This window comes from Exiguobacterium sp. FD-YE-25-4 (assembly GCF_057004685.1).
On sequence record NZ_JBXSGP010000002.1, the window covers coordinates 1 to 57,671 of the forward strand.

Here is a 57,671-nt window from a genome sequence, read left to right on the forward strand (position 1 = left end):
ATGGCTAAAACAAATCAACATGAAAAGATTGCTGCAGATATCTTGACTGCGGTAGGTGGGAAGGACAATGTCAATCATGTATCGCATTGCATGACAAGACTACGTTTCAATTTGAAGGATGAAAGTGCACCAAATCCAGAAGAGATAAAAAACATACCTGGTGTGATCGGGGTCATGAACGCGGGCGGTCAATTCCAAATTATCATTGGTCAAACGGTAGACAAAGTCTATGCTAAAATCGTCCAATTCGGCGGGTTTGACCATCTCGTTAAAGACGAAAACAAACCGGAAAAACAGAAGTTAACTTTGAAACGAATTGGGGCCGGAATATTGGATGCACTGGCTGGTTCGCTCACACCGCTTATTCCTGTATTGTTAGCCGCTTCAATGTTCAAACTCCTAGTGGCATTACTTGGACCGAGCATGCTCAACGTGATGCAGGAAGGGGATGACTTGTTCACGTTACTTACTTTCGTTGGTGACGCAGCCTTTTACTTCTTCCCAATCGCCGTGGCGTATACGGCTGCCCGAAAGTTCGGTGCGACACCCGTACTGGCCATCTTCCTTGGTGGAATCTTGTTGCACCCTACATTAGTCGGGATGGCCACAGAGGGAACGAGTTTTTCTGTCTTTGGGATTCCGACAGTCGCACAAAACTATGCGTCGACAATTTTACCGAGTATTATGTCCGTCTGGGTGATGAGTTATGTCGAAAAGTTCTTCAATAAATATTTACCCAACACGTTAAAGACGATTTTTGCACCGAGTTTGACGATTATTGTGATGTTACCGATTGCTCTTTCGATACTTGGTCCAGCTGGTGCGTTTTTAGGCAACTATATTGCCAATGGGATTCTAGGACTATCGAATGTTGGAGGGTTCTTAGCGATTGCGATCATCGGTGCAATTTGGCAATTCTTGGTGATGAGCGGTATGCACGTCGTAATGATTTCCATGTTGATTCTTGTGTTCACCAATAATGGATCGGAAGCTTTAGTATCTCCAGGTGCAACGGCAGCAAGTTTTGCTGTAGCTGGTATGGCAATTGGGGCCGCTTTACGAATCCGTGATAAAGAGCAGAGAGGTCTCAGCTTCAGCTATGTCATTGCCAATCTTGTCGGGGGAGTCACTGAACCAAGCATGTATGGAGTGGGTATTCGATATAGAAGACCGTTATTGGGAATGGTTGCTGGTGGGTTTGCCGGAGGTCTTTACGCCGGACTGACAGGCGTAACGGCATATGCCATGATTCCGGTCGCGAACTTCCTGAATATCTTGAGCTACGTCGGGGGTCCGACGAGTAACTTGATCCATGCCGTCATTACCATCTTGATTTCAATAGTTGTATCTGCTGTCGTCACGTACTATTTTGGATTTGAAAAGGATAACCCAATCATCAAAAAAGAGGCGGCCAGTAAATCCGAGAAAGTGGCTTGATCACCATCTATGACAAAAGGAGAACCAGTTATGAAAAGACTTCTTATACGAGCTGATGATTTAGGATATTCTGAAGGCGTCAATTACGGAATCGCTAAAAGTGTGAGAGAAGGATTGGTTCAAAATGTGGGGATTATGACAAACATGCCTTCAATTGGTCACGGTTTAGATCTGCTCAAGGGCGTGGATGTCTGTTTCGGACAACATACAAACATATGTGTGGGTCATCCGATAACGGATCCTGAAAAGATTCCCAGTCTCGTTACAGAATCGGGTCATTTTAAACCTTCTTCAGAATTTCGCCAGGCTGCAGAAGATTTTGTAGCACTAGATGAAGTAATTTTGGAGATTGAGGCCCAGTATCAACGGTTCATCGAGCTGACCGGAAAAAAACCGAGTTATTTTGAAGGGCATGCTGTAAAAAGTGCCAATTTCTTTAAAGGACTCGAAATCGTGGCCGAGCGTCATGCGCTAAAATATTCGCCATTCTCAATGGGAGGGATTGTTCAAATCGGTGGTAAGGACGTCAGGTTGATTATGGAGTCCATGAACCCTGATTATGACCCGTTTGAATCATTAAAAGAAAATCTTGAACGAGGGCTCGAAGGGAATTACATCTTCATCACGCATCCTGGATACTTAGATGCATACATCCTCCGTCATTCTACACTCACTTTACCGCGTCCTTTGGAGGTCGAAATGCTCTGTGATCCAGAAGTGGAAAATTGGGTATCGCAATCCTCCATTCAACTTGTCACATATGATGACCTATAAGGGTCGACAAGGTCCTGATTGCTAAGGTAAAGTGTAGAAGTCTCACCTGTCTCTACTCGTAAATCAACCCCTGAATGATGGAAGCGTAATATCCTCATTCAGGGGTTTAATTGATTTTTAAACTAATATAGTAGTTCTCTTGATTCAAAGAAATATGGATTTACTTTTTTTAGGTTTTTTTGAGACTAAGTTAATTATTATTCGTCTTGGAAAAGTCGAGGAGTAACACTTGGTTTTGCGACGCAGATTTGGAACTACCTTAGAGCGTTAGTCGATTACTTCCTCGACATAGATGATGTCATCTTGTTGATTGTTCAGTGCGACAACTCGCCATCGGAAGTTCAAAACCTCTTTAATCATTTTTATTTATTTCTGAAAGACGTACCTTACCTCGGGTTATCTTTTTACTTATTAGTTATAAAGGGAAACATATGTTGATAAAAAGATGAGTTAAAAGACAGTATAGATAAACGAGAAGGGCGATATTTAGCCCTTCTCGTTTAATTTTAAATAAGCAGTTAGATAAATTCTTTAACCTTCGTATTTAAGACGATTTATTTTTATCTTTTCGATTTGAAAATTAATATCAAAAAGATAAAACACAATATTCTCCAGACTTCATCTGTTAGTGCATTTCTTCCATGTACTTCATTTTCATTTTGAGAGATTATATTATTCTTCGGAGGTAGTTTAGTCTTTGAGATTGAACTTGCCTTAAATTTTGCAGAACTACTTATTCCTTTATTACTGAAGTCGGTTTTTAGACTTTCAATACTTACGTCATGAAATTCGTATTGATATCCTTTTGTATTTCCTACAAGTTTAACCTCATGAAAATCATCTGTTAATGCCCTACTTGAAAAGCCCTCTTCTGTAAAAAAGTACCCTTGTATAATGTGCTGGGTAAAAATATGCTTTTCTATATACCTTGCTCCACTCTTAGAAACTTTAATGTTTTTTTTATTTTGAAACATATAAATTGTAGGAATAGATATTGCTTTTGTTTTGTCTATCATTAATATCCCATCTGTAAGCTTCTCAGGAAAATTAGGTTTTTTAAGGTGTTTTTTAATCATCACTTTCACTTTTTCTTTCCATTAGACTTATTAATAAGACGTGTTTCAGATCTTCAATTTGTTTCACTAAATCATTCATATCTTTGTTTATAACATGGAGCTGATTTTCTTTTTCATGAATATCAATTAAAAATTCCCTTTTTATAGGTTGATTATATTTTTTATTAATCACGTCCGAAGTTTTTGGAGCCAAATAATAAATGATTGTAGCCGTAAATGTTCTAGGATTTTCTTCATTATTAAAGTAGTTTATAGCTGTATCAAAAAAAAACTCAGTTTTTTCCCCTTTATCAAGCAGATACATGTTTTTAAACATATTTAAGTCATTAAGATTTCCAGAGCTATACGGGATTTCTTCATCAAATTCTACAGAGATATTATAAGCAGCTCCACCACCACTGTTTTTCATAACCACATAAAGCAAATTTGGGTCCTTTTCACTCGGCAAAATTTTCATACTAACTGCAGGAGTCTCAAGTAATTCTCTTTGGCGAGTAGTTTCAATGGCCATTTTTCTTGTTTCAAGAAAATAAAAAAATGTAATTACGACTAAAATGAGACTACTGATCGTTGACCCTACTTGCATTATCATCGGCCAGTTTTCATTCATATCGGTATAATCAAGTAAATAAATGATTGCAAGTATCCCTAATATTAAAATCGAAGATATTATAACTCGCTTCAAAAATATTTTATCGTTTGTCATATAATCACCCCTTGATACCAGTATAGATAAATTTCGATGTATATACCGGTTTCATAAACATCAAATTTTATAAAATTTGAAAAAAGAAACAAGTTGTATTGATGTATCATTAAGATGTCAGATAACATCAAGGACGTTAGTCCATCAATTGTTCCACGTGAATGATTGCCTCGAACGCTACATGGATAATTCCGTCCCGCTGATTGGCCAGTTCGACGGTCCGCTCCATGTAGTTTGTCCGGTGCACAAACCCCTTGAATCGTTTCAACTCCCGCTCTTCCACATATCTTACCTCGACCATGTCCCCACTGAAAATCGAGTCGTTCAGCACGTTCTCATAGACCGATAGGACCTGTTCGTCGACATCTGGCATCTCAATCTTTTGGATTTCCTTATAATACTTCGTCAATAACGCCTTGTGCTCGGGCATGAGAAATGGGATCCATTTCAGCTCACCCCGGTCGCGATACATCGTCATCAAAATCACTCCTTTTTATAAAACGAACATTTGTTCTTATTTTATACCCGATTTGTCCCGTTTGAACAGCCTTTTTCCTGTTTGATGATTCATGCGTCCTGTTTCCGTACTCTAGCTCGCTGGTCGTCGGTGCAAGGGTCGTCAAAAAAATGACGCGCCCTCCGGCCCGTCTTCCTTCGCTTTAGGCTCAAAGCGAGGCTTTTCGCTCATTGGCTACGGAAGCCTGGTTCTCCGTTTGCTCTACGCATTTTTTTGAGGCTCTCCCTGCGGTCGCCCTTGCACCGTCTCCCGACGCTCGCTTCGTTTCCGTCAACAGGACGCACAACGGTGTTCGTTCTGAGGTCAGCTTATCCGAAAGGGGACAAACCATCATGGAACTATCCGCCATCATCGAGGTCATCCGTATCAAGCAAGAGGTTCGCGAAGAAATGGTCGCCCTCGAGCACGCCATCATCCATTCTCCGGACAGTGCCCGACAAATCGGTTCATCGTTCATCGGGGACGACGACCGCGAGGTCTTCCTCGTCATCATGCTCAATACGAAGAATCGGGTCGTCGGCGTCCATCGGGCACACGTCGGGAGCGTCAACTCGAGCGTCGTCCACCCACGGGAAGTCTTCAAATGCGCCATCCTGAACAACGCCTCGTGCCTCATCGTCTGTCACCAACATCCGAGCGGGGACCCGACCCCGAGCCGGGAGGACATCCTCGTCTCTGAACGGTTACATGAAGCGGGGGACCTCATCGGCATCCCGGTGCTCGACCATCTCATCCTCGGGTCGGACGAGTCGTATGTCAGCATGAAACAGCGGGGCTACATGGGATAAAGAGAAAAGGGATGGAATGGGGCCGGGGGACCGGTCCCGGTCCGTCCGGTAAGGGCAAGGACGAAAAACATGCGTTTTTCTTTGACGAGCCGGGCGACTCGCGTTGCTCTCGCCTGGATCCATAGTGCGGGATCCGGTAAAAGGGGCGTTTTCGCATGACGAAAACGGAGTGGTTCGAGCGTGGATATAGGGTGAAGTTTTTATGCTGTCTCGTCATTTTTTTGATGAAATGGCATAAGTGAAAAGAGCGCTTGTTTATTGAAAATGACCATGTTTTCGAAACAAGCCCTAGGGCTTGTTTGAAACAACACCAGGGCTTACGTGAAATAAGCCGAGATGTTGCTTGCGTGGATGCGAGGTATCATTGGGCTATCAAATGGAGAGGATGATTCAGATGGATAATTTCCAACTAGACCAACAGACGATGGACGAGATGACGGAGGTGTTGCTTCGACGCCTTCCTGACCGACTTCAAGAAGATTTTGACGACTTAAAACTCGTGAGCATGGATCTTCTTTGTGATGTGAAGGAAGGGGAACGCTTGACCCACCTCACCGTCTTTTTCAACACGAACATGCTTCGGCGGAATCGTCGTACATAAGAATAAAAAGGACGTTTGTATACATGTAGATTTGTATACATGTATACGATTTCCGAGAGACTTTATTTCTGTTGGCCTATGAACAAGGACTGAACTGGCTCTGGACGGGGAATCATTCTATAGAGAACCGGAAGGGGTGAGGCGTGATGGACGAGGGGCTACTTGATGACTATGCGTTTGAAGGGTTGGATCCGTTCGTCCGGACGGTGTTCTCGGAACTGATGGAACATCCCGAATGGCTACGTGTCGTCGACAGGGCACATTGCGTCGAGAAGGTCGTCCGGTTCGATGATGGACGGAACTCGCCTTACTTCCGGGTGGTAATCTACTTAGATGCGGAAGAGCGTCCGATCAAGAAAGTGTATCTATATGGGACCTGGGTGGTGGCGGATGGAGACGTCAGCTTCGTCGTCTTAGAGCTATCCAAGGGTGTATTCGAATATGAGGTGATGCATGTCCATTGGCTCATCAAGTATCGATTCGAGGATTGGGGCGTGTCTGAAGACGGGGCATGGGAGACGGAATGGTGATCCGGGCTCATGCGTGAGCGTCTAACGCCAGTTGGCGAAGTCGCTCATCGCACCGCTGCCTCCCTGACGGCCCGATAACAAGAGCTGCTGGCTCAACGCCGCATCTCTATGTTCCTGGCCCTTTCTAACGGGAGGCACGGAGCGTAGGACAATGTCAAAAGCAAGAATGGGGCATATGGAAGTGTCCTTAATTTCTATACATAACTTTAGTCATTTATTGGGCAGTTCTTTGCGAAAAGAAAGAAGTTCTAATGGTTTTGATTCAGTCGCTTCGTTTGAAAACCCCATCTTTCTATAAAAACGAATTGCTTGTGAATTTGTGGGAGACACTCTGAGTTGTATTTCATTCACACTATGGCTTTGAAAGAATTGTTCAGCATATGAAAGTAAAGTAGGACCATATCCTAATCGACGAAATTCAGAGATTAAATAAACCAAATTTATAAACCCTATACGTCTATTTTCAATTACTTTGATCTGTAATTCGACTTGACCTATTTTATTTTTGTTATTTTCTAAAAAAACAAAACCATCTGGAAATTTTTTTATGCATTGATTTAGCCATTGTAAATAGGCATCGTCGTTAAATCCTTCAAATGTTCCAAAACTAGTAAAGAAAGCGTCCCTGCGAAACGCGAGTAAAGTCTCTTTATCATGAATAGGTGAAATTTTAGTGAAGTTTAGAGTCATAGTATTATTCCCCTCTAAAATGAAAGTTAATGGACAATTGAAGGTTTATCTTCTTCCTTGATAGAATATGTCTCTCTAGTTTTTATAGATATAAATAAAGGGATAAAAGAAAGTATTCCTACCAGCGCAAATGTTACTTTTGCTCCAACGAATTCAGTTATCATTCCCAAAAAAATAAACGATATAGGATATGCAAGAGTGTATAAGGTTCGCATGCTACCGCCCACACGACCTAATAAATTGTCTGGAACTATTTCTTGAATAAGTACGTTATAGGAAATAGCGATTGAGCGACTTCCGATAGCAGAGATCATTAGGGAAATTGGAATCATCCATACGACTGGAATGACTAGAAGAATGTTCCCTATGGCTGTGACAAGCAAATAAAACGGCAATTTTCTTCCTGGACTAGAGTTAAATCTTGAAGGGAATAAAGTAGCAGAAAATGAACCAACACCGCTGGCGATCAGTATCCAACTTATATATTGATCGGCTAAACTTAGATCTTCTTTTAAGTAATATATAACTACATTTATCAAGCCGCCTTCAACAAGTTTCAGAATTGAAACGATAAATAACAAGTTTAACAGCATTTTACTGTTGAAAATATAATTGAACCCAAACTTCATGTCCTTAATGACTTGCTCTTTAGACTTGAAGCCACCTAATGAATCATGAGGAATGCGTGACCAAATAGACATAAAAATAGGTACAATAAAAGTTAGAGCATTTATCAAAAATAATTCATCATAGTCTACATACAAAATCAAAACTCCAACTACCAGTGGTCCTAGTAGGTTAGTGAGAGTATATATGCTAGAAATTGAAGCACTTGCTTCTGCTTTTCTTTCAGGAAACATTTTTGGGATTATAGCAAATTGCGCGGTTCTTAAGAAAATCTGACCCACAGAAAGACAAAATCCAAGTATGTATATAATCCATAATTCGATTGAATTTGAAAACGATAAGATGTAGATACCCACGCAACATAAAGATTGAAAAATTAATGAGGCAAATATTACAGTTCTCCGACTGTATCGATCTACAACTGTTCCAATGAACATACTGAATAAAATTTGAGGTAAAACTTCAACTATAGCCATAAGACTCATATTCAAAATTGAACCGGTTAAGCTAAAAATATATAGAGGCATGACTATAAGATATATAGAATTCCCAAAATTGTTTACTATATTTCCTAATGCATAAGTAAAAAATCTAGGAACCAACCATAGACTGTTCTGCAAAATACCCCTCCTTAACTAATCATATAATTGAAAATACGCCCAAATAAAATGGGCGTATTTTCGTATGTATATGCTCCATATACACCAATTAAATATTAAGCAGGTACATATTCAAGCTCGGGATTTTTTGGGAATAGTGCTTGAGCTCTAATATGTTCTGAATACACTTCCATGTGATAGCAAATGTCAGGATATTTACCTGCAGGTGGCCACCAGTTACTATCTACAGATACAAACATTTCGTCATATACATCACGAGTGTAAGTATATAGATCTCTTACGTGATTCACCATTGGAGTATCAGAATGATCTAATGGTGTGTGATGGATATATTGATCATATACATCTTCACAGAATTGATGATAATCCTTAGTGAACAATACATGTGCATGCCAAAATGGATCTACTACAGCCGACACGGCATGACGGTTAGTAGGGTCTAACAGCGCAACAACATAATAACGTTTTAAGTTTTCAATTCCATCTAAAAGATACTGTTCAGTAATCGCACCGCCAAATTCTTCTCTAACTTTGCGCATAACATTGCTATAGTCGAAATTATCAATAATCTCGACTTTTTCTTGATGTAAAGCAGATAATGGTAATTTAATTTGGTTTATTAATGACATAAAATCATCCTCCTTTTTACTTATTATTACATCAAAGGGGATGTATGTAAAGTTAATTTTCAGAAAATTCACTTTTGATGTATTTATCTTTTGAAATTATCCACCTTTATGTGATTTTCTATTTTGAACACTTGAACTCAAATGAAAATAATTTTGTTACTTCCTGAGAGAAAATGCGCTATGTTGGACTACAAAGGGAGTGAACGATTCAAAGTCCAATACACAAAAATAAAAGTCGTAGAGGTGTATTTATTTTTACATCTTTGATTAGGTGAAGGCTGTAACATAATTAATACTACGCATGTAGGAAGCTAGTTATTTAATCGTTTTACGAAGTTAAGTGACCGGTTTATGATACTGATTTGTGTAATCTTAAGGTATTACTAAATCTTGTAAAGTATCTGAGGTGTAAAGAGGCTTATAGATAAATGAAGAAGTTGCTTTTATCGTTTTAGGGACGTCTATAGATGCATTTATTTATAAAATCATGTATGTCGGTTGACTCAACAGGTGTAAGTTCGAGCAAGGAGGGGTGCTAGATAGAATTTTAATGCTAATGTGGGTTCATTCACCGCTGCCCCCCCTGACGGCCCGATAACAAGAGCTGCTTTAAAACGCATCTCTATGTTCCTGGCCCTTTCTGACGGGAGGCACGGAGCTTAAAGGCGACGTTAAAATCAAGAGCGGAGCGTGTCTGGTGACACGCGAGGAACACCATTCGGCCGAATGGTGTTTTTATATAAAAATTAAGGTTCCGTATTCATATAGTCACTGTTTGATCCATTTCGCGCTTCGTCCCAGTCCTGATGGGGCGATGATCCCTTCATCACGTAATTCACGAAGGACACGGTTGATGGTCGCCTCACTGACGTCGGGACAGGCTTGTCGAATATCTGATTTGGTAAACGGAACAATTCTGCCTTCGACGAAGCGTCTGATTCGAATGGTCTTGTTCTGACTGCCTGACGTGACGATGCCGACACGTTCCTCGAGCTCCTTATAGGCCGCAAGGATCACGCTCAGCAGATAGTTGATCCATGGGAACGGGTCTTGGCGGTTCTCATGCCAGTGAATGGATGATAGCCGAAGGGACTCATAGTAGTCCTCTTTTCGTTCTTCGACAATCTTTTCAAGACTAATATAGCGGCCGACCTCGAAGCCATATTGATAGAGCATCAACAAGGTCACGAGACGGGCCATGCGGCCGTTCCCATCATTGAACGGATGGATGGATAAAAAGTCGAGCACGAACATGCCTGTCAGGATGAGCGGGTCGACATCCTCGTTTTGACGACGTTCTTTCAGAGTATCGCACAAGGCTTGGATAGCAGCGGGTGTCTCAAACGCTGGGACAGGTTCGAAGCGTGTACGACGTGTGCCGTCGGGGAAGGTCTCGCTAATTTCATTGTCGACATTTTTCCATCGCCCGCCCTCGACCGGCACAAACTTATAAAGCTCCTTATGAAGCTGGAGCAAGATGTTCGGGTTGAGCGGGATGTCCTGAGCCGACGCATGGATCAAGTTCAAGACATCCCGGTACCCGGCAATTTCAGCTTCCGAGCGGTCGGCCGGTTCCGACGTCTTCGACATGATGGTGTGTAGACGACTCTCGGTCACGACGATCCCCTCAATCGCATTGGAAGCCTTTGTCGATTGGATGACCGCCACGTCACGCAAGGTGTTCAGGATTTGAGGCGCCTGTTGTTTATAGAGGTCTTGTTTGCCTTTGTATTCGTTGATGCGACCGATCAATCGTACGGTCTCCATCGGTAAGGCTAGATTGGTCAGATACTGATAGTTATAACTGCGCATAGGAACCCCCTCATTAATCATTATAAAGAATTAAACATAGTCATTCCGTTCGGATATGACTATGTTTAAACCTAGTATAACCTATTTAAATTGTATTCAAATGAATTAAACATGTTCATTTCTATAACAGATGACTATGTTTAATGATTGATGACCTATATTTCAACCTTAGCTTTTGAAGGCTGATTCGCTTTAACATCCACACGAGATGTTGATAAAGAGAGTCGTTAGTCTTAATAATGAAAGACATTTCAAAGTCAGGTGCCACCACGTATAAAGATTGCAGGACGTAGCAGGACAAAAAACGCATCCCTCGATTTCACGAGGATGCGTTTGATTAATATGATTCTATTTGATTCGTCGCATGAGTATGATTACTCTCCGACCATGCCATCTCCGTCATTGTCCTGCATATAAGGGTACAGCCAATGGCTACTTCTGATCGGCATGCTGAATCCGGCATCTTTGGCTTCTTGAATCGTCACTTGTCCGTTGCCGTTCGCATCAACGCTAGAGACGTCTCCGCTCGGTTCTGCTGCCACTACGGGTTCACTTTCTGTCGCGGCAACCGTATTCTGCTCGGTCTCTACACTTGCGGCTGCAGCGGCAATTTGTTTTTTCGCTTCCGCTTGTGCGGCAGCGACTTCTTTCTCTGCCTGTTTCTCAACGTTCGCAATGGCTTTTTTAAGCTCGGCCTCGTGTTTTTTCTGCATCTTTGCTACTGCTTCTTTTACTTCTTGCGCCGTGACTTTATCGGCGTCCTCTAATTTCTTGGTTAAGGATGCGATCTCGGTCTTGTAGTCTTTGACCACCAGCTTCAAATCGTCATATTCTGTTTGAAGACTCGCAAGCTGCTGCTTCACTTCAGCGACTCCTTGCTCACACTGTTCAGCGCTGATCGCTGGTTCTTCTAGGCTGAAGGCCCATCCCCAGAACAATAGAAAGAAGACCGTTATCAGCACGCGTCTTGCTATCGTAAATTTTTGATGCCACCACATCAAGAAAAGCCCGACAGGGAATAAAAAGATTAACATTAGGACAATAAACCAAGTTGATTTATAAAATTTCATATCCATTCCTCCTCCATTAGCGAGTATATAATAATCGGATACTCTTTAAAGCATAATTTTACAAATTAAGACAATAGAAATTGGTGTTTTTTAAAATTTGTCCATTTAAAAATTTCAGGTGGAAGTTCGACATTATTCGACGGAAATAATGAGTAGAACACGTTACTAAAGATCTTATGTATAAACTGCTAAAGAAATTAAAACCACGTCTGCTTTCATTTTTTCGATGCACGCCCCCTCGATTCGTTATATACATAGTCACGTATAATTCAAGAGCTATTTAACAAATAGAGGATTATACTTACGGTATGTTGGATAATTTTTCAATTGTTAGTATCTTGAATTGTATATACACAAAAAAAGGAGAAGTGAGGATGAAAAAGTTTGATTTAAATATTGAACAAGTTCTGGAAAACTGGGAAGTGTATCATGCGCTTCGAGAAATCATCGCGAACGCTCTAGATGAACAGACAATCAGCCAGACTGAGGAGATTCAAATCAAGTTGGGTAGTGACGGGAAATGGCGAATTCGAGATTTCGGACGAGGTCTACAATACATACACTTCACACAGAATGAAAATCAGGAGAAGTTAAGCCATCCCAATCTAATCGGCCGATTCGGTGTAGGTCTCAAAGACGCCATGGCGACGTTCGATCGCCACGGTATCGGCGTCGAAATTTTATCGAAGCACGGAAGATTTACATTAGGGAAAAGCACCAAGCATGCTTTTGAAGATGTGATGACACTCCATGCTTACATCGAAGAACCGCTTGATCCTAACTTTGAAGGAACGGAGTTTATTCTGACAAACGTACCGAAAGATGAGGTGCAGAAGGCCAAACAACTGTTTCTCGTATTCAGTAATGAAGAAACACTCTCAGCCGTTCAATACGGTGAGATTTTAAAGCGAAGAGGCGAGACGTCAAATATTTACATAAATGGGGTGAAAGTAGCCGAAGAAGAGAACTTTTTGTTCTCATATAACATTACGTCGTTAACACAGAAGATGAAAAAAGAACTGAACCGGGAACGTACGAATGTCGGGAGAACTGCCTATTCGACGAGGGTGAAACAAATTCTTTTAGAGAATCAAGAACCGCATACGACCAAAATGCTTGTTGAGTCATTAAATCGATTTACTGCAGGTGAGATGCCCGTCGAATTGTCCTGGAAAGATGTAGCCATCCATTCGTGTAAGATTCTGAATGCGCGTGAAGACGTTATTTTCATGACCCCTTCGGAAGCCATGCACCATTCTTCGATTGTTGATGACGTGGGTGGATATGATTATCGCATCGTGACCATTCCTGATAATTTGAGCAGTGCTTTGGCCAATACAAAAGATATTACAGGGAATCCGATTCGAGATATACGTACCTTTGTGGAAGAGATGCGTGAGAATTTAACTTATGAAGTGATCCCATTAGAGATGCTAAGTGAAGAAGAGCGATCAATTTGGAACATGAAAGAACACATTTTAGGTCTCATCGGAAACGTGCCCCCTCATGTAACTGACATTAAATTAGTGGATAGCATTGATTTTGCATTTGATCGGAACGAGACACTTGGACTGTGGCAAAGCGATAGTGGGACGATTCTGATTGCAAGGTCTCAGTTAAGCTCGTTAGAGGCTTTTGCAGGTACACTTCTTCATGAAAGAGCCCATGCGAGCAGTGGGAGAACCGATGTAGATCGTGGGTTCGAATTTGAATTGACGGACTACATTGGAAAGCTGACGTCGATGCTACTGCAGCAACACACAGCAGAATACAATCAAGTCGAACTTAGCGTAACTAATAGAGATATCGAATACAAACCATCATCCCCAGGCTTCTTTAAACGGCTATTTGGAAGTGGAAAAGCTTAAGCAAAGCACATATTAAAGTTGCAATCAGAGCCCCTCAATGTATCTATTGAGGGGCTCTGATTTTTGAAAACTTTCAAAAGTTTAAAAGGGTTTGAACTTTAGTTTCCAGAATTCGAAGAAAAAAAAGAAATAATAAGTCAAAAACATTTCAAGGTTACAAATTAGTTATAAAAATGTGTTTAAACATGTAATTTACTATTTCCCTTTTTTTAATTTTTGTATAAAATTTACTTGTTGTGCAGAAATTGAACTTACATTAAAAGAAAAATATGGAGTTTATGTATGTATAAGTTAAGTAATAAAGTGCTTTCATGGCTTTTGGTCGTGACTTTAGTTTTGTCTTCTTTCCCGATGGGGGAAGGCGTCAAAGCTGAAGGGGATTCGAAAAAAGAGCCGGAATCAGCAACGACTTCAACAAATGAAAACGAGCAAGATAATAAAGAATTAGTTGCACCTGAGTCCGAACAAGAATATCTTCCTGTAGAAGATATTACAGGGGATCATATGATTGTATCGGAAGGAAATGAGCCGGGTACATATGAGCTCTCAGCCTATGATGACATAATCAAAATTAAAAATGCGGAAGGGGAATTAGTGCCAGTCGATTCAAATTTAGAACTGACGCAAGAAGGCTTCTCTCCAAAGGCTACGGCACTCCCGGTCAGTTTTGACCAGACTCTGCAATCAGAAACACCCTTTTTGAAAGTCGGTGATGAATCAACTACCGTTTCCTTCACTTTAAAAGGGTTAAAATATGAAGGTGGATTCTTACCTCCTAATGAGACGCAAGCTCTCGTTCGTGAAAATCAGATTTGGCATCGAAATGTTTTTCCAAATGTGGATTTACGACACGTTACATTAAACGATGAAGTAAAAGAAGATTTGATTTTTAATCAATCTTCAAAGTTACCATTAGAAATTGTTTATGAGTTCAGTACGCAACTCAAACCATCACTGAAGGACAACCAAGTCGTATTTTATGAGGGCGATGACATCGTCATGACAATGCCGGTTCCTGAAATGCAGGATAGTGCGGTCGATGAGAAATCGGGCCTCCCTTCTCGTTCCCTCGATATCAACTATGAGTTAAATGAGATCTCGGCATCTGAATATGAATTAAAAGTCGTTCCAAACCAGGAATGGTTGCAAGATCCGAGTCGCGTCTATCCAATCTATGTAGACCCGACGCTTGCTCGTAACGCTACGTTGGATACTTTTGTGTCGAGTAAAAATCCAACTACAAACATGAACAAGTTTTGGAGCTCGTCTCGTGGTGAGTATGTGCTATGGATTGGTTATTATGACACGACTACAGGGACAAACTATGGACTTATCAAGTTCCCTGCTCTTACAGATTTAAGAGGCGCCACAGTCAGTTCTGCAGAAGTGAATTCGTATGTCACTTGGAGTTATTATGGCACGCAACAAAATGGATTATGGCTGGATCGCGTTAACGCGAGCTGGTCTGAGACAGGTGTCACTTGGAACACACGCCCGTCGTCTACGAATCTCGGTTCAACGAACGTCGCACGGGATCAGTGGGCAAACTTTGACGTGACTTCTTTCGTTTCTCAGGTAGCTGCCGGAAGCCGAACAGATTATGGATTCAAATTCCATACGAACGGCAATGGTACGACACATTGGAAACAAATCACGGCCTCAGAAACTGGTACGAACCGGACTCGATTGAACGTCACGTACAGTTATCCGAAAATGGCGTCAATCTCGACAGAAGGATTTTTGACAACACCGACTTCATCAACGGGTTATGTCAACGTATCGTGGCCAGCGATGACGGGAGCTACAGGCTATCGTCTCCAAATGTTTGACGGTAAAGGGTGGCAGACGATTTATACGGGTGCCTCACGAGCCTATACAACAAAAGATAAAGGGATTTTCCCGAAGACTAGTCAGTATGGAACGAAAGAATCGTCAACGGGGGGGATCAAGTTCCGAAACGGGGATGGTCAGGATCTTTTAGTTGATCCATCAAGTTTCTTTAATACAAGTAGTGGTACTACCACTAACACGTTATCTTATCAATTCCGAGTTATCGCGGACTATAAACTCGGCAGCGGGTCGGCTTCTTCAGTAGCGAAACGTTCTCTTCAGGAATTGATCCCAGATGTACCGACAGGTCTTGCACTAACAATGGGGGATACAACTGCCGACGACAAGGCTCAATTCGTTTTGGAATGGGATGAGTCAGAACATGCAACAAGCTATGACGTTTATGCTTTTAACGGATTCGCTTATGAGTTAATTGATAACGTGAAGGAGACGAGTTGGAGTCCAAACGGTAAACGCTTGTTCCCGACATCACAACAGATCAATGCCATGCCGATCAACACGCGGACAGCTTTCAGAAAAGGTGATGGACAAGATTTCCCTGGAGATCCACGTCCGCTGTATCAAAAGAACAATCCGGATCGAACGACTTATCACAACGTATTGCATTACTATTTCCGTGTATATGCGAAATCAAGTAAAGGTCAAAGTGCAGGTTCTACGGTACGCACAATGAATGTACCAGCACCTCGTGTCACTTCAGAGGCAGTAGGGTATTCCGATAACCGACAAAACAACACGGGATTCCTATTTGCTAACTGGCAGCCTGTTCCTGGTGCTGCCGGATATAATGTGTATCTATACAATGGAAAAGAATATGATTTAGTAGAGACGTTGCCGAGCGATGCGACATCATGGCATTCTCGAAACAAAAAACTTTGGCCATTGGAAAATCAGTCGTACAAGTTAAACATTGATGGTGTAGTTGGAAATGGAGGAGAGTTACCAGTTGATCCGAGTCCAAACTATCGACTATCTGGTGGAAAGTACGGAGATAAAACAAATTATTGGATTCGTGTCACCGCACACCGACGTGCCTTAGAAGAAAATGTATTACTTGCATCTAACTTTGTTTCAGAAGGAAATTTACTTCGTACGCTTCCGACAACGCCAAACATTGTTGCGGTTGATGAACCGGATTTAGGTACAGAAGAATTTTATCCAATGCTGGATACGTCCCTTGGTGCGTTCAATGTGTTAAAGGGTAACCAGTTCCTTGAAGAAGCCGATGATGTACTACCGGGGAGAGGACCATCAGTTTCAGCGGACCGGTATTTTAATTCTCAAGCCGTGCGACTTGGTATGTTTGGGCTTGGGTGGCACAGTGGTTTAGAGCGTCGCCTTGAAATTCCTCAAGAGACTAATCCGAGAGTCGTTCGTTATGTAGATGCTGACGGTAGTGGCCATCTCTTCCTTCGTACTTTAGTTAAAGAAGGAGATCAGATGGTTGAGAAATTGTTGCCGCCTACCGGAGTAGACTATGAATTCTTGATTGATAATGTCAAAAAAGAATACGTGATTCAGTCTAGTGATGGGGAACGAGAGATTTATAACGAAGCTGGTCAACTCATCGCTATGGAATATGATGCGAAAGAGGCAGGTAAGAAAAACAAAGTACGTTTCGAATATGAAGAAGTGAATGGAACGAATCGCCTGAAAGCCGTCTATGCAGCAAGTGATGACGGTACTACATCACCCAATCGTTTAGTGTTCACATACAATGACAAAGGCTGGGTAAGCGAGATGACCGCCTCAGCTTCTTCAGATGAGAAACTAGAATCACGGACATATCGCTATTCGTATGATGCTTGGGATCGACTTGTAAAAGTAGAGAGTTTCAAAGGTGAATCCTCAATCGAAGTCTACGAGTATGAATACGCGGAAAGCGTCTCTACAGTCGAAGAAACGGGAGAAGTAGCAGTCCGACCTGACTTCCCTTCTGTCATCAATCGATTGGTATTGCCAGGCCATGCTACAGGTAGTCCAAACGAAATTCTTGGAGATTTTGATGGGCTCATCCCATCCTTTGTGACCGAGATTGACGGAACACGGACAGCCTATAAAAATATCTCGGCAGAAGGATCAGACGACAAGGTTTATCAAGTGACGACTGTAGATAACGAAGAGAATGGCGTTGAAAAATCTCTAGTCTATACATTCAGCAAATACGGTCACTTGACAAAAGAGACATCAGCTAATAAGACAACAAGTTATACATGGGAAGACCATCGAATCACCAAGGTCACAAACCCTGATGGTTCAGTCGAATCAACTGATTATGATGACCGTGAAACGGCAGATGTCGACAAGACAACAGAGCTAGATGGAAATGTTCTAGTCGAGAAAGATGCGACTTCTATCACAACGTATGAATATGCCGAAAACGGAGACGATGTCCTCCGTATTGAAGATGAATTCGGTTTGGCAGAAGAAGTGGCGTTGAATGAAGACCGTGAAGAGATAATCAATCATGAGGAGCCCGAAGAACGAATTGGATTCACCGAGTATGATTCTCGTGGGAATGTTATTCGCGAGGGTGTTGGATTAACGCCTGGTGTAAATCTATATACGAATGGTGGATTTGAGACTTCAGAAACAGTCACACCTGGTACACTTGTGACGGGTGGAAGGAATGGAAAAGCTCTGCAGCTTAATAGTGCGACCTTCTCACGTGAAGTGAACGTTGTAGCGGGCCATCCTTACAACCTGGGTATTGACATGAAAACGACAGGAACAGCTAAGGGGAGCGTCACGCTAACGCTACTAAACAGCTCGAATGTATCGGTAGGTTCATATGTGATTCGTCCGATGGGTAACCTTAACGAATGGACAAGACGCTTCGTAGAGTTCACGGCACCCGATGGAGCTGTGAAAGTCCGAGTTAATATTACTTCAGAAAGTGGATCAACTTTGTTCGATGAGGTTCAGTTGGACACGGCGAAACAAGGTCATGCCGTTTCAGCCTCTGCATTTAACCATATCGAGCAGGGTGGTTTTGATGGGACAAACAAATGGCAGTTAGTAAAAGCGACAGCAAGCCAGACAGGTTACATGGGCAATAGCGGTTTGGATTTACAAGCAGGAGGGTCAGCTAAGCAGACAATTCTTGTAAACCAGACGATTGCAAAACCGTTCTATGTCAGTGTGTTGGCACAAAAAGCATCTAAAACGGATTCACTGAATGTTGTTGGCACGTACGAGGACGGCACAACCGTCCAAAAAACGGCTTCATTTAACGCATTGAACTATACCGATGGTGAGAATGCTTCAACGTGGCAACGTCAGACAATTCAATTGACGTCAGAATCCAATAAAAAACTTGTAAAAGTGGATGTCATCTTACAAAATGGATCAACCACGAATATCATCGTGGATGCAGTACGTGCGTCTGTCGGAAGAGTCGTTTCCGAAATCACTTATGATAAGCAGGGAAACCACGTTTTAAAAGATGCTGGTCTAAGTAAGTTACCAGTTACTAATTCTGTTGATGCATTTGGTAACGTATTGACTGTCGAACAGGGAAATCGTACACGTCAGAACAAGTACGATTTGTTAGGGAGATTAATCGAGACTAAAGCGGAAAACGGAACAATTATTGCGTATGACTACAATAAAAAGGGAGAAGTCACTCAAAAGGCGTTTGGGAAAGTAGTAGAAGAAGTAGACAAGGAATTAATTGTAAAAGATCCAGGAACGATAACAAAATATGCATACTCAAATGGTCGCATTACGTCAGTGATACGTCCAAATGGCCAACAGTATCAGTATTCATATGAAGCTCACACAGGAAACTTAACTGAAACGACTCTCCCTTCTGGAAAGCGTTTGGTTAATGTATATGATGATGAAGGTAAAATTACCGAACTCAAAGAAGCAACTACAACACGTTTTAAGTACGGGTATGACACATCTTCTGGCGAAATCACTTCAATTCAGATGGGGAACGACACATCTAAACAGAAAAAATATGCATATGATGCTAGTGGTGCAGGGATTGGGCGTCTATTGAACCTGACAGATTACCATGGAGTGCTCCAAACATGGGGATACGAAGATGTGAACGGTGTCGGAACTGAACTTCCGCTCTCAATCACGTTAGCGGGTACGAAGCGCGACTTTAAATATGATGTTGCCAAACGAAACCATGGGGTAACTGTCGATAGTCAACATTGGGCTTTCCGCCATAATGAGGATGGCAAAACGACGCAGATCACTATGCCTGGACAAGGCGGGGAGTCGCTTGTCGAGTTCGATGAAACTGGTGCCGTATCAGCATGGTCCGCCTCTGCTGGTGACAAACAGATTGCATTTGAGCGTTATAGTTACGACCAATATGGAAACCTATCAGGTTTAAAGAAAGATGGACAAACTGCGAGTTATTCATATGATGCAATGGATCAATTGATCGAAGAGAAGACACTAGATGGTCAGACGATCAATTACACATACGACAAGCGCGGAAATCGCACGCACATCAACAACCAAGTTGTAGCTGAGTTCGATAACTCCAACCGAATGACCAAGTTTAAGGGGCAAGACATTACGTATGATGCAGACGGGAACCGTATCAATGACGGACGTCTGAAATATTCATGGGACGGTCTAGGGAAACTGACTTCGATTGAAGAAACCAGCGGGACAAAGAAATGGCAATTTGTTTATGACGAACAAGGGCGTCGTATCCAGAAGACAGGGCCGAGTGGCACGATTCGCTTCCATTACGACGGAGATTCGAATCGACTGATGGCCGAGACAGATACGGCCGGCAAACTAATCCGAGAGTACGTCTATAATGCAGACCATATCCTTGTCGGACTAAAAACAAATGGGACATGGTACAATTATCAACGGAACTATCGTGGGGATATTGTAGCGATCACGGACACTTCAGGTAACGTTGCTGCCGAGTACACCTATGACACATGGGGCAAACCACTCACAACGAATGTCATCGATTCGAAGCTGACAGGTCAACCGATTCGTTATGCGTCATACTATTATGACGAAGACTTGGCGCTTTACTATTTGATGGCCCGTTACTACCATCCAGAACAGGCTGTTTTCCTCTCTGTCGACCCAGAACTCGATGCGGACGAGACAGTATCGATGGCTAATGGTTACTCATATGCGGATAATAATCCGGTCTTAAAAGTCGATCCAGATGGAACATGGGCTTGGGCAGCAATTGGAGCTGGCTATGGAGCATATTCAGGTTATAAAACTGCTAAAAAACGTAATTATGGTGGATGGAAAACTGTTGGGTATGTTGCAGGGGCAGCAGCATTAGGTGCTATTGGTTGGGGGAAAAGAAAAGCAATTTACAATGGTGCGAGAACAGTTGCAAAATACGCAAGAAATACTGAGTTTCTTATCCGTGGTCGCGGTAAACTTAAAAATTATAGAGGAGAATTATTAGTTGGAGTTAGAAACCGATTAATCAATCGACATCCAATACGGATCGACTATAACTATCTTCGTTGGGGTGACGGAAAAAATAAATATACGAGCACTCGTAAAGTATTGCATTTTCATAGAGGTAAAAAAACATCAGAAAGAGATACACATTATCCTTTACACCCTTATAAATATAAACACAACAGAAAAGGAACAACAGGATGGAGTTGGAGAAAAAGATAGTTAAATTGAAATGAGTTTAAAAATTCATAAAATAAAGGTGATCAATATGCAAGAGCTTACAATTATTGAAAGAAAAAATTTGTTCAAACAAATTGAGAATAATCTGAAAAATTATTTAATCTTGGGTGAAATTAAAAAGGCTTATGAAATCACTAGTTATGATGATTTAACTATTAAAGATAATCAGGAAATTTTAATTGATTTTTTGGTTCATCAAAATGTATATCCAATAGTTATCACATTTATATTATCTAAAAATATAAGTCAAGATGATGAGATTATTCGAAAAATGGATTCAAGAAAAATTAATTATTCTATGAGTAAGTGTTTTGAGAATGAGAATCTTTTTTATTACTGTAATGCAGTAATAAAAAACGAAAAAGATTTAAGGTTTTTGATTAAAGAAACATATTGGATGCCTGCTCAAAATGAGTTTTATAACATTATCTTTCAAGATAATTTGAATTTCACTTTAAAAAAATATGGTAATTGGATTTTCTCTAGTAACAAATTTGTTCCTCTAATTGATATGAACACACCAAATTCTTTTATTACAGTATATGGAGATGGACTTGGATTTATTTTATTTTCTAATGAAAAAAAATATGAGTCTATTGAAGAACTAAAAAAGAATTTACCTCAAAAATTTGATATTGATTATTTAAACGAAAATGAATTGTAACTTTAAATGATTTTAAATTGTGTATAATCCCCCTCATTTTGAAGTCGGAATATGGGCACCCTAAATTTATGAGACAATATAAAACACCTTCGGAATAGTACATTATTAAAAGTACTGATATCGGAGGTGTTTTTGCATGGGCAAAAATGTATATTCAAGCAAATGAAAATGAGCATTACTTAAAGATAAGCTTAGTGGCGAGTTAACAAGCCATAAGGAGACGGTTCGCAACTGGGTACGAAAAGACGTGATCCAGGCAGAAACGCTTGAGTCGCGTAAAAAAGGCTATCGGATATGAAACAAAATAACCACTAAAAGACATTCTCTTAAGGACTAGAGAATGTCTTTTTATGCAATAATTATTGTTTTAAACTCAAAAGCAATTCATTCCCCGACCATTCCGTCATTGTCGTTGTCACGCATATAAGGATAAAGCCAATGGTCGCTCATGATTGGCATCGTGAAACCGGCGTCTTTCGCCTCTTGAATCGTCACCTGACCGTTACCATTCGTATCTACGCTCGAGACATCGCCAGTAGGTTCGGCAGGCTCTGTCGTGGCTGGGGGTTCTGGCTCACTTTCTGTAAGGCCGAGCGCTTCGTTCACTTCGTCCGGGTTCACATTGTCGAAGGAATCGGTGACGACATTTCCTCTGACAGTGTAGGTGTACTCATAGTGTGAAGGGATGTGTGTGCTTGTATCTGGATACGTGATGATCGCCTCGAAGTCGATCGCACCACCGGCCTTCCGGATGACGTCCTCCATATAGGCCTGGTCCCCGTAGCGGTTGAGCGTGCTGTCTTGTGGTGTGATGTTGGTAGGCGTTTGATACGCCCCCGAGTGAGTCAGCGATGACGTGACCCTCGTCGAGCTCACTGTGTTCGACACCTGGTACCTTTGCTTCATCATGATAGTAGCGGCCATCCGAGGTGACATCTTCTGTGTCATCATCTTACAGAACGATTTTTTTCAGCCACAACTCTCACAAGTTGTCCATATTCGTTCGTAAACGCCCAGTACTCCCGTTCGCCAAAACCGATATCGACGACGACATTCGCTTCACGGTAACCGGACAAGTCCCCGCCATCGACGTCGATCAATTGATAACCTGAAAACAGATCACTGTTTGAGTCGACATTTGGTACTTCTGTCTCATCAGGCTCTTCCGAAACGGGTTCAGCAACTTCCATCTCTTCCTGTGTATCAATCGTCTCAGTGACCGTTTCTTCTTGTGGAGCGGTTTCTTCCACCTTTTGATTCGGGGATGCAGTTTCTTCATTCGTACAACCAGCCATCAATAACAGGGCCAAAGGTAAGGCGAGATAGATAAATTTCATCTTTCTTATTCCTCCAAATATCATATGTAGACGCACTAACTTTTAAATACACTTCTATACGCGTACAGAGTCATTGTACCCTATGAATTCGTGTGATGCGCCAGTTCTCTATGTCATGGTTCGTCATGTATGTCGTTACACGTTCGATGATTCGACGTTGTTCTGACTTACAAAAAACAAGCGCATAATCAGACATATCCAATTCTATCTCCAACGTGACCTTCACTTTCTTTTGTCGGCGTTTGAATTTCCCCAACAGAACAGACTCCAGATCATGAACCATTTTTGACTCTGTGACCCCGTCATCAGAACGTAAAGTGGTGACAAAGAGCGGATTAATCCGAGACAGATAAGCTTCGATATCTTCTGCCTCCGCTTCAACATAATGGTCGAGATGTTCAAAACGTAAGATGTGTGTCTTCATATGGTGTTGAATCCATTCATAGAGGGACATGAGAAAACTCCTTTTTGATTTAAGTGTAGCTTTCTTGAATGTTTCTATGCGTGACAGGTTCATGTCTACTTTGAGAGAACATGTCACAGTCTTTTTTATAAGGAATCGATGTGACACATCTTCAAGGAAAGAAGCCGATTATCGCTAACACAATCATGTGTATCGAGAAAAATCAAGTAAGGCCAGTGAAGATTATGTATCAGGTCAATTTTTACTCTCATTGTATAATCAAGGTATCAACTGTTGGAGGCGAGGATATGAAGAGACGTTGGGATAGTCAGTACCGAGTGAGCGCCATTTTAGATGATACGAAGCAATATCGTTATCAGTTTTCTTGCGAGTGGGGGGACGGGGGCCGATTCGTCACATTCGTGATGTTGAACCCAAGTGTAGGTAATCAAGAACAAGTGGACCCTACATTGAAGAAATGTATCGCTTACGCGAAAAAATGGGGATATGACGGTCTCAACGTCGTCAACTTGTTCGCCTATATCTCGACGGAACCGAAGAATCTGAGACATCAAATCGACCCGATCGGACCAAACAATAATCGACATGTATTAGAAGCCATCCAGAACTCGGAGAAAGTGATTGCAGCCTGGGGCCAGTCGATTCGAACTAATTTTGTGAAGACGAGGATTCGAGAGACACTTGAACTATTAAGTTCGGTCGATGTGTATACGCTTGAGCTCACCGTTTGTGGGAACTTCCCGAAACATCCCCTGTATCTTCGCGGCGACTTGACGCCGAGACTCTTCCATCCCGCAACTACAAGAGTCATCAAAGTACCGAGACGAACCGCTCCCTTGAACGTTCATGACTCACGTGAAGGGTTGATCGGTGACTCGGATGTCGGTCTTTTCGACGACCCTGATTGGAAATTTTGATGTGACTCACATGAAATCAGGACAGGTCTTCGATTTTTGAGGACCTGTCCTGATCTATGGTTGATATCGAGTCCCGTCAGTCGGTAGAGAGGAGCAATCGTAGCTCCTGAATCGTGTAAGGTGGGGATTTTCGATGCAGCATCGCGTGACAGTTCGGACAGACCGGGACCAAATCGCGGATCGGATCGACTTCATACGCTTCTTTGATAGTATGTAGTTCTTTTAGATGATGGACATGGATGAACTTGTCGCCAAGGTCCCCATATACGTCGACAAAATTGAAACCACATACCGAACAGTCATATCCGTGTTCAGCCAGACACGCTTGTCTGGCTTTACTGTTGCGTTCATAGGCATTGACGACGATTGGTTTGATGGCTCCTTCCACATAAATCGTCTCAGAGTCCACCTCTTCTGTGATTTGAATATCGGGCCATTGTAAATCGTGGTGTTCGTCAGACACGTCCCAAGCTTCGCAAACGGTCTGGAACGTCGCCGGGTTCAACGGCATCGATGAAGCTTGGAATCCGTTCATTAGATAGGCGTCCTGCGTACGAGATTCTAGTTCCCAATTCTCCAACAGGATGGGATTCTCATAAGCTGAATGGATGTAACGGATCGGCACGTGATATTGCTTCTTATCATCCTCTTCATAGTAATAAGAGTCATGCGCGCTCCGGTATTCAGGTAACCCTGTCACTTGGACGATTGCGTATACGCCTCGTGACATCCGCTCGAGTCCATTTAGCTGTTCGCTCGAACGTGTATCGTTTCCGACCCGGATGACACCGAACTGTCCGATCTCAAACCAGTCCTTTTGCCATGAGGTGATGGAGAAACTGTCACTCGTCTTGCCTGAAAGCAGGAACTGGTCCATCGCCCATTTGTTCGGGTTACAAAAGAATGTCCAAAATCCTGTCGGTAAGACCTTCTCTTGTTTGATTCGACCTTCTTCTTTCCATACCCGTAGCTTTTCACGTCGGACCGATTCATCTGTCGTGAAATCGTAGCGATCTCCGTTCCATATCCAAGTCTCCCCCAGATACATCCCATTCTCGATGATCGTATACGGTCTAGATTTCAACTGTGCATGGTCTTTGAGCCAATGTGCGGCTGCTTGTATATGTGGCAGCTCCTTAAGCTCTAGGTCGTTCTTAAAAATCACCACCGGTTTATCGCGGCGATTGCTTGCTATCGGACGTCTCAATATCATGTATGCTCCTCCTTTGAATGATTGTGGCCACCTATTATAAAAAATGAATCACCTAAAAAAATTTAAAGATTTCTTCCATTTAACGGATTATAATAAGTTATACACTGGATAATTTTACAACAATATTTGATTGGAGAGATAGAAGATGAAGAAAATGATGAAGCTGGGGTTGGCCACTCTCTTTAGTGGGACTTTTTTATTGATGCCATACGGTGAAGTGTCTGCAGCTGCGAGCATCAAAGTCCATTATATCGATGTGGCGCAAGGAGACGCCATCTACATCAAGATGCCAAGTGGGGAAGATGTTGTCATCGACGGTGGGAACAAAGGTAAAGGGGATGCCATCGTCGCCTATCTCAAGAAACAAAAAGTGGATGACATCGAGGTATTGATTTCGACGCATCCGGATGCGGATCATATCGGTGGGTTAGACGAAATTTTAAATGCCTATCGTGTCGAGAACGTCTATGCGCCAAAAGTGAAACACACGACCCAGGCCTACAAAGACTTCCTTCAGGCCGTCAAACGGGAAGGCAAGACCATCAAAACGGCACAGGCCGGCGTGAAACTGCCGATAAAAGGTATAAGTGCGAAGTTTGTCGGTCCGGTCAAATCCTACTCCAACAGTGACTTGAACAACTGGAGCGCGGTCCTTCATGTCACGTACAAGAAGAACACGTTCTTGTTCACAGGGGACGCGGAACATGTGTCCGAGAAGGACATGATGGCGAAGAAACAGACGCTCCGGGCGGATGTCTTGAAGGTGGGCCATCATGGTGCCAAGACATCAACGAGTAACACATTCTTGAATACGGTCAAACCGAAGCATGCCATCATCAGTGTCGGGAAGAATAGCTACGGGCACCCGACTTCCGAAGTGGTGACGAACTTGAAACGCCAGAAGGTGAACACGCTTCGTACAGACAAGAACGGTACAATCATCATCACGGGGAACGGTTCGAGTTACGCCGTGAAGAAATCAAAATGAAGCGACGAAGAGGAATCATCGACCGGTTTGAAGGAGATCTGGCTGTCATCGAATTTGGGGAAGCAATGGAGGATATTCCGAAGTCACGACTCCCTGATTCGGTTCAACCTGGGGACGTGTTGTGGTTTTACGAAGATGGACGAGTTGAAGTAGACGTAAAGGAAAAGCAACAGTTATCGAAAGAAATTGATGAGTTGATGGATGAGCTTTGGGAAGACTAAATATTGTTATTAAATCAGTTTATTTTGAAAGGAGCACGGCATAGTTCACCAAATGGGATTCAACCCCAAATATCTTATCATGATTCAAATAAGATTAAGTCAATTGAAGTCAGACTGAGTGATTTCAAGAGGCGATTCTTCTAAAATTAGTCTATTCATTGAATTTTAAACGCAATTAACAAATTGAGAGTCATAGTTTTACGGTTATCATCGTATGCTCATTCTACAAAATGATTCTTTTAGGCAGATAGGGTATTTAAATTGGTCGATGGAAATTATGGTATAAGAAATATATGACATCTACTTAACAGAGCAAATTTAGCGCTCTAGTATTTTAAAATAAAATATATTTCATCCGATTGAAGACTTATTATATTACTTATCAAAATTAAATAAGAATAAGGGAACTTTATTACTGGAAATAAAAAACGTAAATATAATTTCAAGATTGAAAGGTGATATATATGAAAAATGAAAAAATATGTATAGAGTATTTGCTGATTGTCGATACTAAGAATAATTTTTGTGTCGATAAAGCAACCTTTAATAATTTACTTAAAGTCAACTCTGAAATTGATTTTAAAAATAACAAACTTAACTATAAAGGTGTTTCTTTTGATTACACTGTTCAAACTAAAGAATTAGAGAATGAAAAAATGTCATTTCACGTTTATTTTGCTAGTAAAGAATTTAATAACTTAGACCTTTTTGAAGAGTTTTTAAGGGCATTAAGAGGGATATTTGGCAAAATTAATGCTAATCTTCATACATTGAGAGATGATTTGAGTTTTTACTATTCTCAAAATTCTTATCCAATAATACATGAGCTCGAAAATTTAATGAGAAAATTAATCACAAAATTTATGATTACTAACATTGGATTAAGTTGGACAGATAACCATGTACCTAAAGAAATTCAGTCGGATAATAGGCGCCCTAAAAAAAATGAAAATGAAAACTATTTATATAATCTTGACTTTATACAACTATCTGATTTTCTGTTTAAAGAATACTCTCCAGTAGGAACAGAAGATTTAATAGCTAAAATTAAAAAAGCCAATACTATTGAGGATATTTCATTAATTGATTTAAAGGAATTTGTTCCAACTTCGAATTGGGAAAAATTTTTTTCGCAGATTGTTGAATGCGACGCTAGTTACCTAAAAAAGAGATGGGAAAAATTATACATGTTAAGAAATAAAATTGCGCACAACAATATTTTAAATAGAGCTGAGTTTGAACAGATTCAAAATTATTCTAATGATTTAAAACAATATTTAGATAAAGCGATAGCAAGTTTAGATCAGATTAATATACCGGAAGAAGAAAAAGAAATGGTATCAAACAGTATGAGATGGAGTAAAAATAATATAAAAATAAAATTTTTAACTGCATGTGACCATATGAATTGGTATTTTGATGACGTTATGGATACCGATGAGATAATAAAATTCAATTCAATATTTGAAAAAATAAGCTACTTATTAGATAGAGATTATTTACCTGAGGAACTTTTGACAGATGCTCGTGAGGTCTCAATATTCAGAAATAAACTCACCCAGTTTCCAGAAACAATAGATAGTGCAACTATAGAAGAATACATAGTTCTCGTTGAGCAGATAAACGATTACTTAGAACGACGTCACAATTTTTATTCCAATGATATAGAACTAGATTAAACATTTGTATAATAATTAAAAGGATTAGGAAATACCCAAATAGATTTATAATAAAGATGACATACGAATTAATAAGTTATAGAATCTTTAAGAATCACTTCAATTATTTAGCTCAGAATATAATTAAGTTAGTTAGGGCTAGTTTCAGCCCTACACTGGAAAAAAAACTAAATCAATCGTTCAATGTTTAGTAAAGCGGTTCTTGATAAAGATTTTTTGCTTCATCGAGTAGTACGTCATGCCAACAATCTTCAAGCGATTTTAGAAGCGACTTTTTGGTTTTTCTCAAGGTCATGCAACGGATGTACAGTTCTTTCCGAATCAAAGTGACCGCTGATTAATGGCTGATTCGGTAAGGAAACTGTGTAGGCGACAATTGCATCTTCAGCAAAATCATAATTGTTGCGACACCGAATGACTGGAACCCGAATCCTTTATCGTGAATATTTATGAGCGGCTCATAGACGCGATCCACCTTCAGGTTCGTCTCGAGGGCCGCTTTTGTGTTCAGATAAGTCTCTAATTCCTCAGGGAACACGTTTTGTACGGCATGCACCCGTTCATAAAGATTGAGGTTGGCGCCCTTCCAACCCATACGCTGATTCAGTTGCTGGATGTATTCTAGTGGAGTTTGTTCCTGGTCGTGCTCTAAGGTATGCACCATCTCGAGATGGTCGAGGAAAGCCGCGAAGGTATGATGGACTTCCTGCAACAGCTGTTCCTTGTCGATAATCGGTAGCATATTTTAGAAAAAGAAAAATCAAATAAAATCCCATAAATCAATAAAATCTCAAGTTATATCAATTAGGCTTTCCCACGTTTTTTCTTTCTTTGAAGTATGTAAGTTTAAAATTTTCATGAATCTATCTACGTCAAATAATTCAAAGCTATCAATAATGTTTAAAGTTAGCGCATCATTTTTGTGCTTAATGGCTTGTTGTGAGAAATGATCAGCTGTGCTGACAAATATAGAGTCTCTACTCTTATTTAAAAGTGTTGCACCAATCAAATCTCTAATACATGAAGCGGTCTCAGTTTTGTCCCTGGACTTTCTTCTTTTAACTTGTACAACAATACTCTTGTCTGATTCGATCAAAATTAAGTCTCTTCCACCATCAGCCGACTTACCGACATGATGAACCTCACAATCAAAATGTTCTTTAAATATTGAGCCAACTAATTCCTCCATCTTAACATGATGGATATCATATATTTTGTCCGGATTATTAAAAATATAATCACGCAGTATGTTTATGGGTACTTTTTTAGATTCAACATCGAAACTTTTTAATATAGCACTATTAATTGTTAGTTCCCAATCTTTCATATTCCACTCTACTTCAGCATCAATGTGACTTTCGTATAGTCTTTCCCACCAGCCACAAATTTCACATTCCCAGATTTGTTCAATTAAATGAATAGCTCCACCTCTCAAAGAAGTAGTGTTTACGTTACTCTTTTGATAAACGATATCAATAAATGTTTTACAAAAAGGACAGTATCCTCTTTTACTAAAAAAAAACTCAGAAAGATTTTTATTTTGACTATTTATTCCGTAACTTCCTGCATGGGTAAGAAATTCATCGTAATTTAGTATCATAATAATGTTCTCCTTCATATCCGTAGTGTGTCTATTACCTTTTAAATTTGTTCCCTTTTCTTCTCTATTGGGATTTCAAATTTATTATTTTGATTTTAACATAGTATAAAATCTACAAATAATTAGTATGGGACTTCTAAAAAGCCCCATACTTAGAAACTAAATAACTCTTTCAATATTCAACAATGCATTTTTTGAAAGAGATTTCTTTTCATCATCAAGCAACACCTTATGCCAGCTCTCTTCAAGATTTTTGAGGAGTGGCTTTTCAACTTTGCGATTCTTCTCTAAATCATGTAGAGGATGGACGGTTCTTTCAGGGTTGAAGTAACCGCTGACCAGGGGCTGATTCGGTAAGGCAATTGTATAAGCGACAAGTGCCTCTTCAGCAAAGTCATGATTGTTGGCGACACCGAATGATTGGAACCCGAATCCTTTATCGTGAATATACATGAGCGGCTCATCGACGCAATCTATCTTCAGGTTCGTCTCGAGGGCCGCTTTTGCGTTCAGATAAGGCTCCACCTCCTCGGAGAACAGACTCTGTACGGCATGCACCCGTTCATAAAGACTGAGGTCAGCGTCTTTCCATCCCATGCGCCGCTCCAGCTGTTCAAGGTAATCGAGAGGGCTCCGTTCTTTCTCATGTTGCAAGGTGTTCACCTTCTCTAAATGTGACTCGATATGGTCGAGGAAAGCCGCGGATGTCTGATGGACCTCCTGCAACAATTTTTCCTTGTCGAGGAGTTCCTTGTCTTTTGTCCAACCGGCCAAGTAAGACAGTGAGAAGTCGTCCGTCGGAAACCCGAGCTGATGCGAGACGACATAGGCGACCATCTCGGCTTGGAACTCTTTCTCGGGTGCGGTGAGCGGTTGGTCTCGCTCAAAATTCCGCTCCTGGTTGTGCAGCTCCGCGTGGGCGAGCTCGTGGATCAGGACGCTGATGTCCTCGATCGATGTGTTCCGCGGGTTCAAGGCGATCGCATGTAGCTCTGGGTAATAACAACCCTTCGCCGTCCCGATCTCGTCGAGCGGTTCCTCCAATAGCGTCACATTCCGGGCATCCGCGAGCGTCGTCAAGGCGTCACGGATGTCTTGTTCGTTCTCCAACCCGCCGTCCCGATGATACCGTTTGAAGATGTTCGAGACCTCGATCCCTTTCTCACGCGCATCGGTCTGCGTGTACTCGAACACGTGACCAATCTTGAAGTACATCATCTTACGTGAAGGGATGCGTCCTTGTTTCACGCCGTCTTTGATCGGCTTCGTTGCCTTGCTGAGCGGCACCCATTCGTCTTTATGCAGGGCGTACGTCACTGGACTTGGGACGAATACTTTGATGCCGCGCTCACCTTTTTGTACCTGTGCACCTTGCTTCTCCCAGAACGGATAAGAGCCGACCGCGACCGCGCCTGGGAACTGGGACTCGATTAAAACTGCGTTCCGCATCGAGTATTGATGGAACTTGCCAAGAAACTGGAGATGCTCCCGGATTTTCTCCGGACTCTCAAAGTAGCTGTCGATCTGTTTCCCCATCTGTTCGGTCAAAGCCTCGAGCTCGGCTTTCCGTTCTTCGTTCGTCTTCATCTTCTTGGCCATCGTGTCAGACTCCTTCCTTCAACAAGTCGGTGACAGATTCTTCAATATCCGTAAACTCGTTCAGTTCACGTTCGAGTTGTGGCGATGTTTCCGGGATGTCGAGTAACAGTCGTGTCTGCTCAAAATTGACGGGAAGTAAGACAATCTCGTCTTGTGCGACGGCAGTCAAAAGTTCGTGTTCGGAGACGGACACTGGAATGTCGTACCGTTTTCCATAAATGAGGACCGTGACGGTATCGGGTTGAAGCATCAACAGTTGTCCCATCGTGAAGGGTCGGTCAAGTGGTCGCATAAGGTTCATCCTCTCTCGAAAGTTATCGTGTCTTTCTTCTGTTTTTGATGCTCGATGCGTTCCTGGACGACACGTTCCGCCGTTGTGAGGAACGTCGGCTTGAACTGGTTTGTCGTCATGATGTCTTCGATGCCCTCGGTCTGCATCAGCGCCTGCAGGAGCTCTGTCAGAATCTGTCCGTGACGGTCGGAGCGGTTCGCGGCGAGCCGGATCCGCTCGAGTTCCGTCGATATCTGCTCGTTCATCAACTCCTCGATATGATGAGAGACCTGTGCGCTGATCGAGCGGGTAAGGAACTGCATGTCCCACTTCTCGTCTGCAAGTTTTCTATGCTCCTCTGCAATATGGTCGATGACCTGCCCGAGATGGCCGAAACGTTTGTCGTCGGCGAACTCTTCTAAATACGCGACCGTCTCCGGCTTTAATCGAAGACGGATCTGTCTCAACTCTTCCATCGTCCTCCCTCACTTTCCATATTCGATGTCCCGTTCCAGCTGTTCGAAAGCGCGTTGATTCTTCAGATGTTCGAACTCGTCGTTCATGTGCCGCTCAATCCGATAGAGTGATTCGTTGAATAGCTTTTGCTGTTTGAATGCGCGTCGGACCGGATGTTTTAGGGCTTCATTTTTCTCAAATGTCGTTTGTTCTTTTGACAAGTCGCGCATCTCGGAGAGGATGGCATTCCCCATCCTGGTGTAGAGGTCCTGTCGCTTCGACGTCCGGTACCGCTCGGCCTTCTCCGTGTCGCCGTAGCTGCGACGATGGAACGACACTTCCTGTTCGAGCCGGTCGTTGAAAGCTTGAAACTCTGATTTGAAGTGAATGTCGATATAGCGATCGGTCAGACGGTCGAGCGATTCTCGGAGCGGATGCATCCCGTTCATGTTGTAGCGCCACTGGCGTTTGTCTTCCGGCAAGCGTTCATAGATGTCCTTGAACTGGCGGACGAGCTCGGGATGCAGGATACGGTTCGGGAGCGTTGGAATCTTCCGGTTCCGTTTATGGGCGACCAACTCGTTTCTTATGAACGCGTTCAGTTTCTCCTGTTCTTTCGTCCGGTCGGCGAGCGAATGAATGACCTTCGACTTCATCAGCTCGATCGATTTCGGTTTACGTTTGCCTCGCTCGCGCATGTGACTCGTCTCGACGATGGCGACATGCACATGGATGTTGTCGGTGTTGTAATGCACGGCGCCGGTCCAGTAGGCATGGACCATCTTTTCTTTTTGGAGCATCGCCTCGACCGCATTCCGTGTCGACTGGATCAACCGCTTCTCGTCGACGAGGTCGTCGTGAAGCACGCCGGTCTCGCGTAGCCAGACGTTATCGAACGAGATGACGTCCTGCCAGAGGATGCTCCCGTTCTCTTGTGCATGCTTGAAGATGTCGCGGACAGAGCGACGCTTTTCGTCGTCCAACCGGTCATCCTCGCGTGTGAACAGACCGCTCGATTTCGCCTCGTCTTCCATGTATTCGTGATATGCCTCGAACTGTTCGCGGCTGTCTTTCGCTTCCGGACGATTGATGTAGTCGAGGTATGTCGTGTAGCGACGCGACTTCTTTTTCGTGCCCGGCACCTTGAACTTCGACTTGATGACGACGCCTGGCGTCTCACGCATCCTGCATCACCTCGTTCAACAAACGCGTCACCTCGGCGAGCTCGTCCGCGCTCCGTTTCAAGTGGAGCGTGTTCGCCTCGAGCTGTCGTTCGAGCCGTTCAACCTGTGTCGATTGGATGCCGTTCGCGCACCAGGAGGCGAGCAGTTCTTTCAAATATTGTTGCCGGGAGCGGTTGTGTTCCTTCGCCCATTCATCGATTTGCTTCACGATGACGGGATCGATGTCGCGGAGCAATAGATCCATCTGCCTGACCACCTTTCTGAAGGCTACATATTGCCAACGTTCGAACAGTTCGTTCAAGAGCATAAGGGGAAACTGCTATCACTTGTCGTGATAGCCCAGGCAGAGCCTGGGGTTTCCGTGATATCACCAAAAGTCCGAAAACGGTACGAAATGTGCCGGTAAAACCAACGATTTGGCACGAAATGTGCCACTTAAATCGACAGTTCCCGGAGACGGACCTGCAATTTGTCGTACTTTTCTTCGAGCGCTTTAACCGACTGTTCGAGCTTCTCGAGTTCGAGTATGAGCTCGTCACGCTTCCGGCTGAGGTCGAAGATCTCGTTCTCCTGTTCGACCTGTTCGTCGAGCGAGAGATAGGAGAGTTCGCCTTCGAGCTCTTCTTTGTCTCGGTCGAGTCGCTTGATGTGTTGTCGCTGTACTTCGACCGACTGCTGCGCTTTTTCTAACTGGCGTTCGGTCTCCGCGAGCTCGTCCTCGATGAATAGTCGCGCGAAAGTTGTCTCGTCAGATGAGGTGTGGCTCGCCTGTTCGATGGTCCGACGGTCGGCATAGAGTGACGTCAAAAGACCGTTTTCTCGTTCCTCGGGTGTGAGTTCCTCGATTGATTGCGACTCGTTCATCCCGTAGATTCGGACGGCGAGTTGGTCGAAGTCGTTCGGCACGTCCTTCAATTCGAGAACGTATTGGTCGTTCCGTTCATAAAGCAAATCAACTTCCTGCTCAGAATCCGGACGTGCCTTATAGACATAGCGGAAGAGATGGTCGTTCGTGTGACCTGGTGCGTCATCGAGCGAGAGTCGGATACGTATTGTTTTCATTTCGGTATCGTAACTAGACGCGTGGAGCGTCACAATCTCCCCGTTTGAGAGCCGGATTGTCTCATTGATCGGCGTCTCATTCACCGGTGCCTCTTCAGCAAAGAAAAACGACGAGGTGCCGAAGAAGAGGAAGCCGATGACAAAGAATATGCCGAGTCCGAGATAGAACCGGGAGACGTTCTGGGTGAGGCGTCGTCTAGTTTGCCGCCGCATTTAAATTCCTCCTTCCGGTGTGAGGTCTTCCATCTCGGTGACGACCAGACGTCCGTCGATGGACTCGAACGTCAGGGCCAACAGTTCTTGCGTCGTTTCTTCATAACCCGTCTCGGTGATCAGCAGGTCCTGTTCGAACCGGACGAGACAATCTTCTCCGGAGACAGAAGGGAACACCTCGATATCGCGGACGGTCGTCTCGAACGTGCCGACGTCACTGCCGTCCGCGGCGAAGAGCGTGGCCGTGAGTTCCTCTGACATGACGTCTTTCGCCTGTCGTTTCTGGGTCGTGTAACTGTCTTTCGTGATGGTGAAGGCGTACTCGATGAAGCGTGTCGCGTTTGTCGTCAGCTCTTTCATTCGTCCCGTCTCCGTCGAGGCGACGACTGGTTCGGTGTCCGCCGACGTAGCCTCGGAGGTTGCCGCTTCAGAGGGAGTGACGCTCTCATTTTGTTTCTCACTCGTGTTTGAAGTATTCGTGAAAGCTGTCACTTGTTGATAAAAAAAGATATTCGCCGCGAGTGAAATCAGGAGCAGGACCCCGAACAGATACGCGAGGTGACGTGCGGTGAAGTTCATTCTTCTTCCTCCTTTCCATATATCCATGACTCAAAATCCGAAGACCGGGGCGGGGTCGATATGACCAGACCATTCACTCGTCTTGATCTCGAAATGCAGATGATTCCCGCTAGAGCGGCCGGTCGTGCCGCAGTATCCAATCGCCTGCCCGGCGTCGATTTGTTGCCCCGTTTGGACGCCGAGACGACTCAGGTGCGCGTACGCCGTGATGTAGTTGTCGTGCCGGACCTGGACGAGATTTCCGTACGGTCCGCGGTTCCCGCTATAGATGACGGTGCCGCTTTTGACTGCATGGATTGTGTCGGACGGGGTGCAACTGAAGTCGATACCGGTGTGGTTGTCCCGTTGTCCGAAGACGACACGCCATCCGAAACGCGATGTCACGTTGAGCGGGATGGTCAGTGGGGAACGTAACCCCGACAACAGTTCTTTCGTGATGACCCCATCGGCGACGGCAACCGGCGCAAGATATTTCAACACCGCATCGACATACTCGATGTCCCCGTAACAGGCGCCGTGCTGGACCGCGCTCGGTCGATGACAGCGGTAAATGCCAGTATGTTTTACACGTTGGTACATCATCTGGGAGAACGAGATGGCGAGCTCTTTCGAATAACGTCCGCCGTTCTCCTGGACATACTCGATAAAGCCGCCGCCGAAGTTGTAACTCTGTAACGTGAGCTGCACATCACGGTTCGCGCGCTCGAAGACGGACGCGAAATGCTCGACACCGTAGACGATGCTCTCCTCGGGAGAAGCGATGCAACCGATCCGTCCACACTTCGATTCGCTCGCCTGCATCGGGTCACTCCCACGTCCACCGCTCTCCTGCATCACGAGCGCGAGCACAAGATTTGTCTGTTCGGCCAGTCCGTGCTTCGTCAGTTCCGATTCGACGAGACCACGATATTGAAGCACCTGGTCACTCACCTGCAGACCGCCGGTCGTTTCGAACGGGACGTCGGTCGGGTGTTCGTTCTGGACACCTGTGAGCGTGTCGAGGATTCCGACGACGAGGATGACAAGGAATAACACGAGTGCCGCGATGCCGATTAGGATGAGTCGCCACTTGAGCGTCGCGAGCTGCCACTTCAATGTGACGGCGAAGCGGGCCGTCCGTTTCGCGGCCGCCCACATCAGGCACCTCCACCGAACAGGGCGAGTTCCTCGGGCGCGACATCGACGTCAAAGATGAGGTTCTGCACGCCCGAGATGCTGAGGACGACGCGTCCCGTCTCAAGCGAGGGGATAATGCGCATCTCGGAATGTGAGAGTTGGCCATCAAACACCGTCTGGATGATCGGGATGCTTTCTGCGTCCTGTTCGCCGATGATCTTGTATTGCGTCAATTGGAAGAGCGACTTGACGTTCTCCGCGTTCTCGGACTTCGATCCGGCCGGCACGAAATCGGTGATCAGATGCGACACGAAGAAGATGCCGCCGAAATACTTGCGCGCCTCGCGCATACAGCGTTGCAGGTACAGGATGGCCGGCTGGGCGATGTCGCGTGTGTTGATCAAGTGGTGCGCCTCGTCGATGACGATGAGGTATTTGCACGCCTCCTCGGTCCGGAGCACACCCTGGTTATAGGCCTTCAGTTGACTCGAGCCGTTGGCGATCATCCCGTCCCACAGCATGTTCATCAAAGAGAACACCTGCGCCTGGAACACCTCGTCCCGTAAGCTCGTCAGGTTCCGGAGTGGGAACGAGACGATGAGTTCCTCGTCGAACCGGTCGATCGAGGAGTGCCCGTCGAAGATGTTGCCGTAGTTATGGACGAGGTTCGTGACGGCGAGTTCGATGTTTTCGAGTCGTCGGACACGGTTCGGACTGATGGCATCCTTGATCGACGTGCGTGTGTCGTCCGTATAAAGCTCACGACGTACGAGATGCAAGAAGTCGGAGAACGTCGGGTACCGGTTCGCTGGATGCGTCGTGATCGGCAGTTCGCCTTGTTCATCCCAGAGCCCGTGCCGGACGTACAAATCCCGAAGCAGGATCTCGAACTCGTTCGTCTCTTCCTGCGTCGCCGCTGGGTTGATGTAGTGATAGAACACGGCCATCTTCGACAGGTGCTGCATGAACGAGAGTGCCTCGTTGGCACTGCCGTCGTTATTTGTCACCGTCTTATAGACATGGAGCGGATTGATGAGCCCAGCCGACCCGTCGAGCGCGATTTCTTTTCCGCCGAGCTGCCGCACCAGGTCCGAAAACTCGCCTGTGACGTCGAGGATGCGGATCTTATTGCCCTTGATCGCCTGGTCGAGCACTGTCTTTTTCAGGAGCGTCGACTTGCCGGACCCCATCTTGCCGATCATGAGCGCGTTATAGAACTTGCGCTGTTTGTCCTTATGGAACAGGTCGAAGATGACGCTGCCGTTCGTGTCGGTCGTCCCGTAATAGGTCCCGGTCGCGTCCTGGAGCGACGTGAAGTGGAACGGGTAGCCACCGGCGATGGAGAGGGAAGGGATCTCTTTCCCACGGCGCCGGTTCGGGAGCTTCTGTTGTTGGTCATAGCTCGTGAACAGACTCTGCCACTCCCATTCCTGTTCGTTCAGGAAGATCGTCGAGCGGAAATTCCGGGCCTCGAGCTCCTCCATTACTTCTTGCACCTTCACCTCGAGCGCGTCGAGCGTCTTCGCCTTCACATAGAGGCGGAGATGCAGATACTTCATCGTCTCGCCCTGGGTGATCTGTTCGTAGAGTTCGTTCAGTTCCTTATACGTCTCCCGGGCGTCGATGCGGTCGATGTTGTCCTTTGCGTTCTCGAAGCGCGTGTTCTGTTCGGCCATCGACTTGTTGATAGTCTGGATGATCTCACGTTTGTCGGCTGTCCCGATGTCGAGCGTCGTCAAAACGCCCGGCATGTTCAGAATCGGTTCGAGCCAGTAATCGTAGACGAGCGACTGATATTTGTAGACATGGAGGCACGAGAGATAGCCGTCCCCGAGCCGGACGAAGTTGGCGTCGAACTTAATACCGCCCTGCGGCTGGATCTTGGCGATGACGTCGGGGTTATAGCCTTTCTCGATCTTGACGGTCTCCGGTTCCTGTTGTTTGGATATTAGGTCACGCAGGCGCTGCCACATGTGCGTCACTCCTTTCTTCAGGCGTCGAGTTGCGGTTTCGTGTTCGGGTTGTTCAATTGATAGAGCACATGGACTTTCTGGTCGAGCGTCAGCTCGCGCATCGGGTTCGAGCGGCGGAGCAGTTTATAGAGATGCGTCTTCCGCTCCCGGAGCGTCCGCTCGTCATCGGCATAAAAAAAGAGGAGATAATCGCGATTGGTGCGATGCTCCTCGAGGTATTCAAGCTCCTGCTTCTTCTTCAACAAGAAGGGCAGGTAGGCCGGTGTCTGATTTTGTCGAATCTGTCGTTCGATGCTGATTTTCTGCCGTTCGAGACTGAGCGGTGTGTTCAGCGGCACGACCTTAAGCGGATGCGTGTACGCCTGCAGAAGATAGGCGAGCGAGAACACATCATGGTCTTTTTCCTCTTCATTTAAAGAATAGATGTCCTTTGAGGTGAGCTGGACCATGTCGAGATAGGTCCCGTCGCGCATCTCGAACGCCTCCGTACCGGTGATGTCGACGACCGGCATCAGTTCGGCGACCGTCGGTTTGACGACGACCTTGTCTTTGACCTTCCGTTTCTCGACCACGTCCTGTTCGTCGAGCCAGGTGCCCGTGCGTCGAGGTCCCTGTAGCGTGTCTTCAATGAAAGCCATCTCAATCACGTCCTTTCTTGTGCGCGTCGAGCGCGAGATAGGTGTCTTTTCGTCTGAGGAGCGCGTAGTAGAGGGCATGGACCATCCGCTTCTGCGGGTTCGTCGCCGGACGGAGCACCATGAACAGCCCGAAGACGACGAGGAATACAGTGAACGGGATGTGTAGCACCGACGGAATGAACGGGAGCGTCACAAGGCGGAGCACGATGAGCCCGACGAGGAACAGGAAATCATGCAGATAGAGCATCTTGTTGATCTTCAGTTCGGTCGTGACCTCGTTCGGGATCCGGTATTTGCGCATGCGTCATCACTCCTTTTCCTTCGTGTTGTCAGGTCGCGGCGGCGAGGTCGGATAGATCCGTCGCGACTCATCATGGTTCTGAGTATGGCGGTGCGTCTGGTTCTCGCGCACCTGTTCGATGACCTCGGTCTCGATGTCGAGCACGGTGTCTTGATGAATGGTCCGTCGGGCGCGTCCTTGGCGTTTCTCTGTTGCTGAATCATTTGAACCCGTCGTAGATGACGAAGACGAGGATGAATCGTTTGGATGTGGTGTCTCGTGAGGTGTCGCTGACGTCGCGTCGTTTCTCGCTATCGATTCATTGTGACGATGGTCTGGTCCGGATGTGGTATCGGTGGACCCGGTGACCGCTTCGAGAGTCGACGAAGCCGGGACTGGAGAATGACCAGAGCTTGAATGATCGTGAATCGATTCCGGTCTTTGTATCCCAGATGACGTTGTTTGATGGTCGGGTCCACGGTCGGCATTGGATTCAGGGTTCGTCGCATGAATCGATTCAGGAGACGGGCGGCCTGACGCTTCGTTCACGTTTGGAGAACTGTGTACATCAAACTCAGATTCTTGGCCGTTGTTTGGTTGCGCATCGTTCTTCGGACTTGTCGGTTTCTCTTTGTCGGTCTGCGTGCGTCTGGCGGTTTGATTCGCCTGAGCGATACTGTCTGGAGCGTTTTGTCTCTCGGTGTCCATCCGTTGTGAAGCTTGGCTCGCCGCATTAAGCGGTGTATCACTTTGCGGCATGGCATTCGAATCCATCCGAGCCGTTGCGGCCTCGTGGAGCGATGGCATCTTCGGTGCGCCTTGTGCGGCACGTGCGACCTTCGAAACCGCGTGGGCACCGGTCGACGTCACGCCTTTCCCGGCGGCATAGGCACCGAGCGCGACACCCCAGCCCCGTTTGAGACCTGCATCGATCCCGAACAGCCGCTCGACCATGTTCGGCCCGTCAATCAATGCGACCGAGAAGGCAATGAGGGCGATCAGATAGGCGAACCCATTCAATGTCTCCGCGAGATAGGCAGTCCCGATCGTGTACAGCTTGATGGATACGAAAATCAGGATAATCACAAGGAACGTGTTTAGAATGCTCTGGATGACCTTCTTTGTCTTTTGACCACTGTGCAGATCGGCCGGTGCGATGAGGATCGCCAAGACATAGTTGAAGGCAAGCTCGAACGAGAGACGCGCCAGTTTATAAGCGATCGAGAACAGCGTGAAGCCCATGATTCCGAGTGTCACGAAGATGGTTAACCAGTTCGGTTGATAGCGGTAGTAATACTGGTTGTTCCATTCGACACCACTTTGGTCGAGTTTCGAGGTTCCCATCGTTTCACCATTCCAGGTTAGTTTGGACTGAGAGATTTGTTCGCCAGTACTTCCCAAGCGAAATTCATTACTATCGAATACCTCGTTGATATCGATATTTCGTAAATGACTTTGAGGCAGAGAGTTTAAAGCCTCACCTTCCAAACCGGAAAAATCGTTTCGGTCATATTCAATCAAATCATGAATGTTTTCTCGTAAAATCTGATTTGATATCGATTCACTTGAAGAGTTTTCGCCAGAGTTTTGAGTTGTAAAATCAATCGCGGTATCACTGAATTCACTTACTTGCGTCATCGTTGGAGATAATAGTCCGAGAATGAGCAACGTGATAAACAGATTGATTAAAAATCCTTCTCGATCAAATTTCTTTTGAAAAATGATGAGGTAACCCGTGAATAGGAAGCTAGCAGCTAAAAGAACGTACAAAAAAGGTTGAATCGTAGAAACGAATTCAACCACTTGAGAGTTATTAAAAAATGCTTTCGTTAGTAATATGCTGTCAGTCACTTTTTCAAGTCCATCAATCAATACTGCTAAGCCACGTGTTAAAATCCAACCCATTGAGCGGAGGGCATCCAGTACCAACGTACTGAGACTAAGGATATCAGTGAACTCTTGTAGCTTGTTTACGATTTCGTTATCACCCATAGAATCCCTCCATTCAGAGGCTATTTAATGAAATTAGTGACTTGATCCTTTAATTCATCTTCTGTAAGGGCAGATACATTTAATTCACGACTGATTTCACCGTCAGTCATCTCGTACAATCTGCCACCTTTAAGTTCAGGATGTTCTTGGGTAGAACGTTCTTCAAAATCTTCCCCATTAGGCTGAAACGGATTGAATAAGAGAACGTCTTTCTTTTTTTCCGTGGCGACTTCTCGCACAGTATCAACGTAAGCCCCTTCATTACCTTGACTATCGCTGTCTACAAGAACGTATGCACTTTCTTGCTCAGTTTTAATATCTGCAATTTCTTCAACAGAAGTCGTAGAAAGATAATTCGAACTTTCGGCACCACATGATGCTAAAAGTAACGAACTTCCGAGTAGGACACCAATCAAGATTTTCCTCATAACGTTTACCCCTCCGTCAGCCGATTTTCCCCTTTAGTAGATCCGCGATTTTCAGGTTGACGCGGAAGTCGAACTTATCTATTAGTGTAACAGTTTTTGGGGTGTCTGAGGTGTCGTCTTGATAGACGGTCAGAAAGCCATCGGTCGTCTGGATATTGAGCACGTCGCCCCGTTCGAGGCGGACGCGTTGCGTCTCGATGATCCTTGCGACGACACGCAGTTCGTTCTGGATTCGCTTCTCTCTCGCACTCTCGGCCATGGGTTCGGCCTCCTCTCTACGGTGTGCCTTGCTTCAGTTTCTCGAGTCGCTTCGCGATCATCGTACTCAAAAAGCTCTTCTGACTGTCGGTGACCTCGTAAATTCCTAAGTTCAGGTTCGTCTCGAACTCAGGGAGGGAAAGTCCTCCGATATCATGATCCTCGAACATCGAGCGGAGGATGCTGTCCTGCAGCACGTCACGTACCGTCAAGGACTTGTCTTCCTGATTCGATGGCGTGTTCGCGTCCGTCTCGTCTTCTTTCTTCGCGAAACGGACGCGGATCTGTTCGAAGTCGAGACCGGCGTGACGGCAGGGGATGTCGATGTCATGCAGGGAACGGTCCGTGTCGAAGTCGTCCGCCAGGTATTCGTAGCGGTACTTCATCGCCGTCTTGCCGCTCAGGAAGATCGGATACGACTGGATGCGTCGTTGCTTCGTGTCCTGGCGCTTGATGACGCGGATGATGAGCATCTCGCCTTCTTTTAACCCCATGACTTCGGTTGCCGTCATGAGCCGGCGGCCGTCCACGTTCTCCGTCTTCGATTTCTTGAGCGAGAACGTCTGCCCGGACCGGGATTTCGTGACGATGGTCGCCTCACCGAGCTTCTTCGAGATCAGTTCGGCGGTCGACTCGTCCGCGGTCAACAGATAGTGTGTGTTCCCACAGTTGCCGTCGATCGTCTTCCAGTCCTCCCCGTACAGGTTCTCGAGTTGGGAATAGGCCTGGATGACGAGGTTGAAGCGCATGTTCCGGCCGAGACAGACCGTGATGATGTTGGCCATGCCCTCGATTGGAGGCATGTTCCCGAACTCATCAAGAAGGAAGACGACTTGGCGCTCACATTTGCCTTGTTTCGTCTGCGAGGCGACCCGGGCGAGCGCGGTGTACACCTGTTTGATGTAGAGCGACGCGATGACGTTGAACGTCGGGTCATAGTCCGGGACGATGAGGAACACCGCCACGGGACGGAGCTGGTGCATCACCTCACGGATCTGTATCGTCCCGTCGATGGAGTAGCGGAACCGTCCACTCAACTCGTCATGAGCTTCCAGCTGGATCGTCGAAGTGCTTGAGTCGGTTGAGATCTGAACGAGGTCCCCAATTTGGAGTGGTGACGTATGGTATACGATGAAGCTGCCATCGTCGTCCGTCGTGAGAGCATGGGTCGTCCCATCGGGGAATCTGAACGTGAGCCGGGTCAGTGGCTCGGCCCGTCCGCTGATCCAACGGTTGAATCCGATGCGTCGCATGTCGAGCGAGTTCATCGACGTCAGCTTTCCGGTCCCGTTCAAGGTGAAGATCCCGAGCTTCGCATTCGTATTGGCCAAAATGCTTGCCCGTGTCTGACCACCCGAGAAGTGGAGCGTCGCGAACTGGAGCCGGGCCGGGTGGTTCTCAGGAAATCGCTGAAAGAACTCGTCGAGTGCCGAGATTTCCTGTCCCTGCCGCGTCACGACCGTCCGGGAGCCAAGGTCCGAGAGCATGAGGGCGACGTTGTACATGTTGATCTTCTCCGGCGTGTCCTTCGCCTCCTCACAGAGCCCGAGGATGAGCGCCGTGCACAGGTCGATCGACGAGTTGGCCCAGAACGGGTCTCGCGCCTTCGGGTCATGGTACAACATGAACGCGACCGAGCGTGCATACTGTTGGGCGAGCGAGTAGTTTTCTTCTAAAAATGCGTCGATTGTCAGTTGCAACAGGTTATACGACATCGATTGGAGCGGGTTCATCAGGTTCAACACCTCGACCTGATAGCCGCGCTGCTCGAGCGTCTCCTTCGAGGCGGCGAAGAGCTCACCTTTCGGGTCGTTGACGATCAGGCTCGCCTGGTCACTTGCCCGGCTGTACAGATCGATTGTCGAGAAGACGAACGTCTCGCCCTTCCCGGACCGGGTCGTCCCGATGACGAGGTTATTGACGGGCGAGTCATCGATGAACAGCTCGTTCTTGACCCGTCCGACAGGGACACCGCCCGATCCTTCATACTGTTTCTTTCGGTCTGGAACGCGGCGGTACTGTTGCTTCAGTTCATCAAATGAGGTGAAGCGAGCGCTCCCTTTTTGATTCTTTCGCAGATCCCGGAAGTTCAGCCATACCTTGCCGAATACGACCAGTCCGATGAGCAGACTGAACGCCATCAGTCCAATCAAGACGGTCGAAGAGGGAAGACTCACCTCCAAGAACAAGGAGGGGGAAAGCGTCGGAATCGTCGCGCCGGACAACAGCCCGTCTTGTACTATCGGGGTCATGATTAGTCGAATGATGTTGTAGACCCCGTTCAGCAGATAAAAAATCCCGACCGGCAGCACCATTAGGCAGAATAGGGCGGGGAAAACCAGACGTATCGGGAATCGTGGTGACAGAGACTGAGTTCTCAATTATTTCACCTACCTTAATCTGAATAAAGAATTGTCTCTAGGTTAACTTCTTCTGCAGCGATAGCGGCTTGAATCTTCTCACGGGCCGAAGTGTCCTTGCTAGAAGTCTTCTTCAGTTTCTCGTTCAGTCCGTCGATCGTGGCCGTAATGTCTTGGTATTTATCGATCTTTGCTTGTACGGCAGGGTCGTTCGTTTTGGATGCCCAATCGTTCGCGGACTCGATGTCCCCGAGAAAGATATAGGCAGTCACTTTCGCAGAAATACGGGGAGCTGTCCATTCCACATTTTTCATCTTAGCCACGGTCTCATGGTCCCGTTCCAGTTTGGCGATATCGAACGCGCCCTCGTCGGTCGGATGTGACGCTTGAAAGTCTTGGAGCCGTTCCAACTTCTCCTTTTTGGATAGATCGAGCCCGGCCAGCTTCGTCTCGATCAGGATGGGGTCATCCGTGAGCTCGAGCGCCTTCTGGTCTTCTCCTTCTGCAAGATAGAGGTCGACCAATAGGGCATCTTCTTCCTCGGACCGGTCTTTCCGTTCCAGTAAATTGATGAGCGAAGATTCCTCACCTTGGAGCGCCAGGTCGTAAGCATCCAGCCATGTCTGTTCGACACCGGTCACCTGTTCGGCGTGTGCCTCCTTGTCGATGAACCATTGCGCCGCAGTGAACAGGGAGGTAAATAGAATCCCGGCCGTGGCCACCCCGTAGATGAGGCGGCGCTGCAGTCGGGTCAGGCGTGACTGATAGGTCGACGATATGATTGAGTTCGATTTGGCGGACGAGCGTTTATAGTCGTCCGGTGTCTCAGACTCGATCTCGTCGAGGAGCCATAGTTTTTTCGCGTTATCCTCTTTCTTCGTCTTGATCCGTTGTACTCGGTCCTTCACTTGATGGTACAGGTTCGGATACGTTCCTTCTGTGCCGAACGTGAACGTCCCCCGATAGAGCAGTTCGTCTTTCTGGTCGAAGAGCCGGAAGTCACCGGAACAGCTCGTCCCTTCCTCGCTGAGTGCCTGGTTCAGGTCATGGGTCGCGATGACCGCCTCGGCGAAGGGGAGCCGCTCATAGTTCTGGATCCGAGTGTCCGGCACGTCGGTGAATCGTACAAACAGCATCTCGTTCCTCCTCTCGTTTCAAGCAACAAAAAAAGCCTTCCGATTGGAATGCTAGGCGAGTGTGCATTAGAATTTGATGTTCTGGTCGACCATCTCGGCGAGCGTGAACGCGCCCATGACGATGATCAGGCCGACGGCGCCCCCGACGAGCCAACCGACGGCCTTCGAGCGGCCCCGATCCCCGCCGAAGATAAAGTAGAAGCCCCCGATCGCGAAGGCGATGGCCGCGGCGATGACGGCGAGCCCCTGGAAGAACTGAAGCAAGCTGAGCCCTGTCTCATTGAGTCCCATCTCGTTCCCTCCTTAGTCCTGATGCGCCGGCGACTTGAAGCTGAGCTTCGCCTCGAGCGCCTCCAAAATGAGTTCCTGGTTGTCCTGGATGACCTGTTGATGCTGCTCGTCGAGCCACTCCTCGTAGTCCTTCCCACGGATGCGTAAGAGTTTCTCGGCGAAGTTACGGTTCTGTTTCTGTTCTTTTGATGCCACGGTACACACTTCCTTCCCTTGATCTCGTGATGTGCAGCAGCACATCATTAAGGACAGTCGGATTCGGTGCGGTGGGTTTCTAGCCGTTCCCCCACGAACTCTGCTCCTCGCTGTAATGAGGAACTGTACAGGGTTTTTCGATGACCCGGAACGATGTAGTGACCTTGTGGCGAGTTTTAGGCGACTCTCGCCGAACCATCTGTGCGTAGATCCCGCTCACCCGGTCACTGGTGAGGGACACGCCGATATGTGATTGGAGGAGACCATCCTTAAGGATGTGCTGCTGCGTCGATGTCGGTTACTGGCGGACTCTCTTTCGCTTCTTGACGTGGATGAGCTCGTCATCCGGGTTCTTGCGCTTGGCGAGCACGTGGGCGTCACAGACGACCGTGCGGATCCGGTAGTAGAGTTGCGTCAGCTGGACCGCCTCGCCGCTCGCCTTCTCGATGCCGATGAAACCGTGCAGTTCATAGGTCTTCCCATCGAACGTGCGGACCGAGTCGGCCTGCGGTAATTCCTTCAGGTCGAACCGACGTCGTTCGAGCTTGGTGACGGAACGCTTCGCGCCGTATCCGAAGTCGATGGCGTCCCACGGGACCGTCGCGAGCGTGTGCCCGAACGCGCGGGCCAGGTGATCGATGTCGGCGATCGACGGCACCGAACGGTTCTGTTCATATTGGCTGATGGCGGGCTGTGAGATTTCTCCGAGTGTCTTCTCTGATAGTTCGACCTGTGACCAGCCCGAGAGCCGGCGGTTCTCCTTCAACCACTCCCCGAATCGATACATAAGCCTTCCCCTTTCTGTAAACCAGAGCCAGAGCGGCGACCAAACAGATGTTTCCTTTTGTTGGTTCCAATATAGCAGGGATAGGAATAAAAATCATCAGTTTTCTGATATGTCAGAAATTTTACAGTTGACGATTCTTGTCGAATCCGCTCTATACAAGGGATAAAGAGCAACAGTAACTCAATATTTTTTGTTTTGTAGCACAACTGTAAAAAAATAACGCTTTGATTATAGAAAATAATGAAAAGTATTTTGATATCAAGAGATTGTGGTAGGGTAGAGGAATAGAAGGTCTTTTCAAGAATAACGAATAGAGAGTACTACGATCGTGGGGTGAGCAAGTGGAATTGAACGAGGCAATCATCGAACGAATGAAAGAGCTCGCAGCAGAGCGCAACATGACGATCCATCAAGTGATTCAAAAGGGTGGATTGAATCAAGCTACGATTTCAGAGCTGATGAGCGGTAGGACAAAACATCCGAAAGTGAGTACAATACAAAAGTTTTGTGATGGCTTAAATATAGGATTAAACGAGTTTTTTGATGACAAGCGATTTAATTAGTTTTTATAAATCAAAATATTTAATCATAACGACAGTAAATGAATGCCATGATGAAGTTAAAACTCTGTATAATAGAGATTTGATTTTGGTACCAGTTTACAGATATCACCCTCCATTTCCCGAAGATTACCTTCATCAAAAGTGAGGAAGAGCCACAGCGTTGATTACAAGGAATAACAAGCGCATTTAGGACAGGATGCACCAACACTTGAAAGTCGGGCATTCACCTCAATTTGATTGTACTCGTAGAGGACAGAATGCATCGATAATCGCTCATCCAGTCTCTTCAATAAACGTTCCATTGAAATCACGACCTTTTGTCCGATTATACAACGATAACGCGAGAACATCACTCTCACCCAAAGTGTGTAAGAACCGAATCAACTTGACGTCTATAACCCGGGGGCAGCCACCACACATAACATGAAAAAGCTACCGAATTTGTTGCCGAAGAAGACAGTCCACAAAGAATTTCCTCAATTTTATGTCGGACAGAGCACCTCAGGCCGTGGAACAAAAAAAGACGAACCAGATTGCGAGTATGCACTCAGGTTCGTCAACAGTATGAGTACGATGAGTAATCCATCGAACACACAAAAGTTTAAAATTTAGGACATCGTGAATACATACTATACCCTGTACGATACCTTTTCCAGCCTAAATAGGCCCCTCTAATAAAGTTATACGACTCTACAATTCCAAAGACAATAAAGAATGATCTTTTAGCCGCCTGCCACGCTATCTGTCTAGAAACTTGTTTAATTAGTTTTCTTGTTTCTGCTCTATACAACGTGTCAGGTCGACTAAGAATCGACTTATTTTTGTCTTTTAAGTGTCGATACATCTGTCTTGAAAGTTCTAAATGAGCTACAATTTTTCCAGCTATGTTACCGATATTATCTGCAATCAAACGGTAGTCTTTTAATACGTTACATACACCGCATTTAAGAGCATACATTACCTTATTCATAGGTGTTTTACCTGATGGATCGGTTTTAATAATCGGGTTATTACCTACATAGGAATAACCATTAGACATTTCAATAGTCTCGTCACTATCTGTTTCTGAATCTAAAGATAGGAAGACACCTTGTTCAGGATGATAAAATCTAGCCATGAGATAATATAGAGAAGTTTCTTCATCGTAATAATAAGATGCATATCTCAAAGGCTGATCTTTCAGTGAGTCTACGCTTACAGATTTCGTTAATGGATTACCCCAATTATCATACGTATATTTCGCTACTGTTTTACCGTTTTTATCACTAATAGAGAGAATATCACCACGTTGATTCTGATTATAACTAAATACTTCTCCACCTGTTTTCAAACCTATTAACCTTCCATCAGCATTGTAAATGTATTCTCTGATTAGCTCACCTAATTGGTTTGTTTCGCTTAATAGTTGATTAGCGCAGAGTCTGATCAAAACTCACCGGTAGTGCTGTAGCTTTTGGAGAGAAACCTTCTTGCGTCAGCTCTAAATTTGAATCGACCGGTACTACTTCACCCGTGGAGTTTATTATTTTGACGGCGTCATCATAGGCTTCGAGTTTATACACACCCGGTTCATTGCCTTCTTTTACAGTCATATGCTCCTCTGGGGCGATATCTTCTACAGGAAGATAGTCTTCGTCCGAATTAGGCGCAATTAGTTCATTACTTTCCTGTAATTTTTCTTTTTCTGTGCTTTCTCGTGACTTTTCATTTTCTGTGTTTTTTTGGTACTCATCATTTTCTGAGTTTAATATCCAATCTGGATTTTTTTTCATACTTTCTTCAGCTTTGACGCCTTCGCCCATCGGGAAAGAAGACAAAACTAATGTTACGACTAATAAACATGAAAGAACTTTACTACTTAACTTATACATACATATCCTCCAATTTTTTCTTATAATATAAGTCTAAATATTTAATAACCAAGTAAATTTTATATAAAATATCAAAAAATAGAAATAGTAAATTACATGATTACACATATTTTTATAATTAAATTGTAACCTCGAAATATTTTAGAATTAATTCTTTTTCCTTATTGCTTAAAATTTAGCAAGTCAAAGATTAAATATAGTAAAATTGACGCTGCGATGATGAAATAAGAAAAAACGTACTCTTTAAGAACATAACAAAAATATAAATCGACAGATTTAACTCGATTAAAAGTTAAAAAAATCCTAATGTAAGTTGTTGTTCTAACACTTTGTAAGAAGTAAAATTTACTCACCGTGTTTTTTTATAGCTAAAAAATCACCCATTTCTATACAAACTAAAGCTACAGGAAATGTGCATTTAAATTTTTTTAGGATTTTAGGATTTGAAAATTATGTCGTATATAATAAGCTTGTTTAGTTCCAACTTTTTTGATTAAAAGCAAGGCTTCTTTACTAGCCTAATAAAAACTATGATTTTCCATCGTTTATATTTAAGTGACAGAGAGGATACAGTTTTAAAATGAAAATAAACCTATTACTTTTTATTTTAAGTGTTTTAGCCATTATTTCTTGTTATTATTTTTTTAGTCTTAAGTTAGATATTATGCTTATTCTATTAATAATTATCACTACATCATTTGTTTATAGTTATGTTCGTTTTAATAAAGGAGCACAATGATTTTTGCCATGCTCCTCTAAAGATAGATAATGTTTTGGGAAGACCTCGATATACTCTGCAGTTAGATAAATACGACATATTGGTCAAGTCAAAATGACAATTTACCGATTGTGTCAACAGATTAGGCTGTTATCTTTAATGAAAAGCGGGTCTATCGATCAATCCGTCTCTAAAGCATCCAATTCTCGCCTTCGTTTCAAATGAAAAAAGTGATACATAGTCTCGAACCCATTGTTTGTTCCGGAACAAACAATGGGTTCGCTACAGTATCATCGAGTTCAAAAACAGCTTGGAAAAGAGTACTTTTCTTAACATTAATATCAACTTTGTGGTGATTAACACGAATACTTACCGTTTTTTTCGAGAAAAATACCGATAATTGAATAGCTAACTAACAAAAATCAATCAAGAAACTTCAGTGAAAGGATTTACAACTTGTCTCAGGTTTTCAGAATGAGTATGATTAAGCCCCATAGTCGTTTAAACGGCATAATTCTTAAAAGCCTTTAGGAATTCTAAAAGCATAGATACACTGTATGAGTGAATTTCATTTTCACAGAATGTACTTAAAACTACTGAACAGTTTTAAACTTATGAATCACAGTGCACAAGCAATACATGATTTTGTCTGTTTTGATTGTCTAATTACTTTATTGAGAACAGTTTGTTTTATATTTAATTAACTTTTCAAATTTAAACGGACATGTTTCCAAAAAACCTTAGGAATGTCTATTTTTTTGAAGCTATATACTTGTGATAATATAAGATTATCACAAGTTAATTATTTTATTTAGAATTAATTAAAAAACGTAATACTTTTTTATTCAGAAATATAAATCATGTACATACGTATTTTAAGCGTTAATACATATGTATTACTCATTTCCGTTATATATTTTAGAGAGTATGGATAAGTGATGTGAAAATTAGAGTAAAAAGAGGGAGAAGCATGGATATCGAGAAAAAAAAGCAAACATTTGAAGTAGCGTTGCGAGAATTGACCGGGGCGAACCCGAAATTGGCCGAGGCGTTGAAGAGTGACCACATCGACCTTGAGACATTGACCGACATCGAAATCATCGAATTGTTCTGGGCGACGGAACTGTTCCCGATCTATGCGGACAAGAGTCCACATACTCGCCGTGCCTACAAGCAGGACCTCGAGTTCGTCCTTAGTTTCGTCATGACGAAAACGGATGGCCTGAAGCGTCTGACTGTGCTCGACATTCATCGCTATCTGTTTGAAGTGAACGAACAGTATGCACCGCGCACCGCACAGCGGAAGAACAACATGTTGAAGCGAATCTTGACCTACCTCCATGTCAATCAGTACCATCTACATAACCTGGCTTTCCACGTGAAGAACCAGAAGCGTCCGGAGCCGCTACGTCGTGAGGTCGACTTCGACGAGATCGAACGGATGGCCGAGTCGTTCCGCCATACCGTCAAACGGTCACAAAAAAAAGAGCTCATGGAGCTCAGAAACGAGACGATTGGGTATCTATTGTTGACGACGGGTATGCGGGCGTCAGAACTTTTATCAACAAAGTTCACCGACGTGAAGCGAAATCAGCACACCTTCTATCTCGAGGTGAAGGGCAAACGCGACAAATGGCGTCGCGTCCCGCTCACCGAGAAAGCGAGTCGCCTCATCAACCGGTTGCAGACGCTCATGATGATTGAAGAAGAGAGCTCCCCTTACATCGCCTTCAGCACGAAAAAACCAGATTCCGGGATGACGTACGAGGCGCTACGCCTGATGACCCATCAGGCGGTCAAACATGCTGCTGCAGAGGATAGAACGCCGCCACACTGGTTTCGTCGTGCTTATATCACCAAACTCTTGGCCAACGGAAGCCCATTGATCGGGGTCATGCAGTTGGTCGGTCACGAATCGATAAACACGACGAACGGTTACTTGCAATCACTTGATCGACTCTCAAATCTATCGAATTCGGACTTGCCATTTAAATAAATAATTACGGGCAGGTCATACGTAAACTTCAACACAAAAAGAGAGAGCACTATATTTAACTTTTTTCTATTTAATAAATAGAGATTGGTAAATTGACAAAAAATAGAATCATGTTCTCTTCCTCACTTTATTTTTTTAGTGAGGGTGTTTTTATATCTGATGCGCGTTATATATAAAACTTCATTTTAAAAGGGGAGTTCATAAAACTGTCCTTGTACGAACAGTTTTATTGTTAACTCAGCGCATTCAATAGTGTGCCAATAATATCTTCAAGACGTGATAATCTATAATAAAATTATGTAATAAATAAAATAGTCTATTTCAGAATTGAAGAAATTGTTTTTCTCCGTATTAGATTGTTGCTAAAATTCATATATGCTTCAAAGATTTAGTTTATTTGAAGAACTGTTGTAGGGAGCCGGCTTCTTATGGCCTATAATGATTTCCAACCATTGATGAATAATACGAAATGGGAGGAAATTAGAGAAGCGGTGTGCAATTATCCTACCAATTATCAATGGTGAACAAAAGATATTGAAAGCGGTTTGATTATGCCATGGGATGGTGAATGGTATCCTCATTTCAGATTTGGTGACTACAAATTCATCGAGTAGTTTGAAATAAAGATAGAAACCGAAGAATAGGATGAATTCTTTTAAATTCAATATAGTATAAATAAATCATAAAATTAAATACTTGAATGACAGAGGTGCAGAATGGGATATCACATTAAAGAAATAGTGTTAAGTGAGAATCAATACGTTAACTACAAAATACAGGATACTCTCGAAATGAAATTAAATAATCTCTCAAAAATCAATATTTTTGTTGGAACTAATAATTCCGGAAAAAGTAGAATGCTTAGAACTCTATCTTCAGAGAAAGACCTCATGTTTTTACCAGCAAGTTTTGAACTACAAAAACTCAATGAATTAATTGAGTCATTTAAGAGAGATATAATTTCTGTTTTAGATTCACAATATCTTATTGAATATGGAAATCTAAGCAAAGAAAATGTCGAGAGCATAACAGTTTATCCATTCATCAAAGATTCCGATATTGTTTTAGATGAAATTTATATATTGATTGAAAGGATTAAAAAACTAAAAGGGACTCCATCTACAACTACAACAGGGATGAGAGGTTCTAATTTTAATCACAACGCAATTCAGTCAGAATTAGAAAGTATTGTTTCCGACTTTCAAGAAGAATCAAGATCTTATTACAGTGGAAGAAGCGTTAGTTTCAAGCGTGTTTATATTCCAACCCTAAGAGGATTAAGAGGCTTTGAAAACAATCATAATTACTATTTAACACGAACTCAGAAAGATTACTTTCCAGGTGATGCAAGTCCAGAGATTTTTACTGGATTAGAGCTATATGAAGAAGTAAAAAACTTACTGTTGGGCAATTTAAATGATCGGGAAAAAATAGTAGACTTTCAAAAGTTCATAGGAGACAGTTTTTTTGAAGGGCAGGAGGTTGCACTTATACCTAATGTAAAATCTGATGTGCTTTTTGTTAAAATCGGTACTGAGAAAGAATACCCTATTTACAATCTAGGAGATGGAATTCAATCGTTAATTATTTTAACTTTCCCTTTATTTAAATACAAAGGAGAAAACCTTTTATTCTTTATTGAAGAACCAGAGCTCTATTTACATCCAGGAATGCAAAGAAAATTTTTAGAGATAATCAAACATGAAAGTTTTAGTGGTTATCAGTATTTTTTAACTACACATTCTAATCATTTTTTAGACATGACATTAGATATGGACAAAATATCAATTTACTCATTTAACAAAGAATTAGAAGAGGCTGATTCTCGAGAAAAAAATGCAAATTTTGTAATCGAAAATGTGAGCAACGAAGATGATAATGTTCTAAAGATGCTTGGAGTTAAAAATTCGGCGGTATTTTTATCAAATTGTACAATTTGGGTAGAAGGTATTACCGATAGGTATTATATTAGACATTTCTTAAATCTTTACCAAGAATCCTTAGAAAAATCCTCTATGTATAAGGAGGATATTCATTATTCCTTCGTAGAATATAGTGGAAATAACATCACACATTGGTCTTTTTTAGATGAAGAGGGAAATGAAGATGAAGAAGTTTTCAAATCTATTAATGAAAGTAGAGTTTGTGGAACTTTATTTTTAATCACTGATAGGGATAGTAAGAAAAAAGAAACTCGTCAGTCAAAATTAGCCCGAGCTCTTGGGAAACGCTACTATTGCTTAGAGTGCAGGGAAATTGAGAACATACTTACAACCGAGATTTTGAAAAAAGTAATTGCGAGCTATGAAAAAGTTGAATTGAGTGAATTAAAGTTCAATAAAAAATTTAGTGATAAAAGTTATAAAAATGAACTTTTAGGCAAATTTATAGAGGGAGTTATTATAGATAAGAACCGCCAAGGAAGCTACTCTTCAACATCAGGAGCCGTTTCAGACAAGGTTGGGTTTTGTAAAAGAGCTATTTCAGAAATGAAAAGCTTTGAAGATTTATCTGAAGAAGCAAAAAAGTTAAGCATAGAATTATATAGGTTTATTTCAACTAATAATTAAAAGCTATAAAGCAAAAGAAAAAGAGAAGTAAACAAAAATTTATGTTTATTACAATTCTTTAAAACATCGAAAGTTCTGGACGACTTCAATGATGACTTATATTCAATTAAAATAAGCCAGTCCCTTGTTTGTTCAGGCGACTGGCTCTTCTCGTTCGGTAGCTTATAAAATCCACTTTTCTCAGAGCTGAGTGTTTGATGTAAAGAACACTAGGAAATCGCTCCCGACCATCTCGCTATTGTCATTATCGGTATAACCAAAGTCACTTGTAATCGGCATACTGAAACCGGCATCCTTTGCTTCTTGGATAATTACTTTCTCGTTGCCATTTGTGTCAATACTCGAAATATCACCAGCTGGCTCGTTGGCAGCGACGCTCTTCGGTTCGCGCTCTATCAGACCAAGCGATTCATTGACTTCGTTTGGGTTCACATTGTCGAACGAATCTTCCTTTCATCGTATAGATGTACTCATTATGCGACGAAATCTGTAAGTTCATGTCAGAGTACATGATCTCATGTTCTCGTTTTCGTCTTCCTGTAGTGTGATCTCTTCGGTAATCACTTTTCCCAACTTCCCATGTTCGTGAAGGTCCAATACTCGCGATCCCTGAACCCTTCTTCTGCAGCCGCTGTTGACTATAAAAAGAAATCCGTTAAATAATTTCAAAAAATAAGTTATATAAAAAGATTTTTGAGTATACTCAATTAAAGTATTGATATTTCCTCAAATTTGTTTTCAATTATGAACTTAGTTCATATTTAAGAACAAATTATTGACTTTTTAAGTTTGAGTAGTTATCTTATAAATAACTATTGTTCCTATAACAAAACATAACTTTATTTTTTTAGTCTTTTGTTTTCTAATATGAATAATAGTTCTATGAAGGTGAATCGACACTCTATCTTATGAAAGGAGAAATATAGTGAACCCGTCTTTATTCTATGAGCTTCGAAAACCATCCCACATCGAGCCCGGCAAGACATATCCGGCCCTCTTTGTCACTCATGGTATGGGAAGTGACGAACAGAACATGTTGCCGTTAGTCGATGGCTTAGAAGAACAGTTCTACGTATTTCGTTTACGTGGACCTCTACCCCAACCTCCTGGATTCGCATTTTTCACAATTCAAGGTTTTGGTAAACCGAATCGAGAAGCATTTGATCAGGTGATAACAAAATTATCCGATTTTATCGATTATGCGACAGACAAATATCCTATAGACACTGATAGGATATATCTACTGGGGTTTAGTCAGGGCGCAATCGTATCGATGACACTTGGCTTGGTTCTGGGAGATCGTATTAGAGGAATTGTTGCTTTAAGTGGGTATATCCCTGGATTCGTGAAAGAAGAGTATCCATTGAAAGCAGTTGAAAAACTCTCATTGTTTATCTCACATGGCAAATCGGACAATATTCTTCCTTATGAATGGGGAGAAGAGAGTTACTCATTTTTCAAGGAATTGGGTGCACAAGTTACTTTCCAAGACTATTTGACAGCTCATACAGTCTCGCTAGAAAATTTGCACGACTTCAGGAAATGGATTCAGGATGATTTATCGAAATCATAACTTGTTTGGACAAACCATATAATTGTCATTCAACACTTTTTATCATATAAGAGAAAATAATGGAGGTAAAAAAATGAAAAACAATTTTGAGTTAGGTACGTTAATTTTACGGTTAGTATTAGGGGTTAGCTTTTTCATACATGGAATGGCAAAATTCCAAGGTGGAATCGGTAACACAGCAGGATGGTTTGAAAGTATCGGGTTACCTGGAGTGTTCGCATATGTGGTCGCTCTCATCGAAGTGATTGGTGGTCTCATGTTAATCGCAGGTCTATTTACAAAAGTGGTTTCCGCGGTTATCGCCGTGCTCATGGTAGGCGCCATCTTCACCGTGAAATTAGGAGCGGGTTTTTTAGGAAATGGACAATCTGCCGGTTACGAACTCGATTTAGCTTTTTTAGCAATGGCACTAGCGCTAGCGCTCATGGGATCTAAATATCTTGCAGTCGATCAACTTATTTTCAAACCTAAAAGCATAGAAGGATAAAATATGTTTAATAAGACAAGTAGTCATTACTTGTCTTATTTTCAATTCAACGGTCATAATCACAAAGGTCAGTATCATGATGAAAACGACGCACTGGCGTCATTTGCGGTTTGAGATGTGAAGTATTCAGTGAATTGACAATTATTAGTGACTACTCGATAAAGGAGTTATAAGAATGAGAATTGGTTTTGATATTGATGATACCCTTATAAATTTAAGAGAGCATGCCTTTACCATCTATAACGATAAGCTAGGAATGAACGTGCCCCATGAAGACTTTCATAAATTAGAACGCGTAGAGATACATGAAATCTTCGGGATGACAGACGAGCAGGGAAAAGAGATGTGGAATTCTTCTTTAGAGGAGATTTACTATACGTCCTGTCCGGCATACCCGAATGCAATCGAGATGTTATCAGAGTTGAGCACAAACGGACATGATATCTTCTATATAACTGCTAGGCCTAAAGAACACGGCGAACGGACGAAAAATTGGATGAGGCTTCAGGGGTTTCCGGTCCACGACCAGCACTTTTTCTATGGCATGGCAGATCATCAAAAAGGGAAATTTATAACCGAGCTAAACCTTGACTACTACTTTGATGACAAGCCCGAGGTTATTAACGCATTGAAAGAGGTCAATGGAACAAAGTTGATTGTTCGAGACCAAACCTATAATCGCCACTTAACATTCCCAAGAATAGTAGATTGGACAGACATTCATAAGTTTCTTGAGGATGTCAAACAAAGCAAGATGTAAACAGGGCTTCACTTCTAACTCATC

Annotated in this window: 51 protein-coding genes and 2 pseudogenes; 18 read left to right on the forward strand and 35 right to left on the reverse strand. The window is 43.8% G+C overall.

The genetic code is table 11. The features are described from left to right. Together AC13H5_RS15220 and AC13H5_RS15225 are read left to right on the forward strand one after the other, a co-directional pair. Positions 1-1,437 carry a PTS transporter subunit EIIC gene (locus AC13H5_RS15220; RefSeq protein ID WP_483546612.1) on the forward strand — a complete coding sequence of 479 codons (1,437 nt, stop codon included), beginning with the start codon at positions 1-3 and terminating at the stop codon, positions 1,435-1,437. A 30-nt stretch (positions 1,438-1,467) separates the two neighbouring features. After that, positions 1,468-2,211, forward strand: a complete 744-nt coding sequence (locus AC13H5_RS15225) for a ChbG/HpnK family deacetylase (protein WP_483546613.1) — start codon at positions 1,468-1,470, stop codon at positions 2,209-2,211. Positions 2,212-2,771: 560 nt separating this feature from the next. Here the strand turns inward: AC13H5_RS15225 and AC13H5_RS15230 are convergent. The 3 genes from AC13H5_RS15230 to AC13H5_RS15240 all read right to left on the reverse strand — a co-directional run bounded on the left by AC13H5_RS15230 (position 2,772) and on the right by AC13H5_RS15240 (position 4,471). Beyond that, a complete protein-coding gene (locus AC13H5_RS15230; protein WP_483546614.1) occupies positions 2,772-3,287 on the reverse strand; it encodes a hypothetical protein in 516 nt (171 codons plus the stop codon). Then, a complete protein-coding gene (locus AC13H5_RS15235) occupies positions 3,280-3,993 on the reverse strand; it encodes a hypothetical protein (protein WP_483546615.1) in 714 nt (237 codons plus the stop codon). Before AC13H5_RS15235 ends, AC13H5_RS15230 begins: the two co-directional genes overlap by 8 nt. A gap of 136 nt (positions 3,994-4,129) precedes the next feature. Continuing rightward, positions 4,130-4,471, reverse strand: coding sequence for a YolD-like family protein (locus tag AC13H5_RS15240; protein ID WP_483546616.1), 342 nt, complete (start codon positions 4,469-4,471; stop codon positions 4,130-4,132). A 371-nt stretch (positions 4,472-4,842) separates the two neighbouring features. Between AC13H5_RS15240 and AC13H5_RS15245 the strand changes: the two genes are divergently transcribed. The 3 genes from AC13H5_RS15245 to AC13H5_RS15255 all read left to right on the forward strand — a co-directional run bounded on the left by AC13H5_RS15245 (position 4,843) and on the right by AC13H5_RS15255 (position 6,429). Then, entirely contained in the window at positions 4,843-5,298 is a 456-nt protein-coding gene (locus tag AC13H5_RS15245) for a JAB domain-containing protein (protein ID WP_483546617.1), read from the forward strand. Positions 5,299-5,692: 394 nt separating this feature from the next. After that, positions 5,693-5,899 carry a hypothetical protein gene (locus AC13H5_RS15250; RefSeq protein ID WP_031424757.1) on the forward strand — a complete coding sequence of 69 codons (207 nt, stop codon included), beginning with the start codon at positions 5,693-5,695 and terminating at the stop codon, positions 5,897-5,899. Positions 5,900-6,045: 146 nt separating this feature from the next. Beyond that, positions 6,046-6,429 carry a hypothetical protein gene (locus AC13H5_RS15255; protein ID WP_483546618.1) on the forward strand — a complete coding sequence of 128 codons (384 nt, stop codon included), beginning with the start codon at positions 6,046-6,048 and terminating at the stop codon, positions 6,427-6,429. Between the two features lie 210 nt (positions 6,430-6,639). On the opposite strand, the gene AC13H5_RS15260 is transcribed toward AC13H5_RS15255, so the two are convergent. The 5 genes and pseudogenes from AC13H5_RS15260 to AC13H5_RS15280 all read right to left on the reverse strand — a co-directional run. Further along, the gene (locus AC13H5_RS15260) at positions 6,640-7,119 is read right to left on the reverse strand and encodes a GNAT family N-acetyltransferase (protein WP_483546619.1); all 480 of its coding nucleotides are present in this window, start codon (positions 7,117-7,119) and stop codon (positions 6,640-6,642) included. A 26-nt stretch (positions 7,120-7,145) separates the two neighbouring features. Beyond that, positions 7,146-8,366, reverse strand: coding sequence for an MFS transporter (locus AC13H5_RS15265; protein ID WP_483546620.1), 1,221 nt, complete (start codon positions 8,364-8,366; stop codon positions 7,146-7,148). Positions 8,367-8,461: 95 nt separating this feature from the next. Next, complete coding sequence (locus tag AC13H5_RS15270) at positions 8,462-8,995, reverse strand: glycine-rich domain-containing protein (protein ID WP_483546621.1); 534 nt, start codon at positions 8,993-8,995, stop codon at positions 8,462-8,464. A 768-nt stretch (positions 8,996-9,763) separates the two neighbouring features. Then, the gene (locus AC13H5_RS15275) at positions 9,764-10,807 is read right to left on the reverse strand and encodes a Fic family protein (protein ID WP_483546622.1); all 1,044 of its coding nucleotides are present in this window, start codon (positions 10,805-10,807) and stop codon (positions 9,764-9,766) included. 374 nt (positions 10,808-11,181) lie between these two features. Continuing rightward, positions 11,182-11,334, reverse strand: a pseudogene (locus AC13H5_RS15280) (DNA/RNA non-specific endonuclease); the annotation flags it as partial. 917 nt (positions 11,335-12,251) lie between these two features. Between AC13H5_RS15280 and AC13H5_RS15285 the strand changes: the two are divergent. The 3 genes from AC13H5_RS15285 (at position 12,252) to AC13H5_RS15295 (ending at position 21,912) form a co-directional block, all read left to right on the forward strand. Then, positions 12,252-13,745, forward strand: a complete 1,494-nt coding sequence (locus AC13H5_RS15285) for an ATP-binding protein (RefSeq protein WP_483546623.1) — start codon at positions 12,252-12,254, stop codon at positions 13,743-13,745. A 282-nt stretch (positions 13,746-14,027) separates the two neighbouring features. Beyond that, positions 14,028-21,230 (forward strand): DNRLRE domain-containing protein, encoded by a 7,203-nt coding sequence (locus AC13H5_RS15290; protein ID WP_483546624.1) that lies wholly within the window; start codon positions 14,028-14,030, stop codon positions 21,228-21,230. 46 nt (positions 21,231-21,276) lie between these two features. Continuing rightward, complete coding sequence (locus AC13H5_RS15295; protein WP_483546625.1) at positions 21,277-21,912, forward strand: hypothetical protein; 636 nt, start codon at positions 21,277-21,279, stop codon at positions 21,910-21,912. A 384-nt stretch (positions 21,913-22,296) separates the two neighbouring features. On the opposite strand, the pseudogene AC13H5_RS15300 reads toward AC13H5_RS15295, so the two are convergent. Continuing rightward, positions 22,297-23,249, reverse strand: a pseudogene (locus AC13H5_RS15300) (DNA/RNA non-specific endonuclease). 70 nt (positions 23,250-23,319) lie between these two features. After that, positions 23,320-23,703, reverse strand: coding sequence for a hypothetical protein (locus AC13H5_RS15305; protein WP_483546626.1), 384 nt, complete (start codon positions 23,701-23,703; stop codon positions 23,320-23,322). Positions 23,704-23,960: 257 nt separating this feature from the next. Here AC13H5_RS15305 and AC13H5_RS15310 point away from each other — a divergent pair, with 257 nt between their 5' ends. Then, positions 23,961-24,590 carry a DUF1643 domain-containing protein gene (locus AC13H5_RS15310; RefSeq protein WP_483546627.1) on the forward strand — a complete coding sequence of 210 codons (630 nt, stop codon included), beginning with the start codon at positions 23,961-23,963 and terminating at the stop codon, positions 24,588-24,590. Between the two features lie 76 nt (positions 24,591-24,666). Here the strand turns inward: AC13H5_RS15310 and AC13H5_RS15315 are convergent, their stop codons facing one another. After that, a complete protein-coding gene (locus AC13H5_RS15315; RefSeq protein WP_483546628.1) occupies positions 24,667-25,803 on the reverse strand; it encodes an HNH endonuclease in 1,137 nt (378 codons plus the stop codon). Between the two features lie 202 nt (positions 25,804-26,005). Here AC13H5_RS15315 and AC13H5_RS15320 point away from each other — a divergent pair, with 202 nt between their 5' ends. The 3 genes from AC13H5_RS15320 to AC13H5_RS15330 all read left to right on the forward strand — a co-directional run bounded on the left by AC13H5_RS15320 (position 26,006) and on the right by AC13H5_RS15330 (position 28,691). After that, positions 26,006-26,791 carry a ComEC/Rec2 family competence protein gene (locus tag AC13H5_RS15320; RefSeq protein ID WP_483546652.1) on the forward strand — a complete coding sequence of 262 codons (786 nt, stop codon included), beginning with the start codon at positions 26,006-26,008 and terminating at the stop codon, positions 26,789-26,791. After that, positions 26,788-27,012 (forward strand): DUF3006 domain-containing protein, encoded by a 225-nt coding sequence (locus tag AC13H5_RS15325; protein WP_483546629.1) that lies wholly within the window; start codon positions 26,788-26,790, stop codon positions 27,010-27,012. Before AC13H5_RS15320 ends, AC13H5_RS15325 begins: the two co-directional genes overlap by 4 nt. 464 nt (positions 27,013-27,476) lie before the next feature. Next, the gene (locus AC13H5_RS15330; RefSeq protein WP_483546630.1) at positions 27,477-28,691 is read left to right on the forward strand and encodes a hypothetical protein; all 1,215 of its coding nucleotides are present in this window, start codon (positions 27,477-27,479) and stop codon (positions 28,689-28,691) included. 337 nt (positions 28,692-29,028) lie between these two features. Here AC13H5_RS15330 and AC13H5_RS15335 read toward each other — a convergent pair whose 3' ends face one another. The 21 genes from AC13H5_RS15335 to AC13H5_RS15435 form a co-directional block, all read right to left on the reverse strand. Then, positions 29,029-29,403, reverse strand: a complete 375-nt coding sequence (locus AC13H5_RS15335) for a hypothetical protein (protein WP_483546631.1) — start codon at positions 29,401-29,403, stop codon at positions 29,029-29,031. Between the two features lie 78 nt (positions 29,404-29,481). Then, a complete protein-coding gene (locus tag AC13H5_RS15340; RefSeq protein WP_483546632.1) occupies positions 29,482-30,291 on the reverse strand; it encodes a restriction endonuclease in 810 nt (269 codons plus the stop codon). Positions 30,292-30,450: 159 nt separating this feature from the next. Next, a complete protein-coding gene (locus AC13H5_RS15345) occupies positions 30,451-31,890 on the reverse strand; it encodes an ImmA/IrrE family metallo-endopeptidase (protein ID WP_483546633.1) in 1,440 nt (479 codons plus the stop codon). Positions 31,891-31,894: 4 nt separating this feature from the next. After that, positions 31,895-32,182: a hypothetical protein gene (locus AC13H5_RS15350; protein ID WP_483546634.1), complete on the reverse strand. Its 288-nt coding sequence runs from the start codon at positions 32,180-32,182 to the stop codon at positions 31,895-31,897. Positions 32,183-32,187: 5 nt separating this feature from the next. Beyond that, the gene (locus AC13H5_RS15355; RefSeq protein ID WP_483546635.1) at positions 32,188-32,637 is read right to left on the reverse strand and encodes a hypothetical protein; all 450 of its coding nucleotides are present in this window, start codon (positions 32,635-32,637) and stop codon (positions 32,188-32,190) included. Between the two features lie 9 nt (positions 32,638-32,646). After that, complete coding sequence (gene mobP2 / locus AC13H5_RS15360; protein ID WP_483546636.1) at positions 32,647-33,801, reverse strand: MobP2 family relaxase; 1,155 nt, start codon at positions 33,799-33,801, stop codon at positions 32,647-32,649. Continuing rightward, on the reverse strand, positions 33,794-34,045 hold the full coding sequence (locus AC13H5_RS15365; protein WP_029596487.1) for a hypothetical protein: 252 nt from the start codon (positions 34,043-34,045) through the stop codon (positions 33,794-33,796). Before AC13H5_RS15365 ends, mobP2 begins: the two co-directional genes overlap by 8 nt. A 191-nt stretch (positions 34,046-34,236) precedes the next feature. After that, positions 34,237-35,076 (reverse strand): hypothetical protein, encoded by an 840-nt coding sequence (locus AC13H5_RS15370; protein WP_483546637.1) that lies wholly within the window; start codon positions 35,074-35,076, stop codon positions 34,237-34,239. Continuing rightward, positions 35,077-35,655, reverse strand: coding sequence for a hypothetical protein (locus AC13H5_RS15375; protein ID WP_483546638.1), 579 nt, complete (start codon positions 35,653-35,655; stop codon positions 35,077-35,079). Positions 35,656-35,685: 30 nt separating this feature from the next. After that, entirely contained in the window at positions 35,686-36,792 is a 1,107-nt protein-coding gene (locus tag AC13H5_RS15380; RefSeq protein ID WP_483546639.1) for a lysozyme family protein, read from the reverse strand. Next, complete coding sequence (locus tag AC13H5_RS15385) at positions 36,792-38,744, reverse strand: VirB4 family type IV secretion system protein (RefSeq protein WP_483546640.1); 1,953 nt, start codon at positions 38,742-38,744, stop codon at positions 36,792-36,794. Before AC13H5_RS15385 ends, AC13H5_RS15380 begins: the two co-directional genes overlap by 1 nt. Positions 38,745-38,761: 17 nt before the next feature. Further along, positions 38,762-39,382, reverse strand: a complete 621-nt coding sequence (locus tag AC13H5_RS15390; protein ID WP_483546641.1) for a hypothetical protein — start codon at positions 39,380-39,382, stop codon at positions 38,762-38,764. A gap of 1 nt (position 39,383) precedes the next feature. Next, a complete protein-coding gene (locus AC13H5_RS15395; protein WP_483546642.1) occupies positions 39,384-39,683 on the reverse strand; it encodes a DUF5592 family protein in 300 nt (99 codons plus the stop codon). Between the two features lie 6 nt (positions 39,684-39,689). Next, positions 39,690-41,654, reverse strand: coding sequence for a pLS20_p028 family conjugation system transmembrane protein (locus tag AC13H5_RS15400; protein WP_483546643.1), 1,965 nt, complete (start codon positions 41,652-41,654; stop codon positions 39,690-39,692). A gap of 20 nt (positions 41,655-41,674) precedes the next feature. Next, on the reverse strand, positions 41,675-42,082 hold the full coding sequence (locus tag AC13H5_RS15405; RefSeq protein ID WP_211781024.1) for a hypothetical protein: 408 nt from the start codon (positions 42,080-42,082) through the stop codon (positions 41,675-41,677). A 16-nt stretch (positions 42,083-42,098) separates the two neighbouring features. Then, positions 42,099-42,341: a hypothetical protein gene (locus tag AC13H5_RS15410; protein ID WP_483546644.1), complete on the reverse strand. Its 243-nt coding sequence runs from the start codon at positions 42,339-42,341 to the stop codon at positions 42,099-42,101. Between the two features lie 16 nt (positions 42,342-42,357). Beyond that, complete coding sequence (locus AC13H5_RS15415) at positions 42,358-44,592, reverse strand: VirD4-like conjugal transfer protein, CD1115 family (RefSeq protein WP_483546645.1); 2,235 nt, start codon at positions 44,590-44,592, stop codon at positions 42,358-42,360. Positions 44,593-44,735: 143 nt separating this feature from the next. Beyond that, positions 44,736-45,836 carry a hypothetical protein gene (locus AC13H5_RS15420; protein WP_483546646.1) on the reverse strand — a complete coding sequence of 367 codons (1,101 nt, stop codon included), beginning with the start codon at positions 45,834-45,836 and terminating at the stop codon, positions 44,736-44,738. A gap of 66 nt (positions 45,837-45,902) precedes the next feature. Further along, positions 45,903-46,127 carry a hypothetical protein gene (locus AC13H5_RS15425; RefSeq protein WP_012390467.1) on the reverse strand — a complete coding sequence of 75 codons (225 nt, stop codon included), beginning with the start codon at positions 46,125-46,127 and terminating at the stop codon, positions 45,903-45,905. A gap of 12 nt (positions 46,128-46,139) precedes the next feature. Beyond that, on the reverse strand, positions 46,140-46,322 hold the full coding sequence (locus tag AC13H5_RS15430; RefSeq protein ID WP_131508568.1) for a hypothetical protein: 183 nt from the start codon (positions 46,320-46,322) through the stop codon (positions 46,140-46,142). Between the two features lie 298 nt (positions 46,323-46,620). After that, complete coding sequence (locus tag AC13H5_RS15435) at positions 46,621-47,109, reverse strand: helix-turn-helix domain-containing protein (RefSeq protein WP_483546647.1); 489 nt, start codon at positions 47,107-47,109, stop codon at positions 46,621-46,623. 341 nt (positions 47,110-47,450) lie between these two features. Between AC13H5_RS15435 and AC13H5_RS15440 the strand changes: the two genes are divergently transcribed. After that, positions 47,451-47,672: a helix-turn-helix domain-containing protein gene (locus tag AC13H5_RS15440; protein WP_483546648.1), complete on the forward strand. Its 222-nt coding sequence runs from the start codon at positions 47,451-47,453 to the stop codon at positions 47,670-47,672. Positions 47,673-48,273: 601 nt separating this feature from the next. Here the strand turns inward: AC13H5_RS15440 and AC13H5_RS15445 are convergent. Then, positions 48,274-49,101: an RHS repeat domain-containing protein gene (locus tag AC13H5_RS15445; protein ID WP_483546649.1), complete on the reverse strand. Its 828-nt coding sequence runs from the start codon at positions 49,099-49,101 to the stop codon at positions 48,274-48,276. Then, positions 49,082-49,543 carry a hypothetical protein gene (locus AC13H5_RS15450; protein ID WP_483546650.1) on the reverse strand — a complete coding sequence of 154 codons (462 nt, stop codon included), beginning with the start codon at positions 49,541-49,543 and terminating at the stop codon, positions 49,082-49,084. Before AC13H5_RS15450 ends, AC13H5_RS15445 begins: the two co-directional genes overlap by 20 nt. A gap of 1,688 nt (positions 49,544-51,231) precedes the next feature. Between AC13H5_RS15450 and AC13H5_RS15455 the strand changes: the two genes are divergently transcribed. Both AC13H5_RS15455 and AC13H5_RS15460 read left to right on the forward strand, forming a co-directional pair. Beyond that, a complete protein-coding gene (locus AC13H5_RS15455) occupies positions 51,232-52,257 on the forward strand; it encodes a tyrosine-type recombinase/integrase (RefSeq protein WP_483546651.1) in 1,026 nt (341 codons plus the stop codon). A 716-nt stretch (positions 52,258-52,973) separates the two neighbouring features. Continuing rightward, positions 52,974-54,827: an AAA family ATPase gene (locus AC13H5_RS15460; RefSeq protein ID WP_483546567.1), complete on the forward strand. Its 1,854-nt coding sequence runs from the start codon at positions 52,974-52,976 to the stop codon at positions 54,825-54,827. Between the two features lie 180 nt (positions 54,828-55,007). Here AC13H5_RS15460 and AC13H5_RS15465 read toward each other — a convergent pair whose 3' ends face one another. After that, positions 55,008-55,259, reverse strand: coding sequence for a hypothetical protein (locus tag AC13H5_RS15465; protein ID WP_483546568.1), 252 nt, complete (start codon positions 55,257-55,259; stop codon positions 55,008-55,010). Between the two features lie 493 nt (positions 55,260-55,752). On the opposite strand from AC13H5_RS15465, the gene AC13H5_RS15470 reads away from it, so the two are divergent. From AC13H5_RS15470 to AC13H5_RS15480, 3 genes are all read left to right on the forward strand, one after another. Continuing rightward, the gene (locus AC13H5_RS15470) at positions 55,753-56,400 is read left to right on the forward strand and encodes an alpha/beta hydrolase (RefSeq protein WP_483546569.1); all 648 of its coding nucleotides are present in this window, start codon (positions 55,753-55,755) and stop codon (positions 56,398-56,400) included. A 73-nt stretch (positions 56,401-56,473) separates the two neighbouring features. Further along, complete coding sequence (locus tag AC13H5_RS15475; protein WP_483546570.1) at positions 56,474-56,887, forward strand: DoxX family protein; 414 nt, start codon at positions 56,474-56,476, stop codon at positions 56,885-56,887. Between the two features lie 175 nt (positions 56,888-57,062). Then, on the forward strand, positions 57,063-57,647 hold the full coding sequence (locus tag AC13H5_RS15480) for a 5' nucleotidase, NT5C type (RefSeq protein WP_483546571.1): 585 nt from the start codon (positions 57,063-57,065) through the stop codon (positions 57,645-57,647). Positions 57,648-57,671 lie beyond the last annotated feature (24 nt).

Excerpts from the sequence above, each read along its gene's own strand:
- AC13H5_RS15320 (WP_483546652.1), top strand. The coding sequence starts at position 26,006 with ATGCCATACGGTGAAGTGTCTGCAGCTGCGAGCATCAAAGTCCATTAT.
- AC13H5_RS15370 (WP_483546637.1), bottom strand. The coding sequence starts at position 35,076 with ATGCGGCGGCAAACTAGACGACGCCTCACCCAGAACGTCTCCCGGTTC.
- AC13H5_RS15395 (WP_483546642.1), bottom strand. The coding sequence starts at position 39,683 with ATGCGCAAATACCGGATCCCGAACGAGGTCACGACCGAACTGAAGATC.
- AC13H5_RS15340 (WP_483546632.1), bottom strand. The coding sequence starts at position 30,291 with ATGATACTAAATTACGATGAATTTCTTACCCATGCAGGAAGTTACGGA.
- AC13H5_RS15225 (WP_483546613.1), top strand. The coding sequence starts at position 1,468 with ATGAAAAGACTTCTTATACGAGCTGATGATTTAGGATATTCTGAAGGC.
- AC13H5_RS15400 (WP_483546643.1), bottom strand. The coding sequence starts at position 41,654 with ATGGGTGATAACGAAATCGTAAACAAGCTACAAGAGTTCACTGATATC.
- AC13H5_RS15255 (WP_483546618.1), top strand. The coding sequence starts at position 6,046 with ATGGACGAGGGGCTACTTGATGACTATGCGTTTGAAGGGTTGGATCCG.
- AC13H5_RS15260 (WP_483546619.1), bottom strand. The coding sequence starts at position 7,119 with ATGACTCTAAACTTCACTAAAATTTCACCTATTCATGATAAAGAGACT.
- AC13H5_RS15310 (WP_483546627.1), top strand. The coding sequence starts at position 23,961 with ATGAAGAGACGTTGGGATAGTCAGTACCGAGTGAGCGCCATTTTAGAT.
- AC13H5_RS15290 (WP_483546624.1), top strand. The coding sequence starts at position 14,028 with ATGTATAAGTTAAGTAATAAAGTGCTTTCATGGCTTTTGGTCGTGACT.
- AC13H5_RS15250 (WP_031424757.1), top strand. The coding sequence starts at position 5,693 with ATGGATAATTTCCAACTAGACCAACAGACGATGGACGAGATGACGGAG.
- AC13H5_RS15295 (WP_483546625.1), top strand. The coding sequence starts at position 21,277 with ATGCAAGAGCTTACAATTATTGAAAGAAAAAATTTGTTCAAACAAATT.
- AC13H5_RS15435 (WP_483546647.1), bottom strand. The coding sequence starts at position 47,109 with ATGTATCGATTCGGGGAGTGGTTGAAGGAGAACCGCCGGCTCTCGGGC.
- AC13H5_RS15420 (WP_483546646.1), bottom strand. The coding sequence starts at position 45,836 with ATGCTGTTTGTACGATTCACCGACGTGCCGGACACTCGGATCCAGAAC.
- AC13H5_RS15245 (WP_483546617.1), top strand. The coding sequence starts at position 4,843 with ATGGAACTATCCGCCATCATCGAGGTCATCCGTATCAAGCAAGAGGTT.
- AC13H5_RS15450 (WP_483546650.1), bottom strand. The coding sequence starts at position 49,543 with ATGTATAAGTTAAGTAGTAAAGTTCTTTCATGTTTATTAGTCGTAACA.
- AC13H5_RS15455 (WP_483546651.1), top strand. The coding sequence starts at position 51,232 with ATGGATATCGAGAAAAAAAAGCAAACATTTGAAGTAGCGTTGCGAGAA.
- AC13H5_RS15270 (WP_483546621.1), bottom strand. The coding sequence starts at position 8,995 with ATGTCATTAATAAACCAAATTAAATTACCATTATCTGCTTTACATCAA.
- AC13H5_RS15405 (WP_211781024.1), bottom strand. The coding sequence starts at position 42,082 with ATGAGGAAAATCTTGATTGGTGTCCTACTCGGAAGTTCGTTACTTTTA.
- AC13H5_RS15350 (WP_483546634.1), bottom strand. The coding sequence starts at position 32,182 with ATGCGACCACTTGACCGACCCTTCACGATGGGACAACTGTTGATGCTT.
- AC13H5_RS15235 (WP_483546615.1), bottom strand. The coding sequence starts at position 3,993 with ATGACAAACGATAAAATATTTTTGAAGCGAGTTATAATATCTTCGATT.
- AC13H5_RS15380 (WP_483546639.1), bottom strand. The coding sequence starts at position 36,792 with ATGTGGGCGGCCGCGAAACGGACGGCCCGCTTCGCCGTCACATTGAAG.
- AC13H5_RS15355 (WP_483546635.1), bottom strand. The coding sequence starts at position 32,637 with ATGGAAGAGTTGAGACAGATCCGTCTTCGATTAAAGCCGGAGACGGTC.
- AC13H5_RS15390 (WP_483546641.1), bottom strand. The coding sequence starts at position 39,382 with ATGGCTTTCATTGAAGACACGCTACAGGGACCTCGACGCACGGGCACC.
- AC13H5_RS15220 (WP_483546612.1), top strand. The coding sequence starts at position 1 with ATGGCTAAAACAAATCAACATGAAAAGATTGCTGCAGATATCTTGACT.
- AC13H5_RS15325 (WP_483546629.1), top strand. The coding sequence starts at position 26,788 with ATGAAGCGACGAAGAGGAATCATCGACCGGTTTGAAGGAGATCTGGCT.
- AC13H5_RS15275 (WP_483546622.1), bottom strand. The coding sequence starts at position 10,807 with ATGCGCAGTTATAACTATCAGTATCTGACCAATCTAGCCTTACCGATG.
- AC13H5_RS15330 (WP_483546630.1), top strand. The coding sequence starts at position 27,477 with ATGAAAAATGAAAAAATATGTATAGAGTATTTGCTGATTGTCGATACT.
- AC13H5_RS15415 (WP_483546645.1), bottom strand. The coding sequence starts at position 44,592 with ATGACCCCGATAGTACAAGACGGGCTGTTGTCCGGCGCGACGATTCCG.
- AC13H5_RS15240 (WP_483546616.1), bottom strand. The coding sequence starts at position 4,471 with ATGACGATGTATCGCGACCGGGGTGAGCTGAAATGGATCCCATTTCTC.
- AC13H5_RS15375 (WP_483546638.1), bottom strand. The coding sequence starts at position 35,655 with ATGAACTTCACCGCACGTCACCTCGCGTATCTGTTCGGGGTCCTGCTC.
- AC13H5_RS15385 (WP_483546640.1), bottom strand. The coding sequence starts at position 38,744 with ATGTGGCAGCGCCTGCGTGACCTAATATCCAAACAACAGGAACCGGAG.
- AC13H5_RS15305 (WP_483546626.1), bottom strand. The coding sequence starts at position 23,703 with ATGTCCCTCTATGAATGGATTCAACACCATATGAAGACACACATCTTA.
- AC13H5_RS15345 (WP_483546633.1), bottom strand. The coding sequence starts at position 31,890 with ATGGCCAAGAAGATGAAGACGAACGAAGAACGGAAAGCCGAGCTCGAG.
- AC13H5_RS15410 (WP_483546644.1), bottom strand. The coding sequence starts at position 42,341 with ATGGCCGAGAGTGCGAGAGAGAAGCGAATCCAGAACGAACTGCGTGTC.
- AC13H5_RS15480 (WP_483546571.1), top strand. The coding sequence starts at position 57,063 with ATGAGAATTGGTTTTGATATTGATGATACCCTTATAAATTTAAGAGAG.
- AC13H5_RS15460 (WP_483546567.1), top strand. The coding sequence starts at position 52,974 with ATGGGATATCACATTAAAGAAATAGTGTTAAGTGAGAATCAATACGTT.
- mobP2 (WP_483546636.1), bottom strand. The coding sequence starts at position 33,801 with ATGCGTGAGACGCCAGGCGTCGTCATCAAGTCGAAGTTCAAGGTGCCG.
- AC13H5_RS15285 (WP_483546623.1), top strand. The coding sequence starts at position 12,252 with ATGAAAAAGTTTGATTTAAATATTGAACAAGTTCTGGAAAACTGGGAA.
- AC13H5_RS15475 (WP_483546570.1), top strand. The coding sequence starts at position 56,474 with ATGAAAAACAATTTTGAGTTAGGTACGTTAATTTTACGGTTAGTATTA.
- AC13H5_RS15365 (WP_029596487.1), bottom strand. The coding sequence starts at position 34,045 with ATGGATCTATTGCTCCGCGACATCGATCCCGTCATCGTGAAGCAAATC.
- AC13H5_RS15425 (WP_012390467.1), bottom strand. The coding sequence starts at position 46,127 with ATGGGACTCAATGAGACAGGGCTCAGCTTGCTTCAGTTCTTCCAGGGG.
- AC13H5_RS15230 (WP_483546614.1), bottom strand. The coding sequence starts at position 3,287 with ATGATTAAAAAACACCTTAAAAAACCTAATTTTCCTGAGAAGCTTACA.
- AC13H5_RS15315 (WP_483546628.1), bottom strand. The coding sequence starts at position 25,803 with ATGATATTGAGACGTCCGATAGCAAGCAATCGCCGCGATAAACCGGTG.